This window comes from Bordetella genomosp. 9, from assembly GCF_002261425.1.
In the GTDB taxonomy this organism is placed as follows: Bacteria; Pseudomonadota; Gammaproteobacteria; order Burkholderiales; family Burkholderiaceae_B; genus Bordetella_C.
In genome coordinates, this window is record NZ_NEVJ01000003.1 from 513,411 (window position 1) to 571,081 (window position 57,671).

Below are 57,671 nucleotides of genomic sequence, written 5' to 3' on the forward strand. Positions count from 1 at the left end.
CTCGACGGCGTATTGCTGCGCGCCGGCCGGTGCCTGGGCGCCAGCGAAGCCAGGCTGTTCTGGTACGTGATCCTGCCCGGCGTCATGCCGAACATCTTCACCGGCCTGGCCGTGGGCATGGGCGTGGCCTGGGTCTCGCTGATCGCCGCGGAGATGATCTCCGGCCAGTACGGCGTGGGCTACTACACATGGGAAGCCTATTCGCTCGTCAACTACCCAGCCATCGTGCTCGGCATGATCACCATCGGCGCGCTGGGCCTGCTGTGCAGCGGCGCGATCCGGCTGATCGGACGGGCCTTGATGCCGTGGCTTGCATACGCCAAGGGGGCCCGCAAATGAACCAGCCGGACAAGGGCAGTATCGAGTGCCGCGACATCGCCGTGGTCTTCGGATCGGGAGACGCACAGACCGAAGCCGTCCGCGATGTGTCGCTGACGGTCGCCCCGCACGAGTTCGTGTCGCTGATCGGCCCCTCGGGATGCGGCAAGTCCACGTTGCTGAGCATCGTCGCCGGCTTTACCCAGCCCACCCGCGGCACCGCCACGCTGGACGGCGTCAGGATCAGGAAGCCAGGCGCGGAGCGCGGGGTGGTGTTCCAGCAGTATTCGCTGTTCCCCTGGCTGCGCGTGCGCCAGAACGTGGAGTTCGGCCTGAAGATGGCCGGCGTGCACCGCAGCCGCCGCGAGGCCACGGCGCGGACGCTGCTGGGCCTGGCAGGCTTGCTGGCGTTCGAGAACCACTACCCGGACCAGCTGTCGGGCGGCATGAAGCAGCGCATCGGCATCGTGCGCGCCCTGGCGGCCAACCCGCGGGTGTTGCTCATGGACGAGCCGTTCGGCGCGCTGGACACGCAGACGCGCACCGTCATGCAGGAAATCCTCACCAATATGTGGCAGCGATTCCGCCTGTCCGTGCTGTTCATCACGCACGACATCGAGGAAGCCGTCTTCCTGTCCGACCGCATCTACGTGATGACGGCGCGGCCGGGCCGCATCAAGGCGGAGATCGCCGTTCTCCTGCCGCGGCCGCGCACGGCCGAGATGTTCGACACGCCCGAGTTCGTCGGGCTGGTGCATCGGCTCAAGGGCTTGATACGCGAGGAATCGCTGGCCGCGATGGGACCCGAACTGAAAGCGGGCGGCATCGAAGGCTTCAGCATGGAGATGGGCCCGAACGGCGTCAACGAGATGCTGTAGGCCGCGCGTCCGGAATGAACCAGTTTCCCTACCGAGAGCAAGGCAAGGCTCTCAACTTCAACGGAGTTTTACCATGAGCAAGAAACCAAACATCCTGTTCTTTCACGTCGATAATCTCGGCATGGGCGAACTCGGGTGCTATGGCGGCGGGAAACTGCGCGGCGCGGACACCAAGCGCATCGACGCGTTCTGCAAGGAGGGCACCAAACTGACCCATTACGTGGTGGAGCCGCAGTGCACGCCGACGCGCTCCGCGCTGATGACCGGCCGCTACCCGATCCGCTCCGGCAACCATACGATCGCGCTGGGCGGCAATGGCGGCGGCCTGGTGACCTGGGAAGTCACCATCGCGGAATTGCTGGCCAAGGGCGGATACAAGTCCTCGTGCCTGGGCAAGTGGCACATCGGCGCGGAAGAGGGCCGCTTTCCCACCGATCACGGTTTTGACGAATGGTACGGGCCGCTGCGCACGTACGACGAATGCATGTGGCTGGAAGACCCGCACTACGTTCCCGAGCGTGACGGCTATTCGCACATGCACGAAGGCTACAAGGACAAGGGCACCCGCGCACTGCTGGACGAGCAGCTGACGATGGAAACCAAGAAGACCTGCGACCTGGAATACCAGCGGCGCGGCATCGATTTCATGCAGCGCTGCGTGCGCGACGATGAACCGTTCTTCCTGTATTTCAACCATTCTCTGATGCACTTCCCGATGTCGCCGCGCGACGAGTTCGTCGGCAAGAGCACCAACGGCGACTGGGGCGACTGCCTGCTGATGCTGGATCACGACTTCGGCGTGCTGCTGGACGAACTGGACCGGCTGGGCGTGGCGGACGACACCATCGTCATCCTGTGCGGCGACAACGGCGCCGAGGACCACCTGGCCGGCCGCGGGACCGGCGGCTTCTTCGACGGTTCCTATTTCAGTTCGGCCGAAGGCGGCATCCGCACGCCGCTGCTGGCCCGCTGGCCCGGCCGCATTCCCGCGGGCGTCGAAAGCAATGAAATGGTGCACGTCACGGATATGTTCACGACGCTGCTGAAGTTCGCGGGCAGCGACATTCCCCAGGACCGCATCGTCGATGGCAGGGACCAGACGGCGTTCTTCCTGGGCGAGCAGCAGGAATCGAACCGGGATCATTGCATGGTCTGGCTGAAGGACGAACTGCACGCCGTGAAGTGGAAGGATTTCAAGATCAACTTCAAGCGCCAGCAGCATTTCCATGATCCCGAACTGCCGCTGGGTTTCGCGCGCATCACCCACCTGCAGGAAGACCCGAAGGAACGCGAGGCGGTCAACCAGCGCTACGTGCGCTGGTGGGTCATGCAGCATGCCCATCGCGTCGTCCGGGAGTTCGAGGAAAGCGTCAACCGCGAAGAGCTGATCCCGCCGGGTTCGCCGCTGGACTTCGTGCCCAAATCAGAAGTGCGGAGCTAAGCCCATGAACGCGCCGATGACCGACGCTTCCGTCCAGAAACGTGCGTGCTGCCGCGCGTCGGGGCAGGGCACGCCGCGGTCCCCCGCCGAGCAGCCGTCCGCCACCGAAGGCATGGTGTGGATAGGCGGACGCGATTTCACGATGGGATCCGACGTCTTCTACCGGGAAGAACGACCGGCACGGCGCGTGACCGCTCCCGACTTCTGGATGGACATCCATCCCGTGACGAACGCGCAGTTCCGGGCGTTCGTCGACGCCACGGGCTACCGCACGCTGGCCGAACTGGCGCCCGATCCCGCGCTGTATCCGGACGCGGACCCTGACCTGCTGGTGGCCGGCTCGCTGGTGTTCACGCAACCGGCCGCCCCGGTCCCGCTGCGGGATCACCGCCTGTGGTGGGCCTACGTGCCTGGCGCGAACTGGCGGCATCCACAGGGGCCGGACAGCGACCTGGCGGGCCTGGAGGATCATCCCGTGGTGCATGTGTCTTTCGCCGATGCCAGCGCCTATGCGGCTTGGGCGGGCAAGGCGTTGCCCACCGAGATCGAATGGGAATTCGCCGCCCGCGGCGGGCTGGACGGCGCCGCGTACCCGTGGGGAGACGAGTTCGCCCCGGACGGGCGGCACATGGCGAATACCTGGCAGGGGGAGTTTCCGTGGCAGAATTCGGCCGCCGATGGCTATGAACGGACGTCGCCGGTGAAGTCCTTTCCGGCCAACGGGTATGGGCTGTTCGATGTGGCGGGCAATGTGTGGGAGTGGACGACGACTCCGTACGGCAGCCCGCCGGGCGTGGCGGACACCAAGTCCTGCTGCATACCGGCTTCCGCCACGAGCAACCCCGACGCCCGCCAGGTGGTCAAGGGAGGATCCCATCTGTGCGCGCCCAGCTATTGCCTGCGCTTCCGGCCGGCGGCGCGCCAGGGCCAGACGCTGGACACGTCCACCAGCCATATCGGTTTCCGCTGCATCCTGCGGCCATGAGACGCATCGGCCGCGGCGGCGTAATGTCCCTGGCCGCGATGTGCGCCGTGCAGTCTTTCTTCTATACGAGTGTTGTGCCATGACAAATCCTGTTGACGGGAGCAATACCTTGCCGGACCAGCCCGGCATTCCGGTGGCTTCGCCGCCAAGCAGTTTCACGCGGGAGATCCTGGCCGGCGTGGTCACGAGCCTTGCGCTGATACCCGAAGTCATCTCGTTTTCATTCATCTCCGGCGTGGAGCCGCGCGCCGCCTTGTTCGCCTCGGTGGTGCTGCTGGTTGTCACGTCCCTGTTCGGCGGGCGCCCGGCGATGGTCACCGCCGCCGCCGGTTCGGTCGCGCTGGTCGTCGGTCCGATGGTGAACGCGCATGGTACGGGCTACATCCTGCCTGCGGTCCTGCTGGCGGGGCTGATCCAGGTGGCGTTTGGCCTGCTGGGGCTGGCGCGGATCGCGCGCTTCATCCCGCGCTCGGTGATGCTGGGCTTCGTCAATGCATTGGGGATACTCATCTTCTGTGCGCAGGTCCCCCATATCATCGACAAGCCCGGTCCGGTCTACATACTGTTTGCCATCACCGTGCTGATCGTGCTGGTCGCGCCGCGCTTCAGCCGTGTCGTGCCATCGCCGCTGATCGCGATCGTCGTGGCAACCGGGCTGGCCATTTCCCTGCACTGGAGCGTCCCCACGGTCGGAGCGGGCGATGCCGCCGGCGGCGGACTGCCGGGATTGACGGCCTGGACGGTTCCCTTCGACCTGCAGACCTTGAAGATCGTCTGGCAGACCGCGCTCAGCGTGGCCTTCGTGGGGCTGCTCGAAACTTTGCTGACGGCGAAGCTGGTCGACGAAATGACCGATACCCGTTCGCGCAAGTCCAAGGAATCGTGGGCGCTGGGGCTGGGCAATCTGTGCGCGGGAGCCTTCGGCGGTATCGCCGGTTGCGCCATGATCGGCCAGACGGTGGTCAATGTCGGCATCGGCGGCGCGCGTACCCGGTTCTCGACGCTGGCGGCCGCCGGCACGCTGCTGTTGCTGATCACCGTGTTGAGCGCCGTAATGGCGCGCATCCCGATGGTGGCCCTGGCCGCGGTCATGATGGTGGTGGCCGTGAAAACGGTGGACTGGCACAGCGTGCGGCCGGCCACGCTCAAGCGCATGCCGTGGATGGAGACGTCGGTGATGGTGCTGTCCGTCGTGCTCACCGTGTATACGGGCAATCTGGCGCTGGGGGTGGTCGGCGGCGTGCTGCTGGCGACCGTGTTGTTCGCGCGGCGCGCGGCGCACGTCATCCGCACGACGCGCACGGTCAGCGCGGATGGCGGCAGCGTATGCTACGAAGTCCATGGCCCGCTGTTCTTCGGCAGCAGCAACGACCTGGTGGAACGCTTCCTGTACGCGGCCGACCCGCGCGACGTGACGATAGACTTCTCCAAGTCGCAGATCCTGGATGCGTCGACGGTGGCGGCGCTCGATGCCGTCGAGGTGAAGTACCGGCAGCACGGCACGGTCGTGCGCTTCACGGGCCTGGACGAAACCAGCCGCGCTTTCCACGCCAGGCTCAGCGGAAATCTGAACGTCAGTTGACACCGGGCGTTGACCGATCGCCGGAGCCATCGCCCGGCGTGGTGCGCTTAGGGTTATCCCTGCTCAAGAAATAAATATATTTACGATATCTTGGCGGTTTGTATCGAACTCGATGCAGGCGAGCGCGCGTCCGTGCCCGTCGGCCTTCTACAAACGACAAGGGGTAGAGCATGCAGCGCCGTGAATTCTTGAAGTCATCCGCCATCGCGGCCATGGGGATGTCCGCCGTCGGCCGGTTTTCGCTGGCGCAGGCGCAGTCGACCGGCACGCTGGCCGAGATGACCTGGGGCGGGCTCTGGGGCAACGGGATGGCGCAGTACATCGACGGGCCGTTCGCCAAGCAGACGGGCTGGACGATCACGCAGGACCGCGGCCCCACGCCCATCGAGCGCGTGACCAAGCTGAAGATCAACCTGTCGAACCAACCCTACGACCTGGTGCAGCTGCATGACGGCGTGGTGCCCCTGGCGGAATCGCAAGGCGTGCTCGAAACGCTGGATCCCGCGTCGCCGAACTTGCCTTTCCTGAAATCCATTCCGGACCGCTTCAAGCGCCCGGGCTGGGTCGCGATGATCTATTCGGCGCTGGGCATCGTCTACAACCCGAAGGAAGTAAAGAACCCCCCCAAGAGCTATGCCGATCTGTGGAACCCCGAGTTCAAGGGCCGCATCGTGCTGCCCGAGATCACGCATTCGATCGGCCCGTACATCATTCCGATCGGCGCCATGGCGGCGGGCAAGGACCAGAAGGACGAGAAGGCCGGCTTCGACATGCTGCGCAAGATGGTCAAGCTGGATCCGATCTGGGCCAAGGACACGGACACGATCATGAGTTCGCTGCAGACCGGGGAAGCCGTGGTCGGCCTGCTGTACAAGTCGCAGACCTATACGGTGCGAGAGAAGGGCGGCCAGGCGGAGTGGGTGTTCCCCGCGGAAGGCGCCATCTCCTACCTGGCGGGCACCGGCATCGCCAAGGGCACGAAGCACAAGGATCTGGCCGAGAAGTACATCAACATGACGCTGGATCCCGAGCACCAGGCCTGGGTGGCGAAGGTGTTCAACTACGCCGGCACCAATCCGGCCATGCTGAAGCTGCTGCCGCCGGAGCTGCAGGAGCGCGTGCAGTTCACCGATGCGCAGGTGTCGCGCATCATCGACCTGGACCAGGCCTTCATTTCCGCGCGGCGCGGGGATTGGACCGACCAGTGGAACCGCGTCATCAACGGCGCCTGATTTTTCATGGCGTCGCACCTTTCATGGTCGCCGCACGGCGACGCGCTGGGCATTGCCGTGCTGGCGCATCGCGCCGCCGCGGCCGGCCACGCCATACGCCTGACGCCGGACGGCTATGCGGGGCCCGACAGCCTGGCCATGGCCGCGCGGCGGGCGGGCTTGCCCCCTGATGCGATCCAGGCCGCGGGCGCGGCGCCCGGAAGGCCCGGGCCCGGCATGCGCGTGCCCCGCATCGTGCTGTACTGCGGCGCGGCCATCGGCTATCCCTACTATGCGTACTACTCGCATTGCCTGTGGAGCCTGGGCCTGCCTTACCGGCGCGCGACCGCGGCCGACATCGCGGGCGGCATGCTGGAAAGCGCGGACGTCCTGATCCTGCCGGGCGGGTTCGCCACCTGGGGGCTGGACCGCATCGAGAACGAACCCGGCGTGGACGAGGCGATCCGCGCGTTCCTGGCGCGCGGCGGCGCGGGCATCGGGTCCTGCGGCGGGGCCTATTATTTTTCGCAAGGACGGCCGCACTGGCTGGGCAAGCTCGACGCGAAGCCGCGCTACACGCATGAATACCTGCTGACCGGCGCCGGCCTGCTGAACGTGCGGCTGCACGACCCGGCGCTGCGCCGCGACCTGGCCGAGACCATGGAGCTGGCCTACTACCACGGGCCGGTCTATGAACGCGGCGAACGGCGCGCCCGCACCGGCGGAACGTTCGACAGCCACATCATGCCGACGCGCCTGTTCATTGATAACCCGCTGGACGGCGATCGCTTCGAACGCGTCATGCGGGATCGCGTGGCGATCCTGACGAGCGATGCGCCGGACGGCCGGGTCGTGGGCTTTTCACCGCATCCGGAGATGGGCGAATTCCTGCGCAAGGCGATGGCGCTGGACGGCTACGTGCGCCATTACCTGCCGATCCGCGGACGCAAGACCATGGACGAGACCCTGCGCTTCTATGCCAGGGAAGACTGCCTGAGTTTCAGGCTGGTGCTGAACGCGGCGCTGTCGCTGGGCGCGTTCGAGGCACGCGACGCCGCGGACGACGAGACGCGGCCGGCGCCGGAACGGTCCTTCGCGGAAGACCTTTTGCGCGCGGACGAAGGCTGGCTGGCGGGGATGGAAGACCTGCGCGGCCGGCTGGAACGGGAAGAACCCGAGCTGGCCGACCTGATGGGCGGCATGCTGCGCGACCTGGCGGCGGAATGGGAGGGCCTGATGGCATCCTCCGACGTCACGGGGCTCTCCGACGACGCGCTCGCGGTCGAGCTGGGCCTGGTGCTGGATGATGCGGTCGCGATGATCAAGGGCCCGCCGCGGCGGGCGGTCGAGATGCTTGTCCTGTTGGAATTGCCCGTGCGCCTGGTGGCGGCCGCGGCGCGTATCGTGCGGTTCGACCGCATCGTCAAGGAGTTGATGTGACTGTGGCGGCAAGTTCGGCGGCGGATACCGGCTTCCTGGATGTGCGTTTCGATGGTGTGGAGAAGCGCTTCGCACAGACGGTCGCGTTGCATCGCCTGGACCTGGACATCGAACGCGGCACCTTCTTTTCCTTGCTGGGGCCCAGCGGTTGCGGCAAGACGACCACGCTGCGGCTGATCGCGGGTTTCGAGCAGCCGACGAGCGGCGACGTGTACATACGCGGCAAGCGTGTGACGGGCGTGCCGGCCCACAAGCGCAACTTCGGCATGGTGTTCCAGAGTTTCGCCTTGTTCCCGCACCTGACCGTGGCGCAGAATGTGGCGTTCGGCCTGAAGATGCGCCGCGTCGACTCGGCCAGCGTCGCGCGGCGCGTGAACGGCGCGCTGGAGCTGGTGGCCCTGGGCGGCTACGGCGAACGCTATCCCCGGCAATTGTCCGGCGGACAGCAGCAGCGCGTGGCGCTGGCGCGCGCGATCGTGTTCGAGCCGGACGTGCTGTTGCTGGACGAGCCGCTGTCGGCCTTGGACAAGCTGCTGCGCGAACAGATGCAGGTGGAACTGCGGCAGCTGCAGCGCCGCCTGGGCACCACGACGGTGTTCGTCACGCATGACCAGGAAGAAGCCCTGACCATGTCGGACCGCGTGGCGGTGATGAAGGACGGGCGCATCCAGCAGGCGGGAGCGCCGCGCGATATCTACGAGCGGCCGGCAACGGAGTTCGTGGCGACCTTCCTGGGCGCCAGCAATATCCTGCGCGGGCGGGTGCGCGATCGGGTGGGCGACAAGCTGGTGGTCGGCCTGGGCGGTACCGTGATGACGGTGGATCCGCCCACGGTGAACGGACAGCCGCAAGGTCCCGCGCTGTCCGTGGGCGACGAGATCAGGCTGGCCCTGCGCCCCGAGAAGCTGCGGCTGGATACGCAAGGCAAGCTCGCCGCGACGCTGAAGGAGGTGGTGTATCGCGGTGCGCAGACGCATCTGTACATGGAGACCGAGGGCGGGCCGCTTGCCGCGCACCTGCCTAACAGCAGCGTGGCGCCGATGAACCTGGCGCCGGGAGCCGTGGTGCGGCTGGCCTGGGACGATGCCAGCGTGGTGGCATTGTCCGCCTCCGCCGCCAGCGATGGCGCGCAGGATGCCACGGGCCTGGCTCCGGGGTCGGTCGCGGGCAAGCCGGCGCGGGGCGGGCAGCCATGAACGGCGCCCGTATCGCCGGCATGCCGGGCGGCGACGACGGCCACGGCCGTCCGGTGGCGCGGCGATTGGTGCCGCGCGCGGGACTGATGTGGGCGGTTGCCGCGCCGCCGGTATTGCTGCTGCTGGTGTTCTTCGTCCTGCCGCTGGGTTACCTGCTGTTCGTGAGCTTCATGACGAATTCGCAGGCGTCCTTGTACGATCTGCAGCCGACCTTGCGCAACTACGTCGAAATCGCCACCGATCCGTTCTACCTGCTGATCATCCAGCGCACGCTGCTCGCCACGGGCGTGGTGCTGCTGGCGTGCCTGCTGCTGGGTTATCCGGTGGCGCTGTACGCGTCGCGCCTGTCGCCGCGCGGCCGCATGGTGATGCTGCTGTTGATGATGTTCCCGCTGATGGTCAGCAACGTGGTGCGGGCGTACGGCTGGGTCAGCATACTGGGGCGTACGGGCATTCTCAGCGTCACGCTGCGCGAGACGGGCCTGACCGACCGGCCCATCCAGTTCCTGTATTCCTTCGAGGCCGTGGTCATCGGCCTGCTGACGATACTGCTGCCGTTCATGATCGTGTCGATCACGAATTCGCTGACGGCGATCGACCAGCGTTATACCGAGGCCGCGCAATCGCTGGGCGCGGGACCATGGCAGACGTTTTTCCGCGTCACGCTGCCGCTGTCCAGTCCCGGGGTGACGTCAGGATTGATGCTGGTGACCTTCCTGATGCTCAGCGCCTATGTGAGCATCGCGCTGCTGGGCGGACCGCGCTTCAAGCTGCTGGTGAGCCTGGTGTTCGATAGCGCGTCCACGTTCCGCTGGCCGCGGGCGGCAGCATTGTCCTTCGTGCTGCTGTTGATGGCGTTGGTCATCGCGGCGGTCATCCAGGCGGTGATACGGCCGCAGCGGGTGCAGGGGAGGGGGACATGAGCGTGGGCCGTTTCCTGTTGCGCCTGGTGACCGGGATCGCGCTGGTGCTCATCCTGGGCCCGATCCTGGTGATCCTGCTGTTCGCCTTCAGCTCGGCGGACTCGCTGGTTTTTCCGCCACCGGGATTCTCGCTGCGCTGGTTCGAAGCGTTCTTCACGATACCCGAGATGCGGCAGGCCTTCGTGTTGAGCCTGTGGCTGGCATTCGTGTCCGCCACCTTGGCGGGCCTGCTGGGCTTGCTGGCCGCCGTCTACGCGTCGCGGCGCAGCGGTTGGCTGGCCAACGTGCTGCAGATGCTGTTCATGGCGCCACTGGTATTTCCGACCATCATCCTGGGCCTGGCGCTGTTGCTGCTGTATCGGACGATGGGCGTCTCGATATTGCCTGGCTTGCTGATCGCCCACGTCGTGGTGTGCCTGCCTTACGCGTTCCGCACCATCGTGGCGGCCTTGCAGTCCTTCGACACCGCGCTGGAGGAAGCAGGGCAGAGCCTGGGGGCAGGGCCGGTGAAGTCGTTTCTATTGATCACCATGCCCATCATCTGGCCCGCGCTGCTGTCGGGCTGGCTGTTCGCCTTCATCGTGTCGTTCGGTGAACTGAACGCCGCGCTGTTCCTGACCGGGCCGGGTATCGTGACCTTGCCGATCGAGATATTCAGCTATCTGCAATTCCAGGGCAGCCAGTTGGTCGTCGCCGCGGCGTCCGCGTTGCAGGTATTGATGATCGTGTTGATCCTGGTGCTCGCGGAACGCATCGTGGGGGCGCGCCGCATCGTGGAGCGGTGACCAGGGACGAACGCAGCCGTCCCTGGTGACGATTACTTCGACATCGAGTCCTTGCCCATGGCACCGGACTTGTCCATGCTGGGCTTGGACATGCTGCCGCTCTTGCCCATCGAGTCGTGGCTCATCGCGCCGCTCTTGCTCATGCCGTCCTTCTGCATGGCGTCGCCCTTCTTGCCCATGGCGTCCTTGCCCATGGAGTCCTTGGACATGGCGCCGCTCTTGCTCATGGAATCATGGCTCATCGCACTGCCTTTGCCCATCGTGTCGGTGCCGGTCGTATCGGCCGCGAACGCAGCGTGGGCGCCGATGGCCATGCAGATGCCAAGGGCCGCTTTGGAAAGTTTGTTCATGGTGTTGCTCCTGTGTCGCTTGGGGTGGAATTGCGGCGTCGCCGCGGGATGAAATTTCAACTGCCTCCGAACCAGTTGTAGCCCTGGTCTTCCCAATACCCCCCCGGATTGGTATTGGTCACGAAGATGGCCTGGATGTGCTTCGGGTTCTTGTAGCCAAGCTTGGTCGGCATGCGCAGCTTCATCGGGAAGCCATATTCGCGTGGCAACGTCTTGCCGTCGAAGGTCAATGCAAGAATGGTCTGCGGGTGCAGCGCGGTCGGCATGTCGATGCTGGTGTAGTAGTCGTCGGCGCACTTGAAGCCGACATACTTCGCCGTCAGGTCGGCCCCGACCGTGTGCAGGAAATCGGAGAAGCGCACGCCGCCCCAGCGGCCGATGGCGCTCCAACCCTCGACGCAGATATGGCGCGTGATCTGGTCCAACTGCGCCATCGCCCGCAGTTGCTCCAGCCGCCAGGTTCGTTTATCCGCGACCAGGCCGGTCACTTCCAGCCGATAGCTGTCTTCATCCACCGCGGGGGCCTGGTCCATGCTGTAGAAGGCGTTGAACGGAAAGGGCCGCTTGATCTGCGACTCCGCATAGGTCGGCGCCATCGCCGTCTGATGGAAGATCGCCGCCTGCACGCGGTCGTTCCAGCGCGAGATCGCGGTCAGGGCCTTGCCGACGGATTCGTTGTCGTCCAGCGAGCAGCCCGAAAGCATTGCCACGCCACCCAAGGTCAGGGTCCGTGTCAGGAATGAGCGCCTGGACGGTTCCTTCACCCGGGACGCAATGATCTTGCGGGCTTCCTTCAGGACGATCTCGCCGTCTATCGCTTTGTTCATGCCGCGTGTGAAGCTCATCGCGTATCTCCTCAGCGTCCGGTGATCATGGTGCGCAGCGTACGCGGCACCAGGGCCACCATGACGACGTGCAGCAGCACGAATGCCACCAGCAGCGCCATGGCGACGAAGTGGATGACACGCGCCGTGTCATAGCCGCCCAGCAAGGCACGGAGAGGCCCGAACTGCACCGGCTTCCAGATCGAAAGCCCGGAGAGCACCAGCAGCACCAGGTCCAACACGATCAACAGATAGGCGACACGCTGCACGTGGTTGTAGTGGCGCGGATCCGCGTGCGAGAGCCGTCCGCGCAAGGCGGCGACGGCATCCTGCACGACACCTCGCGGCGACAGGGGGAAAAATCGACGCGCCATCCTGCCGGTGGCGATGTTCATCACCAGGTAGAACACGCCGTTGGCGAACAGGAGCCACATGAACGCGAAGTGCCACTGCAGCGCGCCGCCCAGCCAGCCGCCCAGCGTGTAATCATTGGGAAAACTGAAATCGAAAATCGGCGAAGCGTTGTAGATACGCCAACCGCTCATCACCATGACGACCACGGCGAGAAGGTTGATCCAGTGCGTGACCCGCAACCAGCCGGGTTGTACAGGACGGTCTGCTTGATTCGATAGCCCGGCAGGGCTGGCCCTTGTGTTCATTGGTTTTTCCTTTCATACCAGCGGATTGACATGTGAAGGCTTGAGAAACGCCAGCGCGGGTCGCAGCATGCCTTCGAGCTGCGCACGTTCGGGCCGGCTACGCGCCATCACCCGTATTCCGATATGCACGGCAATCAGCAGGCGTGCCATATCCCGCGCGGGCAGGGTGGGGTCTATCGTGCCGTCTTTCTGTCCGGCTTGAACGCAGCGATGAAAGAAGGACTCGACGCGCGCGAGCACCAGGCTCACCACCTGACGGAACTCTTCGTCATGTGGGGCCAGTTCCAAGGCCGAGTTGATCAACATGCAACCCTTGCGCGCGTGATCCTGCAGCGAGCGTTCGACGATTTCCTTGAAGAAAGCCTCGATAGCCGCTCTGGGCGCCAGGTTTCCCTCGATCCGACTCAAGCGATCCTCGAAGCTGCTATCGACGTAGTGCTCGAGAACGCGGAGGAAAAGGGCCCTTTTGTCGCCGAAGGCGTTATAGATGCTGGCGACGCTCATGCCCATTTCGGCGGCCAGATCCTTGATCGATGTCGATTCGAAGCCGAATTGCCAGAAATGCAGCATGGCCGCAGTCAGCACCTCGTCATGATCGAATTCCCGGGGTCGCGCCATTCTTGCGTGCTCGTCCATACAAACTTTCGGGCATTTTAGAGTGATCAATCCAAAATGCAACCTTTAGGCTTACAGCGGCGCCTTCAATCAGCTTGCCGCCGACTCCAGCAACGCCCGCAGATCCTGGTCCAGTTTGTCAGCCACAAGCTCCACATCCCCGTTCTCGAACTGGCCGAACGTCGAGGCAGGGCGGTCATACTCGAAAGCCACCACACCGTTGGCGTCTTCTCGCAGCAGCACGCGGATGGGCGCATACAGTCCGGCGGATAGGACATGGCGCGACATTTTCGATGCGGTCAGGGGATTGCCGATGTCGTACTGGATCGACCGGCGCTGTTGTCCGGCGATCGCCAGCAGCGCGCCATGGTCGCGCTGGGCGAAGATGCTTAGCGGCGGGCAGGCTTCCAGTTCGCGCAGCGCGCGGGCGCTTTCGCCGTAACGCAGCAAGGTGAAAATGCCGTCATCGATGCGCGGCGCCACGACCGCGAGCTTGGCGCGGACTTCATCGAAGGATCTGGCGGACGTGATCGTCACGTGTTCGACCGAGATCGTGCGCGTGGCGTATTGGGCATTGGTCATTTTCTGGCTCCCGGTCATGGGTGGATCGGGGCGCCGGCGTATCTGTCGAAGAAGGCCGGATCGCCGCGGTGGCCGGACCGCTCAGGCGGCTGGCGGGAAATCGAGCGTGGTGGCGTTCACGCGGTTGAACAGGTTGGTGAAGGTGATGCTGGTGATGGCCAGCATCACGTCGACGATCTGCGCGTCGCTGTAGCCGGCGCCGCGAACGTCCTGAACGGCCTCGACCGGCACGGCGCCGCGCGTTTCGACCAAGGTCCGCGCGAACTTCGACAGCGCATCCAGCTTGGCGTCGCCCGACGGTTGGCCGTGCCGCAGCGCCGTCATCGCATCGGGGGTGATGCCGTTCATCTTGCCGATCATGGTGTGCGCGGCCAGGCAGTATTCGCACTTGGCGGCGTCGCTGACGACCAGCTTCACGGCTTCGATCTCACGGCCGCTGAGGCTGCCTTTCTTGAGCGCGGCATCCAGATTCAGCGCGGCTTCCAGGGCGTGCGGGCTGTTGCTGCCGATGCCGACGTAGGCGTTGGGGACCATGCCGACGGCGCTCTTGATGGCGGCGTAGATCTGGGCGGCGTGGCCGGTGGTTTCAGCGGCGGGAACGAAATTGAGGTTGTTCATGGTGATACTCCAGTCAGGTCTAATGTGAATCAGCAGGTCGGGGATCGATCAGCGGGCCGCGTCTTCGATCGCCTTGGTCAGGCCGTCGGGATCGGTCAGGAAGGGCGTGTGGCCGGTCTGCAGGGTGGTCTCGCTGCGCACCGGGGTGGCCTGCACCATCCTGGCCTGGTATGCCGGGCTGATGACCTGGTCCTTGGCGGTGTGCACGTAGACCTTGTCGACCTGGCCGAAGCGGGCCTGGGTCAGGTGCACGGGCGTCGCCAGCGGCGCCAGGGGCTCATCCAGGATCAAGCCCGGGATGGCGGCGCGAAGTTGCGGCGGGCCGTCGTTGGCGAACAGGTCGGCACGCGCGGCGTAGTTCACGACCGCGATGCCCTGGTCCTTCTTGATCTGCAGTTGCGGGCCGATCTTCGCGTCGGCGTCCTGGCCGGCCATCGAGACCAGCGAGTCGCCGTCGCGGGGCAGGTAGGCGGCCACGTAGACGAGCGTCTTGACCTTCTTCGGCGCCGCTTCGGCGACGGCCGAGATCGTGATGCCGCCGAAGCTGTGGCCCACGAGCACGGCCGGGCGTTTGGTGTTGGCCAGGGCCTTGATGACCGTGTCACGGTAGAGGTCCAGGCTGACCTTGTCGGGCGCCGCCGGATTGCCGGGCCGACCCGGCAGTTCGACCGCCACGACGGGATACCCGTCCGCCTTCAGCATCTTTTCGACGCCTTGCCAGACTTGAGCGTCCTCGAACGCGCCGTGAACCAGTGCGATGGTCGGCTTGGCCTGGGGAGCGGCCATCTTATCTGCAGCCATTGCAGAAACTCCGAAAACTGTTGCGGAGAGAGCCAATATTGCGATGGAAGTTTTCATTTTTTCCTCGTTTCTTCCATAATTGATGATTGAACGCAGGCAAATGATAGGAGTCGCAGCAATGCCTGACCATGTTGAGAACCCCGAATTACATGCTCTGAAATCCGAATCGCGACCCGAATCCAAATGCGGCTATGGGATGAGCGCCGCACGCACCGACGTGTTGTCCGAGGTGCTGAAGCTGATACGCCTGCGCGGCGAGCTGGTCTATACGGCGCATCTGGGCGCGCCCTGGGGCATCCGGTACATGGCCGGCCCGTCCCACTTTCATTTCGTGGAAGAGGGCGCCGGCTGGGTCGTGCCGCCGGACGGCGAGCCCCTACGGGTCAGTGCGGGCGACCTGGTCCTGCTGCCGCATGGCCGCGGCCATACGATCGTCGATACGCTGGACACGCCGCCGGAGGCCATCGACGTACTTGCCGTGAACGGCTTCAATCGCGACGACCTGACACTGCGGGCGGGGGGCGCCGGTACGCAGACCAGGTTGGTGGGTGGTTTCTTCAGTTTCGAGGGCAGTGTCCTGCCAGCCGTGGCATCGGCCTTGCCCACCGTGGTCCATATCCCGCGCGGCGAAGCAGGTGCGCCGCCCTGGCTGGCCGCCATTTCGCATTTCCTGGTCGACGAAGCGCGGGTGGCGAATCCCGGCTCGTCATTGATGATTTCGCGCCTGATCGACTTGCTGGTGGTCCGTGCATTGCGCAGCTGGGCCGCCGGGCAGACGCAGCGGACGGGCTGGCTCGCCGGGCTGGGGGAAGAGCGGATCAGCCGGGCGCTGACCGCGATGCATGCCGATCCTGCCCGGCGCTGGACAGTGAACGACCTGGCGGAAATCGCGTTGATGTCGCGTTCGATCTTCGCGCAGCGCTTCGCGGCAACCGTCGGCGAGCCGCCATTGCATTACCTGGCGCGATGGCGGCTGACCATCGCGGCGGACCTGCTGCGCAGCGGCGGCCTGAAGGTGACCGAAGCCGCGCAGCACGTCGGCTATGCGTCGGACGCAGCTTTCAGCCGTGCGTTCAAGGCAATGTTCGGCTATGCGCCCAGCGAAGCGCGCGGGCGGAAGGAATGAAGGCTTGCAGCGGGATTCACGCCGCCCGACCGCCAGTTTCCCGCGGCCTCGTGCCGCATCGTTGCCGACGGGATTCATCTGCATGGACTTTACTGGGTTGACGAGAGCCGCGTCGGTTGGTCGAATGCCCAACCGCCGCCCAGCGCCCGTATCAAATTGACCGTTGAACGTGCCCGTTCGCCGTCAAGCTGTACGGCGGCACGCTGCTGCAGCAGGACGGTACGGTCGGCGTCAATCACGTCGAGATAGCTGATCGACCCTTCGCGATATTGCATATGGGAAAGCCGGGCGGCCCGCTCCGATGCGGACACCGCCGCATCCTGTTCCATGCCTTGATCGGCCAATATGCGCAGATTCGCCAGGTTGTCTTCCACTTCACGGAAGGCGTCAAGAACCGTACCTCGGTAGTTGGCGACGTGCTCCTCGTAGCTGGCGCGGGCGCGATCGACGCCGGCCTGGCGGCGGCCGCCGTCGAACAGCGGCAGGCTCAAGGCGGTGCCCACCAGGGGCCCCAGCAGGAAGGTGCGACTGGACCAGTTGAATAGATCGCCAAGCTGTCCCGACTCGAATCCCAACGCGCCCGTCAGGCTCAAGCTGGGGAAAAAGGCCGAACGCGCGATACCCACGCGCGCATTGGCGGCGGCCATGGAGCGCTCCGCCGCCGCGATGTCGGGACGGCGCTCCAGCAGCGCCGAAGGCAGGCCAGCGGGCACCGCGATGCGGATGCGGGTCAAGGGACGAGGCGGAATCGAAAACTCCGCCGGAGTGTTGCCCAGGAGAGTCGCCAGCGCATGTTCAGCGACGGCGCGCCGGCGGGCAATACTCAGCGCCTCGGATCGCGCCGACGCCAGTTCGGTCTTGGCTCGCGCCACGTCGATCTCGGTGATGTCGCCTTCATCGAAGCGGCGCTGCACCAAATCCATGGACTGCTGGCGCAGTACAACCGTGCGTTGGAACAACGCTGCTTCCGCGTCGAGCTCGCGCACCTGGAAGTATTGCTGCGCGACGTCCGCTTGCAGTGCCAGCAGCACCGACCGGAACAATGCTTCACTGCGCTGTTCATCGGCTGTGGCGGCATCCACCGCGGCGGAAACGCGCCCGAACAGGTCGGCTTCGTACAAAACACCTACTTGTGCCCGGTACAAGGTCGACGCCTGCGTGGCATCCCCGTCGGACAAGCCTTGCGAAGCGGGCGACTGACGTTGACGCGTGGCGCCCAGGCCCGCGTTCACTTCGGGATACACACTCGCTCGGGCGTTCTTGACCAGAGCCCGCGCCTGGTCAAGCCGGGCGGCGGCGGCTTTCAGTTCCTGATTGGCCTGCAGTGCGCGCCCCTCCAATGAGTCCAGGTCCTGGTCATTGAAGACTCGCCACCACTCACCGCGCGCGATTGCTTCGGAAGGTTGGGCCGGCTTCCAATTGCTGGATTGCTCTCCAGCCAGGACCATCGGACCCGCTTCCTTATAGGCAGGCGGCGTCTGCACTGCGGGGTGCTCGTAGGTCGGCGTGACCGAACAGCCAGCCAGGACCATCAGAGCGGCCAATAGGGCTGATCCGATACGGACAGGGCGTAGCAGTTTTCTCAAGACGCCGGCCGTACCGTGCTTTTCTTGAGTTTGATTCATGATCTTTCTCCAATCGATTGCTGGAATCGTGGATTCTTCGATGCACGATTCGGAGTTAACTTCTGTTGGTCGACCATCATCGACGCGTCGTGATGTGCGGCTGAATGCAGAGGCTTGTTGCCCGTCAGCTGCCGCAGCAGCACGTAGAACACCGGCGTCAGCAGCAGGCCGAACAGCGTCACGCCAAGCATGCCGAAGAACACAGCGATGCCCATGGCGCGGCGCATCTCCGCGCCGGCGCCCGTCGACACCACCAGCGGCACGACGCCCATGATGAAAGCGATCGACGTCATCAAGATGGGACGCAGCCGCAGACGGCTGGCCTCGATCGCCGCCTTGATAGCCGTGCGGCCTTGCATCTCCAGTTCGCGGGCGAACTCGACGATCAGGATGGCGTTCTTCGCGGACAGGCCCACCAGCACCATCAGGCCGATCTGCGTGAAGATGTTGTTGTCGCCGCGGGTCAGCCACACGCCGGCCAGGGCGGACAGGATGCTCATGGGAACGATCAGCAGGATCGCCAGCGGCAGCGTCAGGCTCTCGTACATCGCCGCCAGCACCAGGAACACCAGCAGGACGCTGATCGGGAATACCCATAGCGCGGCATTGCCGGCCAGGATCTGCTGATAGGTCAGGTCGGTCCATTCGAACTTGATGCCGCGTGGCAGGGTCTCCGCCGCGATGCGTTCGACGGCGGCCTGGGCCTGCCCGCTGGAATAGCCGGGCGCAGGGCCGCCGTTGATGTCGGCGGCGGTGAAGCCGTTGTAGCGGACCACCATTTCCGGACCATAGGCCTGGTTGATTTTCAGCAGCGATGACAGCGGCACCATGTCCCCATGCGTATTGCGGGTCTTCAGCAGACCGATGTCGTCGGCGGAGGCGCGGAAGGGGGCATCGGCCTGGGCGCGGACCTGATAGACACGGCCGAAGCGGTTGAAGTCGTTCACGTATAGCGAGCCCAGATAGATCTGCATGGTGTCGAAGACGTCGGTCACCGACACGCCCAACTGCTTGGCCTTGGCACGGTCCAGGTCGACGTCGATCTGCGGCACGTTGATCTGGTAGCTGGTGAACATCGGGCCCAGCGCGGGGTCCTTCGCCGCGGCTTTCATGAAGGCCTGCGTGGCGTCGTTAAGCGCTTCGTAACCCAGCGCGCCACGATCCTGGATCTGCAGCTTGAAACCGCCGACAGTGCCCAGTCCCGACACCGGTGGTGGCGGGAAGGTGGCGATGGCGGCGCCCTTGATGCGCGAGAACTCGGCGTTCAGGGTGGCGGCGATGGCTTCGGCGGATTCTTCCTTGGGACGATCCTTGGACGGCTTCAGCACCGAGAACACCAGTGCGCTGGATGACGAGTTGGTCAATCCGTTCACCGACAGGCCGGGAAACGCGGGCACATTGATCACGCCAGGCACCTTCATGGCAATCGCGTTCATCTCGTGAACCACTGCCTGCGTGCGTTCCAGCGAGGCGCCGTTGGGCAGTTGCACGATGCTGACCAGGTAGTCCTTGTCTTGCGCTGGAACGAAACCTCCCGGTACGATCCGTCCGGCCAGCACGGTCGCGGCCAGCAGCACGCCATACACCGCCAGCATCGCCATCTTGCGATTGATCGCGCCCCCCACGCCGCGGCCGTAGTTTTCCGAGCCGCGATGAAACAGCTTGTTGAAGGCGGCGAAGAAGCGGCCCAGCAGCCGATCGATCAGCAGCGTCAGCTTGTCCTTGGGATCATGATGGCTCTTGAGCAGCACGGCCGACAGCGCGGGCGACAAGGTCAGGGAATTGAAGGCGGAGATCACGGTCGAGATCGCGATCGTCATGGCGAACTGCTTGTAGAACTGGCCCGTCAGGCCGGACATGAAGGCCAGTGGCACGAACACCGCGACCAGCGTCAAGGCAATCGCGATGATCGGGCCGGAGACCTCCTGCATCGCCTTGTACGTCGCGTCGCGAGCCGAGAGGCCGCTGGCGATATTGCGTTCGACGTTCTCCACCACAACGATGGCGTCGTCGACCACGATGCCGATCGCGAGCACCATGCCGAACAATGACAGGGCATTGATTGTGAAGCCGAAGGCCAGCAGCAAAGAGAAGGTACCGACGATGGATACCGGAACGGCCAGCAGCGGGATCAACGAAGCGCGCCAGGATTGCAGGAACACGATCACGACGATGACCACCAGCACGATGGCCTCCAGCAGCGTGTGGATGACCGCGTCGATGCTTTCACGCACGAACTGCGTAGGGTCGTACTTCACGCCGTAGTCCACGCCCTGGGGCATGTCCGTCTTCAATTCCTCCATGGCGACGCGTACGTCGTCGGAGATCTGCAATGCATTGGCGCCTGGCTGCTGGAAGATGATCAGCTGCACGGCAGGCTTGTCATCCAGCATCGCCCGCAGCGCATACTCGGCGGCGCCGAGTTCCACGCGCGCCACATCGGAAAGATGCGTCACCGCTCCGGCGGCGGAGGTCTTCAGGATGATGTTGCGGAAGTCATCTTCGGTCTTCAGCCGGCCTTGGGCGTTGACGTTGAACTGCATCGCGACATGGCCTGGCATCGGCGACGCGCCGATGGAGCCGGCGGCGGCCTGCACGTTCTGTTCGCGGATCGCGCTCACCACATCGGTAGCGGTCAGGTTATGCGCCGCCACCTTGGCAGGGTCCAGCCAGACCCTCATGGCGTAGTCGCCCGAGCCCCAGATCACCACTTCGCCCACGCCCGGTATGCGCGCCAACCGGTCCTTGACGTTGATCAGCGCATAGTTGCGCAGATAAGTCAGGTCGTAGCGGTCGTTGGGCGAGAACAGGCTGACGCCCATCGTCAGCGTGGGGGAAGACTTGACCGTGCTGACACCCAGGCGCTGCACGTCCTCCGGCAGGCGGGGCATGGCTTGCGTCACGCGGTTCTGCACGAACTGTTGGGCCTTGTCGGGGTCCGTGCCCAGCTTGAAGGTCACGGTGGTGGTCATATTGCCGTCGCTGTTGGCTTGCGACTGCATGTACAGCATATTTTCGACACCGTTGATCTGCTCCTCGATCGGAGCGGCGACGGTTTCGGCGATCACTTTGGGGTTGGCGCCGGGATATTGGGCGCGCACGATCACGGATGGTGGAACGACTTCGGGGTACTCGCCGGTGGGCAGCATCTTCAATGCGATCAGGCCGGCCAGCACGACGACCGCCGACAGCACGCCGGCGAAGATGGGCCGGTCGATAAAGAATTTGGAGATATTCATGATGGGCTCCGGATGCGTGTTCGTCAGGCGGTCGGCTTGGCGGGTAGCGACATAGGCTTGCCATCGGCCATGCCGACCAGGCGGGGCTGGACGGTTTCCGATGGACGCACGCGCTGCATGCCATTGACGATTACGCGTTCGCCGGGCTGCAGCCCGGCGGTGACGATGCGCATGCCGTCGTGCTGGTTGCCAAGCTCGACCTCGCGGTACTGCACGTGGTTGTCCTTGTTCACCACCAGCACGAAGCGCTTGGCCTGATCGGTTCCGATGGCGGCTTCGTTGATCAATACGGCCTGTCGCGGCGTACCGGCGCCGACCTTGATGCGCGCATACAGGCCCGGCAGCAATACGTTGTCGTCATTGTCGAAGCGGGCACGGACGCGGATGGTCCCGGATTGCGTGTTCAGTTGATTGTCGACCGAATCGATTCGGCCTTGCCGCGAATAGCCGTCTTCGTCGGCCAGACCCAGGGATACCGGCGTTTTCGATGAACCGCCCAGCCGCAGATAACGCAGATAGGTCTGTTCGTCGACGTCGAAGGAGGCATAGATGGGCGACAGCGACACCACGGTGGTCAGAAGGGGCGCGTTTGCCCCAGCCTGGACGATGTTGCCCACCGTCAACTCCGCCCGCGATACGCGGCCCGCGACGGGCGCTGTCACCTGCGTGTACGACAGGTTGATGCGTGCCGTGTCGGCTGCGGCCTTGGCGGCGCGCAAAGCGGCATTCGCTTCCAGCGATGCATTGCGCTTCTCCTCGAAGTCGCGACGGGCGACGGCGTTGTCCGCCAGCAGGCGCTGTTACGCGCGAACTCGGAGGATGCGTAGGCCACGCGCGCTTCGGCTGCCGCTACCTGGGCCTGGGCGCGCTCCAGCTCGGCGGTGTAGGGCTGCGGGTCGATGGTGAAAAGCAGGCCGCCCTTTTTCACGATCGCGCCGTCCTTGAAGTGCACGGCGACGATGCGGCCGGAGGCCAGAGGGCGTATCTCGACCTTGTCGACGGCCTCCAGGCGGCCCGAATAGCCTTGCCATTCGGTGATGCGCTGGCTGACGACGTCGGCGACGTCGACGGCCGTGGCGGGTGCGGGCGCGCTGGCGGCGCGGGCTTCGGTGATGCTGCGATGGTATTGGCCGCTCCCGATTCCGGCGGCCGTGATGAACAGGGCGCCGAGCAGCAGGGACAGCCGTTTGCGTCGGATGGTCATGGGGAACTCCTGGGGAAGGGGAAGGGCGGTTACCGGCGGTCCCGGTCCGCGCCGTGTTCAAGGTCGAAAAAAATGCGCCGTAGCTCGCAGGCCAGGGCATCCACGTAGTCGTCCGTGTAGCCGCGGTCCGCCAGAGCGAAGGACAGCTGGAAAACGTAGTCGGCATTGCTGCCGTTGACCCCGGACGCCGCCGCGATCAGCGGCGCCACGGTGGCAATGGAGGAATCCGCGTCGAATTGCGGACGCGACTGATCGGCGACGAAGACCAAGGCGTGTACCTGCTGGCCGTCGGCCAGGTTCACCCGCAACCAGGTCGGCAGATACGCGCCGGACACCATCTCGCGCACCCACAGCACCGGCAGTTCTGCCTCGAGCCTGTCAGCGGCGATGCGAAACGCCACGCCTTGCGTGCTGCCGCCGGCCTCCAGAGCCAGCATGCGGCCGGGCATTTCGATGCTGCCGCGGCCAGCCACCATGCGCAGGCAGAAGCTGCGGTGCCAGCCTTCCAGCACGGCGGCCTGCTGCGAATGGAAGTCCAGCAGCGGATTCCAGATCAGGGAGCCGTAGCCGAACAGCCATACGTCGCCGCTGTCGGGACGCACGCGCAGCGTTTCCTCCAGCGAACGCTGTATGCGTTCGTAGGGCCAGCGCCACGCGTCGGGCAGCGTGGAGAACTGCTCCAGGTACGCACCCGAACTGATCAATCTCCTGGTCAACATGTTTCGGCCTCGTCTTGCTTGCGGTGTTTGGGAGGCGACGCGCGGGACTGTTTGGCATTCGCGGTTCGCAAGAGCTCCTCAACGATGGAACGCAGTGTGACTTTCGCCATATATTTGATAAAGTCTGGAAAATGACTTTCTTTGTCGCTTAGGTGGAGACAATGGCGGAACGAGCAGATGCGGCAATCCCGGAGATCACGGCCTTCGCGGCTGTGGCGCAAACCGGCAGCTTCACCAAGGCCGCCGAGAACCTGGGCACCAGCAAATCGAACGTGGGCAAGGCCGTGCAGCGACTGGAGGCGCGTCTGGGCACCCGGCTTTTTCAGCGCACGACCCGCGCGGTGCGGCTGACCGAGGACGGCGAGACTTATCTGCAGGCAGCCCAGGTGGCGCTGGACAGCCTGCGCGATGCCGAGCAGGCCCTGGCGGCGCGGCGCGACGAACCCCTGGGGCGGGTGCGCATTGATTTGCCGGCCGGTTTCGGCCGTCTGTTGCTGCCCAGCTTCCGGGATTTGCGCCAGCGCTATCCGAAGATCACGCTGGAAATCGCTTTGACCGACCGCATGTCGGATGCGGTGGGCGAGGGGTGGGACATCGTCGTGCGTATCGGCATCCTGCCGGCCGACAGCGAAATGACGGTACGCAAGCTATGCGACTTGCGGCTGGGGCTGTATGCCGCGCCGGATTACCTGATACAGCGCGCACCCATCGACGCCGTGTCGGAACTGAGCGCGCACGATGCGGTGATCTTTCGTGGCCCGACCGGGCGATTGCGTCCGTGGACGGTGCAGGATGGCGACATCGTCCGTGAGATCTCGCCTTCGCCCGTCATGGTGTTGGCGGACGGGCAGGCGCTCGTGGAAGCGACCATCAATGGCCTTGGGATTTCGCAGATCCTGGATCGCGTCGCCCGGCCGCATGTACGGGCGGGGCGCCTGGTGCACGTACTCCCCAGCGCCGATGTGGATGGCCCTCCGGTGCACGCGCTGATTCCACTGGGGCGACGCATGCCGTCCAAGACCCGGGCCGTGCTGGATCACCTGGCTGACCAATTGCGGGACAAATAGGCCCGTCTGCGAATGCAACTCACCGGCCGTCGAGCAATTGTCTCCGTTCCAGAGACACTCTTCTCGCGTTCGCCATATTTATCTCTACTTTCGGGCTAATTAAAGTGTGAACCCATGGCGGACACGTTATGGGAACGGTCCGCATCAACCCCGGAAGACCACCATGAAGCTCTACATCGCCAAGGCCACGTGCTCGCTCGCCGTCCAGATCGTTCTCAACGAACTGGGCATCCATCAGGAGGCGGAATTGATCCACTACGACGTATTCAACAAGTCGACCTCCAGCGGCGATGACTACGCCCAAGTTAATCCGCTGGGCTACGTGCCGGTCCTGCAACTCGACAATGCGGGCAGGGACCTGCTGGCGGAAACCGTCGTCATCGCCAGCTACTTGGCCGACCAGCATCCGGAGTCGGGCCTGGTGCCGGCGCGCGGAACGCTGGAACGTGTGCGGATGGAAGCCCTGCTGAACTTCACCGCCACGGAAATCGCGCAGAAGCACATTCCGCTGATGCGCAAGCTCTTGACCGAAGACGGCGTCGCCTGGACGCGCAATAAGCTGGTGTTGGCGTATACGCGCCTGGACAACATGCTGGCGGATGGCCGCTCCTGGCTAACCGGGGATCGATTCACCGTGCTGGATGCTTACGTCTGGGCGACGTTCTGGCATGAGCGCAGCGGCGTGGCGATCGGCCATCTGAAGAACCTGATGGCCTACAAGGCGCGCATTGAAGACCGTCGCTCGGTCATCAAGGCGCTGGCAGACGAGGCGGCGCTGGTTGCCCGGCACCAGGCCCGAGCGGCCGCGTGACCAGTTTGCAGCGGGACGCGCGCTGTCTGGCGGACCGTACACGCGGCGCCGAGGATCATTGCAGGGTCGCGTTCGCCTTGGCGTTCAATTTGGTTTTGAACAGCCAGTCACGGTAGTCGTCCAGGTCGCCGTCGAAGGGCTCGACCTTGCCGTCGGCCACGATGACGAATTGGTCGGTGGTGGCACGCAGCAGGTGGCGGTCGTGCGACACCAGCACCAGTGTGCCTTCGAACTGCGCGAGTGCAAGCGTGAGCGCTTCGCGGGTTTCCAGGTCCAGGTGGTTGGTAGGTTCGTCCAGCAACAGCAGGTTAGGGCGCTGCCACACGATAAGCGCCAAGGCCAGGCGGGCTTTCTCTCCGCCGGAGAACGGCGCGATGCTGCTGGTCGCCATCGCACCCGCGAAGTTGAATCCGCCCAGGAAATTGCGCAGCTCCTGTTCGCGCACGCCGGGGGCCAGCTTGACCATGTGCCATAACGGCGATTCATCGTGCCGCAGCATCTCGACCTGATGCTGGGCGAAATAGCCGATCGACAGGCCCTTGCCGAAGATCGCCTCGCCGCCCAGCGCCTGCAATTCACCGGCGATGGTCTTGATGAAGGTGGACTTGCCCGCGCCGTTGACGCCCAGCAGCCCGATACGCTGGCCGCCTTGCAGCGAAAAATTGATGCCGTTGATAATGATCTTGTCGGCCCCGCCGTCGTGCGCGGCCGGGTAACCGGCCTTGACGTCATCCATGCGCAGCAGGGGATCGGGCGTACGCTGCGGTTCACGAAACTCGAACGAGAACTCCGCCGCGGCGCGCAGGGGCGCCAGTTCTTCCATCTTCGCCAGCGCCTTGATGCGGCTTTGCGCCTGGCGTGCCTTCGATGCCTGCGCCTTGAAGCGATTGATGAACGATTGCAGGTGCGCGCGCTGCCGCAGCTGCTTTTCCATGGCGCCCTGCGCCAGTTCCAGTTGCGCGGCGCGCTGGCGTTCGAAGGCGGAATAATTACCCGCGTAGCGCTTCAATTTGCGCTCGTCCACATGGACCACCACGTTGACCACTTCGTCCAGGAAGTCCCGGTCATGCGAAATGACGAGCAGGGTGCCCGGATAACGCTTCAGCCAGTCTTCCAGCCATAAAATGGCGTCCAGGTCCAAGTGGTTGGTGGGCTCGTCCAGCAGCAGCAATTCGGACGGGCACATCAGCGCTTGCGCCAGGTTCAGCCGCATCCGCCAGCCGCCCGAAAAACTGGTCAGGGGCTGGTCCATCTGCGCGAGCGAAAAACCCAGGCCGGTCAGCAGCTGTTCCGCCCGCGACCGGGCGGTGTACGCGTCGGCATCCGCCAAGGCACCATACAGTTCACCGATCAGCAGGCCGTTTTCGGCCGTGTCGGGCGCGGCTTCCGCATCGGCCAGCTGCGCTTCCAGGCGGCGCAGGGCAACGTCGCCATCGATGGCATAGTCGATCGCCGAGCGCGCCAGCGCTGGCGTTTCCTGCGCCACATAGGCAACACGCCAGTTCGGCGGATAGCTCAGATCGCCCTGGTCGGCGTGCAGCTCGCCACGCAGCAGGGCAAACAGGCTGGACTTGCCGGCGCCGTTGGCGCCGATAAGGCCGATTTTGTCGCCGGGGTTAAGAATGAGGTCGACTTTGTCCAGCAAGGGCTTGACGCCTCTTGCCAGCGAAACTTGCTGAAAACGGATCATGCGGGAAAGGCCGCGACGGCCTGAGGGATGTGATGCCGCAAACCGGCGGGCGCCAGGATAACCGATGTGCCGTCAAGGCCGAACCATGCGTATCCTGGTTTCCGTGACTTTACATAATATACATTATGCGGATAATGACGGGATCGATGCGCTCTTGGCTTCGCCGTCACCCGACTTGCCATCAGTGGTTTCCAGCTTCACCTCCCGGGCTTGCGGGTCGTACCAGACCTTGGCGGAGGCGCCGGCTGCGATCGTGCCGGACAGCAGCGCCGTCGCCAGTTTCGATTCGACTTCAGTCCGCACTTTGCGTTTGAGCATGCGCGCGCCGAATTCGGGGTCGTAGCCGACTTCGGCCAGGTGTTCCAGGACACTGGAATCGAAGGTCAGCGTCACGCCTTGCAGGGACGCCATGTCGGCAACGCGGCGCAGTTGCAGCTCCACGATGGCGCGGATGTTTTGCCGGTCCAGCGCGTGGAAGACCACGACTTCGTCCACGCGGTTCAGGAACTCCGGCCTGAAATGGCGGCGCAACAGCTCCATCAGCCGGTCGCGCAGCGCCGGATAATCCAGCTGCTCGCGCTCATTGGCGACAAGATTGCGCTGGATGACTTCAGAGCCCAGATTGCTGGTGGCGATGATGATGGTGTTGGTGAAGTCCACCACCCGTCCCTTGCCGTCGGTAAGCCTTCCTTCGTCGAACAGTTGCAGCAGGATGTTGTGCACCTCCGGATGCGCTTTCTCGATCTCGTCCAGCAGCACGACGCAGTATGGCTGGCGCCGCACGCGCTCCGTCAGTTGGCCGCCCTCGTCATAGCCGACATATCCCGGAGGCGCGCCGACCAGGCGAGCCACGGTATGGCGCTCGCCGTATTCGGTCATGTCGATGCGCACCAGGGCTTCCTCGCGCCCGTAGACCGTGGATGCCAGCGCCTTGGCCAGCTCCGTCTTGCCGACGCCGGTAGGACCCAGGAAAAGAAAGGTAGCCGTCGGCTTGCCGACTTCCTTCAGGCCCGCGCGCGCCAGCCGTACGGCTTCGCTGACGGCGCGCACCGCCTCTTCCTGGCCGACCACGCGCTCGCGCAGGCGGTCTTCCAGCTGCAGGAGTTTCTCACGGTCCTGGGTTGTCAGTTCCGATACCGGGATCCCGGTCAGCGATGCCACGATCTGCGCGATATGTTCGGCGGTCACTTGCGGCGTGCTCGTGCCGCGCTGCTTCTTCCACTTGGCGGTTTCGTCGTTCAGCCTTTTCTCTTCTTCGTCGATGCGCTGGCCCAGCTGTTTGGCCTTGTCGTACTGCTTGGCCGTGCCGGCCGCGTCCTGCTCCTGACGCAGTCGCCGGATGGCGTTCTCCGATTCCTGCAGCGCCGTGGGCCGCGAACTGGCGCCGATTCTCACTCGCGCCGCGGCCTGGTCGATCAGGTCCAGGGCCTTGTCGGGCTGGAAACGGTTGGTGATATAGCGGTCGGCCAGCCTGGCCGCGGCGACGATGGCCTCGTCCAGGATCTTCACCTTGTGGTGCGCCTCGAAGCGGTCGCGCAGCCCGCGCAGGATCTCGATGGTTTCATCCAGGCTGGGCTCCGGCACGGTCACCGGCTGGAAGCGGCGCTCCAGGGCCGCGTCCTTTTCGATGTGCTTCTGGTATTCGTTGAAGGTGGTCGCGCCTATCAGATGCAATTCGCCGCGCGCCAGCGCGGGCTTGAAGACGTTGGCGATGTCCAGGCCGCCCTCGCCCCCGCTCTGCCCCGCCCCCATGATGGTATGCAGTTCGTCGATGAAAAGAATCAGGTCCTGCTGGTTGGCGATGACCTCTTCCAGCAGCTGCTGCACGCGTTCCTCGAATTCGCCGCGGTAGCGCGAGCCCGCCACCATGCTGTTGATGTTGAGCTCGACCACGCGTTTGCCGCGCAGGACTTCCGGCACCTGGTCCTGCACGATGCGCTGCGCCAGGCCTTCGACGATGGCGGTCTTGCCCACGCCGGGCTCTCCTATCAGCACAGGGTTGTTCTTCTTGCGCCGGGCCAGGACTTCGATCGTCGTTTCGATTTCCTCGGCCCGGCCGATAACCGGGTCCAGCTTGCCTTGCCGCGCCAGCGCGGTCAGGTCGCGTGCGAACTTGTCCAATACGGGCGTGGCGCTACGCTCCTTGAGCTTGCCCTCTTCCGCGCCCTGCCCCACCAGCTTGACGACTTTCTGGCGCAGCGATTGGGGCGTCAGGCCCAGCCTGCGCAGGGTTTCGCCGGCGGCGCCGTCTTCTTCCTCGACCAGGCCGATCAGCAGGTGTTCGGGACCGATGTAGCTGTGACCCAGTTCGCGCGAAGCGACGAACGCCAGCTGGAGCGCACCCTTGGCGCGCGGCGAGACGCCGACCTGGATTTCGCCATCCTCCTGGCGCAGGTCGCCGCGCGGGGCGTTCTCCTGGACTTCGGACTTCAGGTCCTCAACCGACAGTTTCAGGTCGCGCAGGACGGCCTGGACGATTTCATCGTCGGCCAGCGCAAGCAGCAGGTGTTCGGTGTCGACTTCGTCCTTGCCGAAGCTCACCGCCTTTTCGGCGGCGGCATGCAGCGTGTTTCTTGCGCTTTCGTTCAGGAACGAGGTCAGGTCGACCTCCTCGCGCGAGCGCGCCTCGCGGCGCGGGACGGCGCCGGACGGCGTGCGGCGCTGGCCACCGCCGCGCGCGCCGGTGGGCGCGGTGTCGTCGAAAAGCTGGTCCAGCAGACCGCCATGAAAAAGCATTTCCAGCGGCGACATGGCCCTGCCCCGCTGCCTGAGCATGCGGGCCCTAAGTTCGGAATAAGGATCTTCCATTGCGTTCTCCGGTCGTTGAGCCGTCGGGCAAGCGCGTAGCGCAACTGCGGGTGCAGTTGCGGCTGCGGGCCGCGCAGCATTTCTCTTGCCAGCTATCTGGCGGAGCAATCCGCCATCAGCTGCCCGCCCGGACCGGTGGCGCATCCGCCGTGAAAGAGGGCTGGCTGTCCGCCGTCGAGCAGAAATTCCAATCTGCTCTCGCCCTACACGATCGACCGCACGTGGCAGAAACTACCGGCTCCGCGTACCTTCACGACGCCGCACGAACTCCGCAAAAGCATCCGAGTCCAGCGGACGACTGATCAGATAGCCCTGGATCGAGTCGCATCCGGTGGCCTTCAGCTCATCGGCCTGGCCCTGGCACTCGACACCTTCCGCGATGGTTTTCATGCCCAGCGAACGAGCGAGAACGACGATTCCCCGGATGATCGCCAGGGCCCTCTCCGAATCCATCAGCGCTCGAACGAAGGACCTGTCGATCTTGATCGTGTCGATATTCAGCCGGAACAGATAGCTGAGACTGGAGTATCCGGCGCCGAAGTCGTCCAGCGATGTATGGACGCCGGCCTGCTTCAGCGCCGCAAGAACCGAGGTCGCTTTTTCGATATCGCTCACCAGGGAGTCTTCGGTGATCTCGACGTCCAGCATTGCGGGGGAAACGCCGTACTCCTTCGCGATATGGAGAATCCTGTCTATCAGACCCGTACCGAGCAGTTGCCGAGGCGACAGATTGAGGCTGATCCGAGGTACGGACACCCCCATCCCGCGCCATGCAGCGATATGCCGGCAGACCGCATGGATCAGCCATTCGGTCAGAGCGGCTTCGTGGGGCGATTCGAGCAATACATCGAGGAATGCGTAAGGCGTCAACAAGCCCCGTTCAGGATGACGCCAGCGCAGAAGCGCCTCGGCACCGATCAGGGAGCCATCCGCGTATGCAATCTGAGGCTGGAAATGAAGCTCGAACTGGTTCGCCGCGAATGCCTCGGGAAGATCGATCCGCAAAGCCAGGCGGTCACGCATGCCCCGGTCCAGTGCCGCATCGTACGTGCGCACCTGGAGCCCACCGGACGATTTCGCTGCATACATGGCTCTATCGGCATGGCTCAGCAAGGACTCGGCCGACTTGCTTGCTTTTCCCAGCAGCGCAATGCCGATGCTGGCCGACAGGGAGATGGCTCTTCCACAGGCTTCGAACGGCGCCGCGAGCACATTGAGCACCGCATGCGCGAACGCTGTTGCCGCGCACGCGGTGGTGTCACGCAGCAGGAGAACGAACTCGTCGCCCCCTACCCGAGCGGCGAAGAAGGAAGGTTCCCGGATTGCCGACAGCCTTTTCGCAAAGCCGCGCAGCAGCTCATCGCCGACGGCATGGCCGAACGCGTCGTTCACTTCCTTGAAATGGTCCAGGTCGATGAACAGCACAGCCAAGGTGCCGCCCTCTGTCAGGCCCGGCGAGCCAGGCATGGCGACCGCGTGCGACAGTTCTTCCATGCACTTGCGTCGATTCGCCAGACCAGTCAGATAGTCGTGACTGGCTTCGAATTCCAACTGTGCCGCGTGTTCGTATTCGCGAGTAACGTCACGGAAGAGCACGGTAATGCCATCGTCGTGACGGAATGAGCGAGCCTCGAACCACGCGTCGAGCGGTGCGTAATAGCCGGTGTGGCGGCCGGGGCGTCCGGTTTCGGCCGTCTGATGGTAGATACGATGGTAGCCAGAACCCACCAGGTCCGGGTAACACTGCCATATGTCGCGGCCGAGCAAGTGCTTCCGCTCCCGCCGCAAATATCGTTCTGCCGTATCGTTGAGATAGGTGAAGCGCCACGATCTGTCTATCGACATGAATCCGTCGCTCAAGCTATCAAGCATCTCACCAAGGTGAGCCGATGCAGCCTGTCGGGCGCCGACATCTGTCGGTAGGGGAAGACGAGAGGCAGTCTGTCGTTCCATTTTCTGCGTCTTGTATTCGAGTAAACCCAAAGTCATCTACCGTGGGCCACTGCATTTTAATCGCCTACAAAGGCTTCAACTCCGGTGGACGTTGCAGATCCGGCGCCGCGGCGGCCAGGATGTCGGCGCGATTGCCGTTGAGCGGCGGATAGATGCGCTGCTGGTTGATGACCTGCTTGGTGGCCTTGGCTTGCGCGCCTTTGGCGACCACGAGCCGGTCCCAGCCCTGTGCATAGACGGCGCCGGCCGGCCCGAGATCGATGATATTCGTGTACCAGTCGATGTCCAGGGCAAGCATCTCCAGCCCGAAGAGCTCGCAGACGGCGTTATGTCCGGCGTACCTGCCCATGGGGCGCGCGTGCTGGCAGGACATCACGGACGGATGCTCGCCGTCGATCAACGCATGAGCAACATCGCCGGCGGCGAATACATCCGGCACGCCTCGCACCCGCATGAAAGGATCGACATGGACGCGCCCCTGGGCATCGCGCCTGGCCGCGAGGCAGGCGGTCAGGTCGCTGGCCCGCATGCCGCCGCACCAGGCGACCGTGGCGGCGTCGATGCGCTTGCCGTTGGACAACGTGACGCCATCGGGGTCCAGGCCTGCCACCGACACGCCTGTCAGCGGTTCTATCCCCAGATCGCGGCAGGCTTGCTCGATGACCGGCTGCGCGCCGCCCAGATGGCCGCCGATGCTTGCGCCGCGGTCCATCAGGATGACGCGAACCGGCGCTTCGGCGTCCGCATGGCCGCCCGCGCGTGCCGCCTGGCGCAAGCGCCGCGGCAGCTCGCAGGCCAGTTCTATCCCCGTGGCGCCGGAGCCCACGACGACGGCGGTATAGCGCCCCGGCCCCGGCGGCATGGCCGCCAGGGACTCGATGTGGCGCTGCAGGCGCAGCGCGCCGGCATAGGTGTCGACATCGAACGAACAGGCATCCGCGCCGGGTATCGAGGGGCGCACCAAGTGGCTGCCGCTGGCCAGGATGAGCTTGTGGTATGGGCATCGCTGGTCGCCCTGGCCTGTCCGCACCTGCACCGAACGTTGCTCCGTATCGATGCGGATGGCTTCGCCCACCAGCAGATCCACGCCTATGGGTTCCAGCACCGACCGCAGCGGCACCCGGGTGGGTTCCAGGTCATCTTCGTAGTTGCGCACGCGTATGCTGTGCTGATCGTCCAGGTTTACCAGGGTGATGTGTGGCGCCTTGCCCAGCCGGTCCGCCGTGCGGGCGGCACCGGCGGCGCTCCAGAGGCCGGCGAAGCCGCCGCCTATGACGAGTATGCGTTGCATGTCCGGCTCCTTGGATGATGGCGCGCCATGCCCGGATCGCCGGCGCCGTTGGTCCGCGGCCGCCGTACCAGGGTCCGCCCTGGCGAGTCGCGGTGTTGTACCGGTTTTACCTATCGCTTGTCATCATGCTTTTGGCGCCCGTTGTCCGTAATCTGCGGATGAGCAGGTACGCGGCGCTTCACTTTACGCGCACGCCATCCCGGACGTGAGCCAGGAATGCCTTGCACGCGTCCGGCAATATCCGTCCCGCCAGCGTCTGGACTTCGAAGTGCCGTTCGTTCATCTCGCGGTCGCGCAGCGGGATGGCGATGATGCCGCCGCCACTCAGGCGTCCACGGATGGCCAGTTCTCCGCAGAACGCCACGCCGCCGCCCGCGCGGGCGAAACTGATCAGCGCGTCGATGTGCTGGCTGACGAATACCGGTTCGCACCTGAGTTGCTGGCGGCTGCAGCTGATGTCGAACAGTTGCCTTAGCGTCGAATCATGGCCCGGGAGCGCCAGCGGATAAGCCGCCAGTTGGGACAACGACAGGCTGCGCTTGTTGGCGAACGGATGTTCGCGGCTCATCACCGCCAATACGGGCGCCGGCGTGCGCAGTTCGACGCGGATGTCGCGTTCCGACGTCAGGCTCAGCGTCAATCCGATATCCGCCTCGCCGTCGCGGACGCGGCGCGGGACCTCCTGCTGGGAACAGACGTCCAGCGAAAACCGGATGCCCGCGTAATTGTCGCGGAAGCTGGCGATCAGCGAAGGCACGAAGTCATAGGCATAGCCTTCGGTGCTGACCAGGCGGACCTTGCCGTGGCGCAGCCCGCGCAGGGCCGTAATGTCGCTGGCGACCCGGTCCACGTCCTGCTGCATGCGGCGGGCATGCGCGGCCAGGACCTCGCCGGCGGCGTTCAGCGCCATGCCGCGGGCGCGGCGTTCGAACAACAGCGTATTCAGTTCCCGCTCCAGCCTGGCGATCTGCCGGCTGACGGCCGAAGGCGCGACGTCCAGGCGCTCCGCGGCTTCCGTAATGGACCCCGCGCGAACGACTTCCAGGAAATACCGTAGCGCGGTGCCTTGCAAGACCTGGCTGTTCATGGAAGCTCCGGGATGCATTGCCTTTATGGCAATGAAGAATTCTAACCCTTGACCTTGCTGCATCACAGAACTAACCCCTAGCATTGACGTGTTCCAGCAACATGACGGCAATGCCGCCCGCGTCACATGACCGACAGTTCCCTGCCCGCCGCCCGGACCCTGCAAGCGCTGAAGGCCGCGACTCCCCTGCTCTGGACTCGCCCCGACTCGGCCGAGGCGAGCAGCGAGGATGCCTGGACGCTGGAACATGCCAAGGAAGCGGCCGCCAGGTTCGAGCGCTTTGCTCCCCTGCTGGAAACGCTGTTTCCCGAGCTCGTTCCGTCACGCGGCAGGATCGAATCGCCGCTGCTGCGCGCCGGCGCCATGCAGGCGGCGCTGCACTGGCCGCCGGGGATGGGCGAACTGTGGATCAAGGCCGATCACGACCTGTCGGTGGCGGGGTCGATCAAGGCGCGCGGGGGCATCCACGAAGTCCTGGAATTCGCCGAATCGCTGGCCCTGCGCGAAGGCGTGCTGCGGCCCGGCCAGGATTACCGGGTGCTCGCCGAACCGCCGGCGCGAGCCTGCTTCGCACGCCATCAGGTCGCCGTCGGTTCGACCGGCAACCTGGGGCTGGCGATCGGCGTCATCGCGTCCGCGCTGGGCTTTCGCGCATCGGTGCATATGTCGGCCGACGCCAAGGAATGGAAGAAAGCGCGGCTGCGCGCGCGCGGCGTGACGGTGGTCGAGCACGCGGGCGACTACGAAAAGGCCGTGGCGGCCGGCCGGGCGCTCCTGCGCGATGACCCCAATGGCTATTTCGTCGACGACGAGCGCTCGCCCTCGCTGTTCCTGGGCTACGCGGCGGCCGCCCTGCACCTGCGCGACCAATTGCGCGACGCGGGCATCGTGGTGGACGCCTCGCATCCGCTGTTCGTCTATCTGCCCTGCGGCGTGGGCGGCGCGCCGGGCGGCATCGCCTTCGGGCTGAAGGAAATCTTCGGGCCGGACGTCCATTGCTTTTTCGCCGAGCCGACGCAGTCGCCCTGTTTCCTGGTGCGCATGATGTCCGATGCGGGCCAGTTGCCGGACGCACCGGACTCGCCGTCCGTCTATGACGTCGGTTTGGACAACCTGACCGAGGCGGACGGCCTGGCGGTGCCGCGCGCGTCCGAGCTGGCGGCCGCCGTCATGGCGACGCGGCTGGACGGCGTGTATACGGTCGCGGACGACAGGATGTTCGCCGACCTGGCGCGCCTGCACGACAGCGAAGGCCTGCGCATCGAGCCTTCCGCGGCGGCGGGATTCAGCGGTCCCGGACAGCTGTTCGCATCGGCGGCCGGCCAGGCCTACCTGCAATCGCGCAAGCTTGCCCCCTTCATGTCCCACGCCACGCACCTGGCGTGGACGACCGGCGGCCGTTTCGTGCCGCCTGAAGAATTCGACCGTTTCCTGAGCCGCGGCAAGTCAAGCGCGGCCGACAACTAGAACGGCGTTTTGCCGTTTCCATCCACCTATCGTCCTTCCACGGATCCCACCATGAACATCCGTTCCCTGTCCCTCGCCGCCTGCCTGTCCCTGCCCTGCCTGATGGCCGCCGGCGCCCCCGCGGCCGCCCAGACGGCCTTTCCGAACCATCCGATCAACCTGGTCGTGCCCTTCCCGCCCGGCGGCGCCACCGACGTCGGCGGCCGCGTGATCGCGCAGGCGCTCGCCAAGCAGCTGGGCCAGAGCGTGATCGTGGAAAACCGCGCCGGCGCGGGGACCGTCATCGGCGCGGCCTACGTCGCCCGGTCGGCGCCCGATGGCTACACCTTACTGGTCACGTCGGGGACGACCTTCACCATCAATCCCGCCGTGCGCAAAGAGCTGCCCTACGACCCCGTCAAGAGCTTCGAGCCCGTGGGGATCGTCGCGCGCACCGGGCTCATCCTGCTGGCCAACCCGAAGGTGCCGGTCACGGACATGAAGTCCTTCCTGGCCTATGTGAAGGATCCCGAGCACGCCGCCACGCCCTACGGTTCGTTCGGCAGCGGCACCACCGCCAACTTCGTCGGCGAGGCCTTCGCGTCGGCGGCGGGCATCAAGCTGACCCACGTGCCGTACAAGGGCAGCGCGCCCGCGATGGCCGACCTGATCGGCGGCCAGATTCCGTTTTCCGTCGACACGGTGGCGGCGGCGTTGCCGCAACTCAAGACCGGCAAGGTCAAGGCCATCGCGGTATCGAGCCCGCAACGGTCCACCTTCCTGCCGGACGTGCCCACTTTCGCAGAGTCCGGCTTTCCGCAGGTGGCGATGGATACGTGGCTGATGGTGGCCGCGCCGCGCGGCCTGCCCGCCGACGTGCGGACCAAGCTGGGCAAGGCGCTCGCCGACGTGGTGGCCAACCCCGAGGTGCAGAAGAACCTGCTGGCGCTGGGCTTCGAACCGGGCTTCGAGGACGCGGCGCAAGGCGAAGCCCTGATCAAGAAGGAACTGCCGCAGATGCGCGAGATCGCCGAGCGCGCGCATATCACGGCGGATTGACGCACCGGCGCCCGATGCACAGGCGCCCGACGCATCGGCGCCCGACGCATCGGCGCCCGACGGGGGCGCCGCCCCTGCCCCATCGCCCCACCCTTCGACAAGTATCGCCCTTATGACCTCCCTGGATTCCATCGTTTCCCTTTCCGCCGTTGCGCTGCGCCGCCTGATCGGCGCGCGCCAGTTGTCGCCTGTCGAGCTGCTGAAGGCTTGCATCGAGCGCATCGAAGCCGTCAATCCCTGGGTCAATGCCGTCACGGCCACCGCCTTCGAGCAGGCACGCATCCAGGCCCGGGCGGCGGAACGCGCGGTCATGCAGGGGGAACCGCTGGGACTGCTGCACGGGCTGCCGCTGGGCGTCAAGGACCTGGAGCCGACCGCGGGCCTGTTGACGACCTACGGCTCGGCGATCTATCGCGGCCACGTGCCGGAACAGGACGTGGAGCTGGTCGCCCGCCTGCGCCGCGCCGGCGCCATCGTGACGGCCAAGACCAACGTCCCGGAAATGGGCGCGGGCGCCAATTCGCGCAATACCGTGTGGGGCGCGACCGGCAATCCCTTCGATCCCAACCTGAACGCGGGCGGATCGTCGGGCGGCTCCGCGGCCGCGCTGGCCACCGACATGCTGCCGATCTGCACGGGATCGGATACCGGCGGATCGCTGCGCATTCCTGCCGCGAAATGCGGCGTGGTGGGCTTCCGGCCGTCGCCGGGCGTGGTGCCCAGCGTGCGCAAGCTGCTGGGCTGGACGCCGATTTCCGTGGTCGGCCCCATGGGCCGCACCGTCGCCGATGCCTGCCTGCAGCTCGCGGCGACGGCCGGCATGCAGGCGGGCGATCCGCTCAGCTATCCGCTGGATCCGCTGTCCTTCCTGACGCCCGGCTTGGTCGATCCCGGCACGCTGCGCGTCGCCTACACGGAAGACTTCGGCGTGTGCGCGGTCGACGATGGAATCCGCGCCGTCTTTCGCGAAAAGATCGCCGCCATGCGCCATCTGTTCGCCGCCTGCGATCCCGTCGACATCGACCTGGGCGAGGCGCATCGCTGCTTCGACGTGCTGCGCGCCGAGGCCTTCGTCGCCGGCGTGGGCGATGCGTACGAGAACGACCCGGACAGCCTGGGACCGAACACGCGCGCCAACTACGAACTCGGCGCGGCGATGAGCCTGAAGGACAGCGCCTGGGCGCAGGCCGAGCAGACGCGCCTGATCAAGCGCTTCCAGCAGGTGTACCAGGACTACGACCTGATCCTGTCGCCGACCACGCCGGTGTCGCCCTTCCCCTGGACGAAGCTGTACGCGGAAGCCATCAACGGCGAACGCCAGGAGAACTACTACCGCTGGCTGGCCCTGACCTATGTGATCACGCTGACCACGCATCCGGCCATCACCCTGCCCTGCGGGCGCGACCATCGCGGCATGCCGTTCGGCCTGCAGGTCGTCGGCCGCTTCCGGGGCGACCATGCCTTGCTGGGCGCGGCGCAGGCCATGGAGTCGGCCTTCGACCAGATCGAGTCCTTGCGGCGCCCCTTGCCCGATCTCGCGGCGCTGGGACCGGCGAACCCGGAACTGCGTTCCATCGTGACCACGCCGCCCCTGTTCGAGGGCGTCGGCGCGGCAAGCAGCCTGTCGGCGGTGTAGGCACGATGAAATACGACGTCATCGTGTTGGGCGCCGGCATCGTCGGCGTCTGCACGGCCATCCATCTGCAGCAGCGGGGACGCGCCGTGGCGCTGGTGGATCGCAAGCCGCCCGGCCTCGAAACGTCTTTCGGCAATGGCGGACTGATACAGCGCGAGGGCGTCTATCCCTACGCCTTCCCCCGTGGTCTTGGCGCCTTGCTCAGGTACGCCGGCAATCGGGCGCCGGACGTGCGCTATCACCTTGGCGCGCTCGCCAGGTCAGCGCCCTTTCTGCTGCGCTATTGGCGCAACTCGCATCCCGCGCGGCATGCGGCGATCGCCGCGAAGTACGTGGCGCTGATCGAACACTGCATCGGTGAGCACCAGGCCCTGGCCGCCGCGGCCGGCGCGCGGGACCTTATCCGGTCGACCGGCTGGATCAAGGTCTACCATCGCGCGGCGCTGCTCGACGCCGAAATCCGCGTGGCCGAGCGTTGGCGCGGAGAATTCGGCGTGGGTTTCGAAACGCTGGACGCCGCGAGCCTGCAACGCACCGAACCCGCGCTCAGGCCGGTGCTGGCCGGCGGCCTGCGATATACCGATGCGCACTCGGTGTCCGATCCCCACGCCCTGGTCGCGGCCTATGCGCGTCACTTCGAATCGCTGGGCGGCACGATACTGCTGGGCGATGCGGGCACGCTGCGGGACGGTTGGCGCTTGCAAAGTGACGGGGGCGAGATCCAGGCCCCCGCCGCGGTCGTGGCCCTGGGCCCCTGGTCCGACGCCGTGACCAAGGCGCTGGGTTATCGCCTGCCGCTGGCGGTCAAGCGCGGTTATCACATGCACTATGCCGCCGACGACGGCGCGCGGCTCGACCATCCCGTGCTGGACGCCGAAAACGGTTTCCTGATCGCGCCGATGGCGCACGGTATCCGCGTGACGACGGGCGCGGAGTTCGCCGCGCGCGACGCGGCGCCCACGCCGGTGCAGCTGGCCGCGGTCGAACCGCTGGCCCGCCGCCTGTTTCCGCTCGGGCCGCCCGTGGACACGGCGCCATGGATGGGAAGCCGGCCCTGCACGCCGGACATGATGCCCATCATCGGGCCGGCTCCGCGGCACGAGGGGCTCTGGTTCGCGTTCGGCCACGCCCATCATGGCTACACGCTGGGACCCGTCACCGGACGCCTGGTGGCGGAAATGATGACGGGCGCGCGACCTTTCGTCGATCCCGCTCCGTTCCTGCCCACGCGCTTTCTCTAGGCTCGCCCGGGACTGTCCGGCCCGTCCTCCGGACAGGTCCGCGGGGGCCCAGAGGAATCGCCTATGCGCGCATAGGAAAGCAGTATTTGTCTCGCCACGCCCCCATCCCTAGCATGGAGTCCGCCCGCGCAATACGGTTGTCATAAACAGCGCGGCGTTCATTCATACAGGGGAAGTCAATGTCCGCTTTTCATCCGGCCGGCGCCCGCCTGGCCGCCGCCGCCCTATTCGCCCTTTCGGCCCTGGCCGTCGCGCCTTCCACCCGTGCCGGCACCTTTCCCGAGCATACCGTACGCCTGATCGTGCCGCAATCCGCGGGCTCGGGCGGCGACGTCGTGGCGCGCCTACTGGGCGACCGCATGGGCAGCGAACTGGGCGCGTCGGTGGTCGTGGAGAACCGTGCCGGCGCCAACGGGATCGTGGCGATGTCCTATGTCGCCAAGGCGCCCGCCGACGGCTACACCCTGCTGCTGGCCGGCGTGTCGCAGATGAGCTTCAACCCCAAGCTGTACAAGCAGCTGCCCTATGATGCGGAGCGCGACTACACCTATGTCGCGCCGGTCGTCGACACGCCCTTCGTGCTGGTCGCCAACAAGGACGCGCCCTATAAAACCCTGGCGCAGCTGATCGCCGCCGCCAAGGCCGCGCCGGGCAACATCACCTACGCCAGCGCCGGCGCCGGCAACTCGACCCACCTGTCGACCGAAATGCTCGCCCATGGCGCGGGCATCCAGTTGAAGCACATTCCCTACAAGGGATCCGGGCCGGCGCTGAACGCCGTCATCGGCGGACAGGTCGAACTGATGACCAGCGTGCTGGGCTCCGCGCTGCCGCAGATACGCGCCGGCAACGTGGTCCCGCTCGCCGTGCTGGCCGACCAGCGGGCGGCCGATCTGCCCGGCGTGCCGACCGTCAAGGAAGCCGGCCTGGACGTGCCGCCGATGCCCGGCTGGTTCGCCATCGTGGGCCCCGCCGGCATGGACAAGGCGGTGGTCGACAAGCTCAACGCGGCGGTGCAGGCGGCGATCGCCGATCCGGCCGTCAACGCCAAACTGAAGGGCCTGTATTTCGTGCCGCTGCAAGGCAGCGCGGAGCAGATGCGGGCACGCGCCCAAGACGACGCGAAGTCCTGGGGCGCCTTCATCGCCAAGGCAGGCATCCAGGTCGACTGATCCTCACGCCATCCGGAGAACACCGTGTACAGACGCCTCGTACTGCTGCTTGGCGCCGCCCTGTGCGCCATGCCGATCGCCCACGCCCAGCCCGCCCCGCAATGGCCCGACAAGCCGGTGCGCATCATCGTGCCGTTCGCCGCGGGCGGCTCGACCGACATCGTCGCGCGCAAGGTGGCGCAGCGCCTGGGACAGCTGACCAGCCAGCCCTTCGTCGTCGAGAACAAGCCTGGCGCCGGCGGCACCCTGGGCGCCGCCTACGCCAAGGTCCAGCCCGCGGACGGCTACACGCTTTTCCTGGGCACGGTCAGCACCCAATCGGTGGCGCCGTTCCTCTACAAGACCCTGCCCTACGACCCGCTGCGCGATTTCCGCGGGCTGGCCATGATCGCCTCGGTGCCCAACGTCGTGGTCGTCAACAAGAAGCTGGGGATCCATGACCTCAAACAGTTGATCGACGCGGCGCGCCAGAAGCCGGGCGGCCTGACCTATGGATCCAGTGGGCTGGGCTCGTCCAACCACCTGGCGACCGAGGCACTGCGCGCGACCCTGGACATCCCGCTGACCCATGTCCCGTACCGGGGTTCGGGCCCCGCGTTGACGGACACCATGGCCGGCCACGTCGACTTCATGCTGGATGTGGCGATGACGTCCCTGCCCTACATCGAGCGCGGCGACCTGAACGCGGTCGCGGTGACGTCCAAGGCGCGGCTGGCGGTGCTGCCGCAGCTCCCGACCGTGGCCGAGCAAGGCTTCCCGGAATTCGAGGCGGTGGGCTGGTTCGGGCTGTTCACGCCGGCCGCGACCCCGGACCCGGTGGCGCGGCGCATCGCGGCGCTGGTGCACGACGTGGTCCTGGAGAAGGACATGGCCGCCTATTTCGCCGCGCAAGGCGCGACGGCCAGCGGCGTCACGCTGGCGGATTTCGATGCCGTCGTCGCCGCGGACCGCGCGCAGTGGGGCAAGGTTGCCCAAATGGCGCGGATCCAGCCGGAGTAGCCAATCGTGGCCCGCGCTTGCCGCCCAGGACGCCGGGAACGCCCGGGCGAAGCATGTCGTTCAGGCGGCTCAGGCCGCTCCGGTCGCGGCATCGGCCAGCCATTCGACGCCGCTCCACGCTCCGGAGTCGACCAGCGCCCCGGCGACGTCGAACAAGGTCTGATGGACGTGCACGCACGCCAGGCTTTTTTCGGCCGACAGCGACATGCATACCGAGACACGCCGGCGGTACTCCGGACTGGCAATGCGCGTGGCGACGACGTTTTCCGAACGCGCCTCGGGTCCGACCAGCGCCGACGACGGCAGGACGGTCCAGCCCTTGCCGCCGCGCGCCAGCGACAGCAGGATGGATACGGCGCTGGTCTCGGCCACCAGCCTGATCGGCAGCGATTCCTCGGCGAAGGTGCGCGCGGCCAGCATGCGGATGGAGTTCGGAAAGCTGGGCAGCAGCAGCGGCATTTCCGACATCTGCTTCAAGGTGACCGCGGCCAGCCCCAGCGGAGGACCGACCAGGAACAGGTCTTCGATCAGCATGGGCCGGGTGGTCATGCGCGCCGGTTGCGGCTGTACGTCCATGGCCACGGAAATGTCGAGCCGGTGCAGCGAGACTCCGACCGCCAGGTCGGCGCTGCTGCCTTCGACGACTTCCAGCACGACTTCCGGAAAACGCTCCGCCACCGCTTCGATCAGGGGAACGGCCAGCACCCTCGACGTGCTGGTGGGCAGGCCGACCTTGACATGGCCGGCCGGGGTATCGCGGCCATTCTTCAGTGCCGCCCTGGCTTCATCCACCTGGCGCAACACCATCTTCGCGTGGCGATACAGCAACTGTCCGGCGTCGGTGGCGCGTACGCCGCCCGGGCCCCTGACCAGCAATTGCGATCCCAGCTCGCTTTCGAGATTGGCGACCTGCTGGCTGAGCGAGGGCTGGGCGATATGCAGCGTTTCCGCCGCGGCAGTGATGCTTTCGAGCTCGACGATGCGAGCAAAGTATTTGAGTTGGCGCAGGTCCATCGGACTTCCTCCAGCGGCCGCTCGCGGCGGCTTCCCGCCCGCATCTTAGCCGCCCGTCACCCATTCCAAGGAAATTCATGCCCACTTCGATAGAAACGAAACAAGCGGCCTGGACGGTCACCCCGCAAGCCTATGCCGCCGCCCGGCCCGTCGATTACCGGGTGCCGAAGCCGGCTTCGCGCTACCTGGCCATGCACGACGGCTGCCGCCTGGCCATCGACGTCTACGTGCCCGAGCCCATCGCGGGACGGGCGGCGACGGCGCAACGGCACCCCGCCATCCTGCTGTTCACGCCCTATTACCGCCGTTTCGCCCTGAAGCCCGGCGGACAAGGGGAAGCGGCGCCCAACACCGCCAAGCTGCGCGACTATTTCGTGCCGCGCGGCTATGCGGTCGTCGTGATCGACGTGCGCGGCACGGGTGCCAGCTTCGGCACGCGCGACAGTTTCCGCTCGCCGCGCGAACGCGAGGACAGCCGCGAGGTCACCGATTGGGTCGTCGACCAGCCCTGGTGCAACGGCGTCGTGGGCGCCACGGGCATTTCGTACCTAGGCGCGGCCTCGGATTTCCTGGCGGCCACGGGACACCCCGCGGTCAAGGCCATCGCGCCGCTGTTCTCCGTGTGGGATACGTACACCGACAACTACTATCCCGGCGGCATCCTGCTCAAGGCGTTGACGCGCAGCTACGACGATCTGATGGTGGCGCTCGACCACGACCAGCGCGACATGCTGCATCGCTTCGTCTACTACGCCAATCCTGATTTCGCGGGCCCGCAACCGGTGGACGAGGATACCGACGGCACCCTGGTGCGGCAGGCCGTCCACGAACACCTGGGCAATTTCCGCCAGACCGAGTTCATGCCGGAATTCCGTTTCCGCGAAGATCCCCTGCCCTACGATCCGCAGTTCAGCTCCGCCACCTTCAGCCCCTACAGCCTGGCGGCGCGCATCCCGGACGACGTGGCGGTGCTGTCGGTGTCGGGCTGGATGGACGGCGCGGGCTATATGAACGCGGCGATCTCGCGCTACCTGACGCTGGACAAGAACCCGCGCCATCTGCTGCTGGGACCGTGGGACCACGGCGCGCGCATCGATATCTCGCCATGGCGCGCGCAGGAAATGGCCGAGCCCCTGTGGCTGGCCGAGGTGCTGCGCTTCTTCGACCATTACCTGATGGGCCTGGCGACCGGGCTGGACGCGGAGGCCCCCATCCACTACTACGCCCTGCACGCCGAGCAATGGCGTGGCGCCGACCACTGGCCGCCGCATGGCGACGAGGCCGTGCGCCTGCATCTGGCGCCCGACGCCGCGCTGGCGCCGGCCGCCTCGCGCGACACCAGCGAACGCGAATACCAGGTCGATTTCTCGCTGGGGACTGGCGCCGGTACGCGCTACGAGCGTATCGCCGCCATCAACAGCACCGAGTACTACCCGGACTGGCAGGGCCGCACGGACCGCATGGCGAGCTTTACGTCCGCGCCGCTGCCGCAGGCGATGGAATTGGCGGGCCATGCCGTGATCGACCTGTGGTTGAGCTGCAGCGAGCCCGACGGCGCGCTGTTCGTCTACCTGAGCGAGATCGAGGCCGATGGCCGGGAGCGCTACGTGACCGAAGGCCTGCTGCGGCTGCTGCATCGCAAGGTGTCGCACTGCCCGCCGGAATACCGCACCACCTGGCCGTTCCGCAGTTTCCGCAAGGAAGACGCCGCCCCGCTGGTGCCGGGACGCTACGAACGCATCGAGCTGGGATTGCTGCCGACGGCCTGGCGGTTTTCCGCCGGCAGCCGCGTACGGGTCTCGATCGCCGGCGCCGACAGCGATCATTGCGGCCAGGTGCCGCATGGCCGCCCGCCCAGGTTCACGCTGGCTACGGGTGGCGAGCGCGATTCTTCCATCATGCTGCCATTGCGGGCCTGCGCATGAGCCGCCCCATGGACCCGGCCGCCGTCCTGGCGCCGCGGGACCTGCGCAGCGTCGCGTCCGCCGTCGCGCTCGCGGCGGAACCGGGCGCGCCCGATCCCCTGCTGCGCGCGGTCGACGAACTCGCACAGGAGGCGCTGGGACATCGCTTGTTCACCGCCCTGCGCTATGACCTGGCCGCGGGCACGGCGCATCGGCTGTACAGCAGCGCGCCGGATGTCTACCCGGCGTCCGGCAGCAAGCGGATCGCGACCGCGCCTGCCCTGCGCAGGATGGTCGATACGGGGCTGCCCCTGTTGACGCCCGATGCCGCCGCGGTGCGGGAGAACTTTGCCGATGCCGAAGCGATCTTTTCGCTGGGTTGCGCCAGTGTCCTCAACCTGCCCGTGATCGTACGTGGCCGGCTGCTGGGGCAGATCAACCTGCTGCACCAGGCCGGGCATTATCAACCGTGGGCCATCGAAAGCGGCATGGTCCTGGCCGCGCTGGCGGCGACGGCCTTCATCGGGGATGGCAATCCGGCCGCGTGGGCACAGCGCTAGAACGCCCGCTTCTCTACCTTCTGCATGGAACATTTTCCCGGCGATGTCTGGCCTACCGCGGCGAAGGTTTCCTTCACGGACAAATCCACCCGGCTGATCTGGTAAGCAGGCCCGCTGCCGTACCGTTCATAGATGAAACTCACGGTCGACGCCGAAAAAGTGGCGGGAAGGCGGTAAACAAAATTCGAGCCCGAGTCTTCGAACGTGACGAACTGGTGCTGTTCATCGATGGTTACCTTGAACGGATATTTCCGGTTCGGCCTGTCGACTATGCACTCCAGATACACCGGTGCCTCTGGAGCCTGCGCGGCGACGAACATACTCATCTCCTGGTGGTTTTTCGATCCAGCTCCTGGACCGGGGTTCGCGTTGGTTCGAATAATTCTACTGAATGTGGATGTCGCCTTCGCTGATCACCTTGGCCCACTTGCTGTTTTCGTTGGCGATGAAGGCCGCGGTATCGGGCTGCGACATGTAGGTGGGGTTTTCGCCGGCCTGTTCCAGGCCGTTCAGCATCGCGGGACTTTGCAGGGCCGTCTTCACGGCCGCGTTGAGTTTGTCCAGGACGTCCGCCGGTGTGCCGCGCGGCGCGACCAGCGCGGTCCAGAAATTGACCTGGAAGCCGGGAATGCTTTCGGCTACGGTGGGCAGGTCCGGCAGCAATTTGCTGCGCGCGTCGCCCGTGGTCGCCAGTCCGCGCAACTGGCCTTTCATGATGTACTGCGACGCCGCCGGCAAGGTGGCGAAGGCGAAGTCGATGCGGCCGCCGATCAGGTCGGTCATCGCCGGGCCGCTGCCCTTGTACGGCACGTGCACGAAGTTCGACTTCGTGCGCAGCTTCAGCAGTTCGCCCGCCAGATGCGGGCTGGACCCCAGGCCCGCCGACGCGAAGGTCACGCCGTCGCGGCTCTGCCGGCCCGTGGCGATCAGTTCGTCCAGGCTCTTGATCGTGGAGGACGCCGGTACCGAGAGCACCAGCGGCGATACGGTCACCGTTGCGATCGGCGTCAGGCTGCGCGGGTCGTACGGCAGGTTCCGCATCAGGTTGGGATTGGTGGCAAAGGCCGGATCCGCGAGCAGCAGCGTATAGCCATCCGCCGGCGCCCGGGCCACCACGCTCGTCCCGATGACACTCGCGCCGCCCGGCCGGTTTTCGACCACGACGTTCACGCCCAGGGTCTTGTCCAGCTCCCGTGCCAGCAGCCGCGCCACGAAATCGGTGCCGCCGCCGGGTGGGTAGGCCAGCACCAGGGTGATGGGATGGTTGGGATAATCGCTCGCGGCGTGCGCGGCTGGCGTGAACGCGAACAACGCCGCGAACAGCGCCACGCATAACGCCATGAGCGCCGCCGACGCTCGAACCGCGAACTGGGCTGTGGATCGGGCTGCATGAAGCGCCGCTGACGGCGACACATAGGCAAGCAAGCGGCGTGACGACACTGGTTTCCCCTGATTCGTTTTATGTTCCAAATTAAGAACATATACCGAAAATAGTTCAAGGACCAGCGTCCCGGCTTGACCAGGCGCCGCAACAAAACCTTGCCCCTCCCGCAAGAAAAAAGCGTTCGACGCCGCGCCCGGCCGCGCCAGATACTGTCCGCACCTTGATAACGGCGCGATCGGACCCCAGCCAGCGGGCCGACGCCGGCAAGGCCTCTACAACTCTGGGAGCAGGCAGCCATGGCAATCGTCGTCAAACCTTTCGAGCGGAACTTCGGCGCCGACATCGTCGGCGCGCCGCCGGACCTTCAAGTCACGGACGACGACTTCCGCCAAATCGAGGCCGCCTGGGCGGCCCACAGCATCCTGCGGTTCCGCGGCCTGGACATGAGCCCGGAACAGCATGTCGCGTTCAGCCGGCGTTTCGGGCCGCTGCACGTCATGACGCCGCTGAAATTCAACCTGGCGGGACATCCCGAGATCTTCGTGGTGTCCAACGCCAGCAAGGACGACCCCACCCGTCCCATCGCGCAGGAACAGGGCGCCGGCGACGTCGGCCTGAAGCGCGCGGGCGAAGGCTTTCACACCGACGGCGAGGACAAGCGCGTTCCCAATGCCGGCTCCTTCCTCTACGCCCGCAGCGTGCCGCCCGAGCGCGGCGACACCCTGTTCGCCGACATGTACGCGGCCTATGAAGCGCTGCCGGACAAGGTCAAGCAGGCCATGGCCGGGCGGCGCGCGCGCTACAGCCGCATCGACCTGCACCACGTCTACTACCCGCTGATGGACCCGCTGACGGAAGAGCAGAAGCGCGAGCGTCCCGACGTCTGCCATCCGCTGGCCCGCCGCCACCCGGTGACCGGGCGTACGTCGCTGTACATCGGCCGCTGGGCCTGCGACGTCGAAGGCCTGCCCAAGGACGAGGGGCAGGCGCTGGTCCGCTACCTGCAGGAATTCGCCCAGCAGCCGCGCTTCCTGTTTCGCCAGCAGTGGCAGGCGGGCGACGCGATCCTGTGGGACAACCGCTGCACCCAGCATTGCGCCACCGGCTTCGACGACACGCGCTATGTCCGCACCATGCACCGCACGACGCTGGAAGGCGACGAGCCCCGCATGGCCGAAACGTCCGCGGCGCTGGCGCTGTGATCCGGGCGCGGCGCGGGGTAGTCACCAATGGCGTCCGTGGCGATCTTCGGCATGATCGGCGTATCCCCGTCGCTCGAGAAATGCCATGAATATCCGCTTCCTGGAAACCGTGCTCTGGCTGGCCCGCCTGCGCAGCATCAAGGCCACCGCGGAGAAGCTGTGCATCACGCATACCGCGATATCCAACCGGATCGCTTCCATCGAATCGGACCTGGGCGTGCGTCTCTTCGTGCGATCGGAACTGGGCTTCGAGCCGACCGCCGAGGGGCGCCGCTTCATCGACCAGGCGCAGATCATCATCGACGACTACCAGAAGCTGCGCCGCATGATGCTGGATCCGGCCGAAATGCGCGGCCAGGTCCGCGTGGGCGCGGTGAGCACCCTGATCCCTACCCTGTTCCCGCCGCTGGTCAAGACCATACGCGAGGAGTATCCGCATATCTCGCTGAGCGTGACGACGCAGCTTTCCGAGCTGCTGCTGGCGGAGCTGGATGCCGGGCGGCGCGACATCGTGCTGGTGTCGATCACGCCGCCCCCCGATGCCGGCGTGGTCGTCGTGCCGCTGTTCAGTTTCTCGATGTGCTTCGTGGCGAGCCCATCGCTGGGGGTGCCGCTCGATCGTCCGCTGTCCCCGCAGGACCTGGCGAGATACCCGGTGATCGGCTATCCCCACGCCACGCCGTCGCAGGCCCGGCTGGACAGCTATTTCGCCGACGAGGCGCAGCAGACGGTAGTGATCCACGCATCCGCGGCGGTGCCCACCAATGTGCAGATGGCCGCCTCCGGCATCGGCATATGCGCGGTCCCGCGGGTGGTGGTGCAGCAGGAAATCGACCGGGGCGCGCTGGTGGAACTGCCGGTCGCCAAGCCCTTCGTGGCGGTCAATTACGTGGCGGTGTTCGCTGACCGCGAGCATTCCGACCTGCCGCGCGGGGTGGCCGCCCTGGCCCGCCAGGCCGCCAAGCTGTACTGCCAGGCCGCCAATCCCGCCTGGGCCTGGGAAGACGAATCCACAGACGCAGTCCAGGAGGACATGTGAAAGCCAGCATCATCCAGATGAGTTCCGTGGCCGACAAGCAGCGGAACATCGACACCGCGCGCCGGCTCGCGCGCCAGGCCATCGAAGAGGACGGCGCCCGCCTGGTGTCGTTTCCCGAGCATTTCGACTGGGCCGGCGGCACGGTGGCCGACAAGGTCGCCGCGGGCGAAGCCGAACGCGACGGCCCGGCCTATGACATGTGCCGGCGGCTCGCGATCGACCACGGCATCCATGTGCATACGGGCAGCTTCTACGAGCGCTCGCCCGACCCGGCCAAGGTCTACAACACGTCGGTCGTGTTCGATCCGCAAGGCCGCGAGATCGCCCGCTACCGCAAGATCCACCTGTTCGACATCGTCGCGCCGGACGGCTTGCGCTACGGCGAATCCGATGCGGTGATGGCGGGCCGCGAGCCTGTCGTCGCCGAGATCGACGGGGTCGTCTTCGGCCTGGCGATCTGCTACGACCTGCGCTTTCCCGAGCTTTTCCAGATGCTGGTCCGGCGCGGCGCCCAGGCCATCCTGCTGCCGGCGTCGTTCACGCTGCAGACCGGCAAGGATCACTGGGAAGTGCTGTGCCGCGCCCGCGCCATCGAAACGCAGTGCTATTTCCTGGCCCCCGCGCAGATCGGCGCCTTCATGCAGGACGGCGAGCGCCGCCATACCTATGGGCACACGCTGGTGTGCGATCCCTGGGGCCACGTCGTGGCCAAGGCCTCCGACGAAGAAGGTTTCATTACCGCGCGTATAGACCCCGCGCTCGTGCGCCGCGTGCGCACGCAAATCCCGCTGGCCAGCCACAAAGTGCTCTAAAGACAAGGTGCTCTGAACATGAAGAAATACGTCATCGGACCCGCGCCCGCGGCCCTGGACCCGTCGGTATTCGAGTTGCTCGACGAAGTCGAGACCGCCACCGTCGGCCATTTCCGCCACTGGGGCTTCATGGACCCCGCCATCCAGGCGCTGGGCGCGCCGACCCGCGTCATCGGGCGGGCCATCACCCTGGCGCTACCGGCGCAGGATTCCACCCTGCTCCATCACGCGCTGGGCCAGTTGCGGCCCGGCGACGTGGTGGTCATAGACCGGCTGGGCGATCGCAAGCACGCCTGCTGGGGCGGCGGCGTGACGCAGCAGGCCAGCAAGGCCGGCGCGGCCGGCGCGGTGGTGGATGGGGTGTGCACCGATCCGTCGGAGATCGCCGCCTTCGGCATGCCGGTCTGGTGCCGGGGAATCTCGCCGATCACCACGCGCATCTACGACCTGGCCGGCATGCTGAATATGCCGGTGTCCTGCGGCGGCGTGGTCGTGAACCCGGGCGACGTCATCCTGGCCGACGAGAACGGCGTGCTGGTGCTGCCCCCCGCGGATGTCGCCGAGGTCGCTGAAATCGCCAGGGCCAAGCAGGCGCGCCAACGCGCCAATGCGGAAAAGATCGCCGCCGGCGCGGCCTTGCTCGGCCAGTTGTCAGGGGCCAGCGGCCACGTCGCGCGGGACGTCTGACCGGCGGGGGTGGGTCGGGGAGACCAGCCAGCACGGCGGCGCCGTCCCGCCGTCTTCAACACGCATCAAGGGGAATCTCATGCAGACTACGCACACGTCATTCATCGGGCGCCTGGGCATACTGGCGCTCTGCGCCGCTGCCGCCGCCGCGCCATCGGCCGCCACCGCCCAGCAGGGATGGCCCGATCATCCCATCCGCATCATCGTGCCCTTCCCGCCCGGAAATTCGTCGGATGTTTCGATGCGCCTGGTGGCCGAACAGCTCGCCGGCAGCCTGCATCAAAGCGTGGTCGTGGAAAACCGCACCGGCGCGGGCGGCTCCATCGGAACGGGCTATGCCGCCAAGGCGCCGGCCGACGGCTACACGCTGGCCATGGGATCGACCGGCCCGATGTCCATCGGCCAGTGGCTGCATCCCGGCACGCTGGGCTACGACCCGGCCAAGGACTTCGTGCCGGTCGGCGCGGTGGCCTGGGCGCCGCAGGTGCTGGTGGTGCGCAAAGCCTTCCCGGCATCGACCTTCCAGGAGATGCTGGCCTACGCCAGGCAACCCGGCGTGCATTTGAAGTACGGCTCGCCCGGCATAGGCACCACGCCGCACCTGGTCATTTCCGCGATGCTGAAGCAGGCGGGCATCGAAGCCGCGCACATTCCCTACCGCGGCGGCGTGCAGACCGCCACGGACCTGGTGGGCGGACAGATCGACTTCATCTCGGACAATGTGCCCGTGGTGGCGGGCCTGCTGGCCAAGGACGTGGTCAAGCCGCTGGGCGTCAGCGCGAACACGCGCATCCCTTCCCTGCCCGACGTTCCCACTCTGCAGGAACAAGGGCTGAAGGACTTCAACCTGCAAGGGTGGATCATCCTGATGGCGCCGGCCGGGACGCCGCAACCCATCATCGACCGGCTGCGCGCGGAAATGCAGAAGATCGTCGCCAAGCCGGAGGTGCGGGCCAGGCTGAACGGCCTGGGCCTGCTACCGATGGACATGAGCACCGCGCAGCTGAGCGGCTTCCTGGCCAGCGAGTCCACGAAGTGGAAGCAGCTGGTGAAGCAGTCCGGCGCGGCGGAGAATTGAACGCCGGTCATGCGGCCAGCTATTCCGCCTTGATGTTCGCGGCCCGTATGACCTGACGCCACTTCCTGTCTTCGGCCGCGACGTATCGGGCGAAGTCGGCAGGGTCGCTGGCGATGATCCGGAACCCCGACGCCGTCAGCATCGCGCTTCGTTGCGGGTCGTTCATTACCTTGCGGCTGTCGTCGGCGATCTTCATGATCACTTCCGGCGGCGTACCGGCGACGGCGAACAAGCCGAACCAGACGTCCGTGACGAAATCGGGGTAGCCCGATTCCGCCACGGTCGGAATCTCCGGCGCCAATGGGTGGCGGGTCGCGCTGGTCACCGCGAGCGCCCGCAGCTTGCCGGCGCGCAGGTGCGGCAGCGTCGTCATGATGACGTCGAACATCGCGTCCAGGCGCCCGGCGAGCAGATCGTTCATGGCCAGCGCCGACCCTTTGTACGGCACCCCCAGCAGCTTGATGTCCGCCCTGGACATGAGCAGCTCCATCGTCATATGCGGGGTGGCGCCGACGCCGCCGCCGAAGGTCAATGCACCCGGATGGGCTTTCGCATAGGCGATGAACTCCTGCAGGGTCCGGAAGGGAGACGACGCCGGAACCGAAAGCAGCTGTGCGATGGAGACCAGCTCCGTCACGGGCACGAAATCGCGTTGCGCATCGTAGGGAATCCTGGGGAACAAGCCGGGCACGACGGACTGTGTGGTCTGGGTGCCGAACAGCAGCGTATAACCGTCCGGCTTCGACTCCGCGACCACGCGCGACCCTATCATGCCGCTGGCCCCATCCCGGTTTTCGATGATCACCGGCTGGTTCCACAACCGGCCCAGGCCTTCCGCCAGGGTTCGCGCCACCTGGTCGGTCGACCCGCCGGCCGAGAACGGCACGATGATGCGCACCGGCCGGTTGGGATACGCGCCGTCGGCATACGCGGTGGCGTGGCCGAAGGCGGCGGTGGCCAGCATCAGCAGCATGCGGGCATAACGGCATAAAGGTGCGAGACGGAAAGGCGTCATGGTGGGTCCCTTGTGATGTGATGATTTTGTGTGCTGTTATCCGCAGCTGTTCATAGGGACGCTGTCATGGCGCTTCGCCGCGCGCGGCCGCCAGGGCAAGGTCCGTCAGCGCCGCGCCATACAGGCGGCGTGCCGCGTCTTCTGTGATGATGCCGTCGATCAGGTCGTCGGCCAAGGCGTCGCAGGCCCGCGTCGCCGGATCGCCGAACCCGGCGCCGCCCGGGGTCTCGATGCGGATGTTCTCGCCCTTGGCCAGCACCAGGCGCTTCACCTTGGACGGCAATGGCTGCTCGCTATCCCGGCCGGCGTTCCAGATGAGTTTGCCCCGACCGCCTTCTCCACCGCCCTGCGCCCCGGCCGCGCCCTGCAGGTGGCTGTCCGACCGCGTAGAAAACACCGTGTCGTCGCGCAGCGCCCTGACCTGCCGGACGATGCCCAGTCCGCCGCGATGGCGTCCGGCGCCCGCGGAATCGACGGCCAGGCCGTAGTGCTCGACGAACAGCGGGCATTCATGTTCGAGGATTTCGGTGGGCAGGTTGCGTGAGTTCGTGATGTGGACGTGGACGGCGTCCATGCCATCGCCCGCGTCGCGGCCGCCCGCGCCGCCGCCCAGCGTTTCCCCGCTCAGGTAGATGGCGCCCGTGGCGGGATGGATGCCCGAGAAGGAAATCGTCGGCATGGTGTCGAAGCTGGACGCGATGGCCCGGTCCCTGGGCACCAGGCTGACGAGCGCGCCGATGATCGCGCCGGCCAGCCGCTGGCAGGTAATCGTGCGCGCGCCGCAGGCGGCCGGCGGCCTGGGATTGACGATGGAACCCGCGGGCGCCTTGATGACGATGGCGTCGGCCATGCCATGGTTGGCCATCAGGTCCGGATCCAGCATGGCCTTGACGCAGTAGTACACGGTGGCGCGCAAGGCGCTCTCCGAGACATTCAGCCCGCCGCGGGACTGCGGACCGGAGCCCGCCAGGTCCACCACCAGTCTGCCATCGTGCCTGTGGACGGTAGCGGTAAGCGGGACGCGCCCGCCTTCGCCGGTGCCGTCGTCATCCAGCCAGGCCGTGAACGTGGCGCGTTCGTCGGGCAGCGCGGCGATCCGGTGCCTGACCCGCTGCAAGGTATAGGCGAGCACGCCGTCGACGGCGCCCTTGAACGCCGCCACGCCCCCCATCCGCTCGATCAAGGCCCGGATGGCGGCGGTGCCTTTCGCATTGGTGGCGATCTGGACCCGCAGGTCCAGCGACCGTTCCTGCGGCAGCCGTGAATTCAGCGCGACGAGCCCGATCAGGTCATCGTCGATCGCGTGCGCCCGCCCAACCCGCATCACCGGTATGCGCAGACCTTCTTCGTACATGTTGCGCGCCGCCGCCGACGTCGATCCGGGCACCGCGCCGCCCACGTCGGAATGGTGGCCGATATTGGCGGCGAAGGCGACCAGGCGGCCGTCCACGAACACCGGCGTGATGATCGAGATGTCGGGCAGGTGCGTGCCGCCCGCCACGTAGGGGTCGTTGCAGATATAGACGTCGCCGTCCTCGATCTGGTCCGCGCGCCAGCGCGCCAGGACGGCCTCGACGGAGCCCATCAATGAACCCAGGTGCACCGGAATATGCGTGCCCTGCGCGATCAGGCGGCCCGCATGGTCGAACATGCCGACCGAAAAATCCCGGCGTTCCTTGATCTGCGGCGAAAAGGACGCGCGCATGATGTTGCTCGCCATCGATTCCGTGATGGCCAGGAGGCGGTTGGTGAAGACTTCGACGGCGATGGGGTCGAAGTCGCCTTGTGCCGGCGTGCCGGCCGATCCATGCGTAGCGGTAGCCATAGCGAAATGTTCAAGCCTGAATGTGGATGTTGCCGACGGTGTCGATGGAGGCGCCCTGCCCTGGGAGGACCACCGTCGTCGAACTCATTTCCTCGATGATGAAGGGGCCCCGCAAGGCCATGCCCGGCGCCATCGAATCCCGGCGATACACGGGCGTGGCGATCCATCCTTCATCCGCGCCGAAATACACGCGGCGCTCCTCATGCACGGGCGGCGACGCGGGGGCGGACACGCCGGCAGGCGATGCGGGGACCGGCGAGCCGGGCGCAGTCTGCTTCGGCATCAGTCCGGCCGCCTGCACGCGGCAGTTGACGATCTCGATGGGGTGGTCCGGATTGTCGTGGCCATGTTGGGCGCGATGCGCCGCGTGGAAGGCGTCGACGAAACGCGTCCTGCTTTCGTCCAGCGCCTCCAGCCGCACGCGGATATCGTGGGTCTGCCCACGGTATCGTCCATCGATATGCAGGTAGAAGCGCCGGTTGGCCTGCGGTACGCGTTCGCGGGCCAGCCATTCGTCGCCCTGCCGTGACATTTCCCGCAGGTCGTCCAGGACGGTACGCCAGCTATCGTCCGTCAACGGGCAAAGCTGGGTACGGACGAAGTCCCGGCTCACGTCGGCCAGGAGTATGCCCCGCGCGCACAGGGTGCCGGGTTCGTGCGGCACGAGCACGTGGCCGATGCCGCACTCGCGCGCGACCTCGGCGGCATGCAAAGGACCGGCGCCGCCGAACGCGAGCAGCGTGAAATCCGCGGGGTCATGGCCGTGTTCGGTCGACACCGCCCGGATGGCCCGGCTCATGTTCGCGGTGGCGATGCGCAGGATGCCGTGTGCCGCCTCTTCCACCGTCACCCCGATGCGGCGGGCGATGCCCGATTCGATGGCGGCGGCAGCCCGCGCGCGGTCCACCGGCATGCGGCCATCCAGCAAGGCCCGCGGATTGAGCCGGCCAAGGACGATGTTCGCGTCGGTCAGCGTGGGCTGGGTTCCGCCCTTGGCGAATGCGACCGGGCCGGGCACCGCGCCCGCGCTTTCGGGACCGACCTTCAGCGCGCCCACGTCATCCAGGCAGGCGATGCTCCCGCCGCCCGCGCCGACGACATGGATGTCCACCATCGGCATTTTCACGGGATAGCCCGCCACCAGCCGGTCGGATGCAAAGCCCGGGCGGCCCCCTGTGATGAGGGAGACGTCGGTGCTGGTGCCGCCCACGTCGAAGGTGATGATCTCGGAAATTCCAGCGGCCGCGCCGATGACGGCCGACCCGACGACGCCCGCGGCGGGGCCGGAAAGGCAGGTGAGCACGGGCAGGCGCTCGACCGTGCTCAGCGGCATCAGTCCGCCGTTCGAATGGAAGGTAAGCGGCGGCGCCGCGACGCCGGCTTCCGCCAGCCGCGTGCGCAGCCGTTCCATGTAGGTGCGCATGCGCGGCGCGACATAGGCGTTCAGCACCGTCGTGGACGTGCGCTCGAACTCGCGGAACTCCGGCAGCACTTCGTGCGAGATGCTGACATGCAACCCTGGCGCGATGCGTTCGACGATACGCCGCGCCCGCGCTTCGTGCTCGGGATTCCGGTACGCATGCAGGAACGCGATGGCGAGCGATTCGATACCTTCGTCCACCAGTTCGCGCACACGGCACGCCAGTTCTTCTTCGTCCAGATCGCTGACCGGGTTGCCGCCGGCATCCATGCGCTCGTTCACTTCGAGGCGGTGCCGGCGCCTGACCAACGGCGCCGGCTTGTCGACGCCATGGTCGTACAGGGCGGGCCGGGTCTGCCTGCCGATGGCAAGGACATCGCGAAAGCCCTTGGTGGTGATCAGTCCCGTCCGGACGCCCCGCCGCTCGATCACCATATTGGTGGCGACCGTGGTCCCGTGGCCGAAGTAGCTCACCCGCGACGCCGCCACCGAGAAATGCCGCAGCATGTCCTGGGTGCCCCGCGCGATCGCGATGGACGGGTCCTCCGGCGTCGACGGTACCTTGAAGTAGGAAAGCGCGCCGCTTTCCACATCGGCCATCACGAAGTCGGTGAAAGTGCCGCCCACATCTATCCCTATCCGGACGCTGTCCTTACCCGGTTCCATCATTTGCTGGTCCTCGCATGTCGATCGGATGACTGGACCTCATCATGGCCGGCGCAGCCCATACATACAACCACATGGGATATTGGACGCGGATAAGTAAATGTTATGCTCGCGTGGCCCAGGAGATCGTCCGCCATGCAACTCAATCCGCGCCAGCTCGAAGCCTTCCACAAGGTCATGCTCACCGGCAGCATGACACTCGCGGCGGAGCTGCTGAAGATCAGCCAGCCCGCCGTCAGCCGCCTGATCCGGGATCTGGAAGCCACCGTTTCCATGCGGCTGTTCCGGCGCGAGGGCAACCGCCTGATACCCGGCGCCGAGGCGCGGCGGCTCTTCCAGGAAGTCGAGCGCTTTTACCGGGGCATCGAATCGGTGGAACGGGTGGCGCAGGACCTGAAGAGCGCGCGCATCGGGACGCTCAGGATCGCCTCCATCAGCGCGCTAGGCCTGGGCTTCATCAGCGAGGGAATCCGGCGCTTTTCGGACGCGCATCCGGACGTCATGGTGTCGCTGGACGTATGCCCGTCGCAAGGCGTGCTCGAACTGATTGGCGCGGGCCAGGTCGACATCGGCTATATCGGATTCCTGGGAGTCGAGTATCCCGGCGTGGACCTGTACCCTCATCCCAATGTCGACGCGGTCTGCGTACTGCCGCGCGACCATCCGCTCGCCCGCAAAAAGGCGGTGCGCATCAAGGATCTGCAGGGGCAGTCCATCATCATGCTGCGGCCCGCCAGCCCCCTGAGAATGCGCGTGGAGCTGGCGTTGAGCGCCGCGGGCGTCTCGTTCGACCGCTCCGTCGAAACGACCTTCGCCCATTCGGCCTGCAGCATGGTGGCGGCCGGCCTGGGCATTACCATCGCCGATCCCTTTACCGCCGGGCAGTTGCGCGACAGGCGGGTCGTGTGCCGGCCCATCGTGCCGGCCATCGAGTACACCTTCTCCATGGTGTTGCCGGCGCATCAACCGCGGTCCACGGTGGTGAACGATTTCCGGCGGGCGATGGACGCGATGTTCAGTTCGCCGTAACGATGCCGCGCAGGTTCACGCGCCGGGCGGCCGCCTGGATGCGGCCCTGCTGTAGCTCTTTCTGCAGGAAATCCGAGATCCAGTCTTGCCCCGCGCCGCGGCCGAAGGGGATGGCGGCCGCATAGCGTTCCGTGGCCCAATGGCCGGGCAACAGGCGCGAGCCCGGCAGCTTGTCGTTCATCTCGAACAGGACGGCCTTGCTGGCCGCATAGCCGTCTATCTTGTTGGCGCGCAGCATGTCCAGGGCATCGGCGACGGTATTCACCGGGACCAACCTGGCCTTGGGATAGAGCGACCGCAACTCGGCGGTGCCGGAACCGCCGGCGCTCACGCCCAGCCTGACGGGTTTCTTCAGGTCATCCAGCACGCGCAGCCGCGAATTGGCGAGCACCAGCACGCCCTGCTCGATTTCCAGGAAGGGAGGCGAGAAATTCATGCGCTGCGCCCATTCGGGCGTGGCGGTACTCAACGCGAAGTCGGCCTGGTTGCTGGCGATGGCCTGCAGGGCCTCGGCATCGTTGGCGTAGACCTTGGGCGTGAACGGCACGCCCAGTTCCTTGGCGAAATCCTGGCCGAGCTGATAGGCAACTCCAAGCGGCGGATCCTTGGGGGTGGGCTGCACCAGCGACGTGGGACTGCCCCGATACACCGCCAC

Annotated in this window: 49 protein-coding genes and 1 pseudogene (2 of these 50 cut by a window edge); 27 read left to right on the top strand and 23 right to left on the bottom strand. The window is 66.0% G+C overall.

The genetic code is table 11. From position 1 onward, the window contains the following. The 10 genes from CAL26_RS13540 to CAL26_RS13585 form a co-directional block, all read left to right on the top strand. Positions 1-339, top strand: the 3' portion of a protein-coding gene (locus CAL26_RS13540) for an ABC transporter permease (protein ID WP_218831552.1). It extends 642 nt beyond the left edge of the window; the window shows 339 of its 981 coding nt (coding positions 643-981); its start codon lies off the left edge, out of view; it ends in the stop codon at positions 337-339. Next, entirely contained in the window at positions 336-1,196 is an 861-nt protein-coding gene (locus CAL26_RS13545; protein ID WP_094847427.1) for an ABC transporter ATP-binding protein, read from the top strand. Before CAL26_RS13540 ends, CAL26_RS13545 begins: the two co-directional genes overlap by 4 nt. Positions 1,197-1,269: 73 nt before the next feature. Continuing rightward, positions 1,270-2,637, top strand: coding sequence for an arylsulfatase (locus CAL26_RS13550; protein ID WP_094847428.1), 1,368 nt, complete (start codon positions 1,270-1,272; stop codon positions 2,635-2,637). 4 nt (positions 2,638-2,641) lie between these two features. Continuing rightward, positions 2,642-3,622 carry a formylglycine-generating enzyme family protein gene (locus CAL26_RS13555; protein WP_218831553.1) on the top strand — a complete coding sequence of 327 codons (981 nt, stop codon included), beginning with the start codon at positions 2,642-2,644 and terminating at the stop codon, positions 3,620-3,622. A gap of 79 nt (positions 3,623-3,701) precedes the next feature. Then, entirely contained in the window at positions 3,702-5,204 is a 1,503-nt protein-coding gene (locus CAL26_RS13560) for a SulP family inorganic anion transporter (RefSeq protein WP_094847429.1), read from the top strand. A 170-nt stretch (positions 5,205-5,374) separates the two neighbouring features. Then, complete coding sequence (locus CAL26_RS13565; protein ID WP_094847430.1) at positions 5,375-6,436, top strand: ABC transporter substrate-binding protein; 1,062 nt, start codon at positions 5,375-5,377, stop codon at positions 6,434-6,436. 6 nt (positions 6,437-6,442) lie between these two features. Continuing rightward, entirely contained in the window at positions 6,443-7,855 is a 1,413-nt protein-coding gene (locus tag CAL26_RS13570; RefSeq protein ID WP_094847431.1) for a hypothetical protein, read from the top strand. Further along, the gene (locus tag CAL26_RS13575) at positions 7,852-9,051 is read left to right on the top strand and encodes an ABC transporter ATP-binding protein (protein ID WP_179283357.1); all 1,200 of its coding nucleotides are present in this window, start codon (positions 7,852-7,854) and stop codon (positions 9,049-9,051) included. Before CAL26_RS13570 ends, CAL26_RS13575 begins: the two co-directional genes overlap by 4 nt. Continuing rightward, positions 9,048-9,974 carry an ABC transporter permease gene (locus CAL26_RS13580; protein WP_094847433.1) on the top strand — a complete coding sequence of 309 codons (927 nt, stop codon included), beginning with the start codon at positions 9,048-9,050 and terminating at the stop codon, positions 9,972-9,974. Before CAL26_RS13575 ends, CAL26_RS13580 begins: the two co-directional genes overlap by 4 nt. Further along, entirely contained in the window at positions 9,971-10,759 is a 789-nt protein-coding gene (locus tag CAL26_RS13585; protein WP_094847434.1) for an ABC transporter permease, read from the top strand. Before CAL26_RS13580 ends, CAL26_RS13585 begins: the two co-directional genes overlap by 4 nt. Positions 10,760-10,791: 32 nt before the next feature. On the opposite strand, the gene CAL26_RS13590 is transcribed toward CAL26_RS13585, so the two are convergent. The 7 genes from CAL26_RS13590 to CAL26_RS13620 all read right to left on the bottom strand — a co-directional run bounded on the left by CAL26_RS13590 (position 10,792) and on the right by CAL26_RS13620 (position 15,208). Next, positions 10,792-11,109, bottom strand: coding sequence for a pentapeptide MXKDX repeat protein (locus CAL26_RS13590; protein ID WP_094847435.1), 318 nt, complete (start codon positions 11,107-11,109; stop codon positions 10,792-10,794). Positions 11,110-11,165: 56 nt separating this feature from the next. Beyond that, entirely contained in the window at positions 11,166-11,954 is a 789-nt protein-coding gene (locus CAL26_RS13595; RefSeq protein ID WP_094847436.1) for a molybdopterin-dependent oxidoreductase, read from the bottom strand. Between the two features lie 11 nt (positions 11,955-11,965). Next, the gene (locus CAL26_RS13600) at positions 11,966-12,592 is read right to left on the bottom strand and encodes a cytochrome b/b6 domain-containing protein (RefSeq protein ID WP_094847437.1); all 627 of its coding nucleotides are present in this window, start codon (positions 12,590-12,592) and stop codon (positions 11,966-11,968) included. A 12-nt stretch (positions 12,593-12,604) separates the two neighbouring features. After that, positions 12,605-13,228 (bottom strand): TetR/AcrR family transcriptional regulator, encoded by a 624-nt coding sequence (locus CAL26_RS13605; protein ID WP_444876509.1) that lies wholly within the window; start codon positions 13,226-13,228, stop codon positions 12,605-12,607. A gap of 69 nt (positions 13,229-13,297) precedes the next feature. Next, entirely contained in the window at positions 13,298-13,789 is a 492-nt protein-coding gene (locus CAL26_RS13610) for a DUF302 domain-containing protein (protein ID WP_094847439.1), read from the bottom strand. 81 nt (positions 13,790-13,870) lie between these two features. Next, positions 13,871-14,407 carry a carboxymuconolactone decarboxylase family protein gene (locus tag CAL26_RS13615; protein ID WP_094847440.1) on the bottom strand — a complete coding sequence of 179 codons (537 nt, stop codon included), beginning with the start codon at positions 14,405-14,407 and terminating at the stop codon, positions 13,871-13,873. A 48-nt stretch (positions 14,408-14,455) separates the two neighbouring features. Continuing rightward, complete coding sequence (locus CAL26_RS13620) at positions 14,456-15,208, bottom strand: alpha/beta fold hydrolase (RefSeq protein WP_256988412.1); 753 nt, start codon at positions 15,206-15,208, stop codon at positions 14,456-14,458. Positions 15,209-15,404: 196 nt separating this feature from the next. On the opposite strand from CAL26_RS13620, the gene CAL26_RS13625 reads away from it, so the two are divergent. Beyond that, positions 15,405-16,334 (top strand): AraC family transcriptional regulator, encoded by a 930-nt coding sequence (locus CAL26_RS13625; RefSeq protein WP_094847442.1) that lies wholly within the window; start codon positions 15,405-15,407, stop codon positions 16,332-16,334. Positions 16,335-16,423: 89 nt separating this feature from the next. On the opposite strand, the gene CAL26_RS13630 is transcribed toward CAL26_RS13625, so the two are convergent. From CAL26_RS13630 to CAL26_RS13645, 4 genes and pseudogenes are all read right to left on the bottom strand, one after another. Then, a complete protein-coding gene (locus tag CAL26_RS13630) occupies positions 16,424-17,866 on the bottom strand; it encodes an efflux transporter outer membrane subunit (protein WP_256988631.1) in 1,443 nt (480 codons plus the stop codon). A gap of 89 nt (positions 17,867-17,955) precedes the next feature. Further along, positions 17,956-21,198, bottom strand: a complete 3,243-nt coding sequence (locus tag CAL26_RS13635) for an efflux RND transporter permease subunit (RefSeq protein ID WP_094847444.1) — start codon at positions 21,196-21,198, stop codon at positions 17,956-17,958. A 23-nt stretch (positions 21,199-21,221) separates the two neighbouring features. Further along, positions 21,222-22,402 (bottom strand): annotated as a pseudogene (locus CAL26_RS13640) (efflux RND transporter periplasmic adaptor subunit). Positions 22,403-22,431: 29 nt separating this feature from the next. Continuing rightward, positions 22,432-23,121 carry a gamma-glutamylcyclotransferase gene (locus CAL26_RS13645; protein ID WP_094847445.1) on the bottom strand — a complete coding sequence of 230 codons (690 nt, stop codon included), beginning with the start codon at positions 23,119-23,121 and terminating at the stop codon, positions 22,432-22,434. A gap of 161 nt (positions 23,122-23,282) precedes the next feature. Here CAL26_RS13645 and CAL26_RS13650 point away from each other — a divergent pair, with 161 nt between their 5' ends. Together CAL26_RS13650 and CAL26_RS13655 are read left to right on the top strand one after the other, a co-directional pair. Continuing rightward, complete coding sequence (locus CAL26_RS13650; RefSeq protein ID WP_094847446.1) at positions 23,283-24,188, top strand: LysR family transcriptional regulator; 906 nt, start codon at positions 23,283-23,285, stop codon at positions 24,186-24,188. Between the two features lie 163 nt (positions 24,189-24,351). After that, the gene (locus CAL26_RS13655; RefSeq protein WP_094847447.1) at positions 24,352-24,999 is read left to right on the top strand and encodes a glutathione S-transferase N-terminal domain-containing protein; all 648 of its coding nucleotides are present in this window, start codon (positions 24,352-24,354) and stop codon (positions 24,997-24,999) included. Positions 25,000-25,054: 55 nt separating this feature from the next. On the opposite strand, the gene CAL26_RS13660 is transcribed toward CAL26_RS13655, so the two are convergent. The 5 genes from CAL26_RS13660 to CAL26_RS13680 form a co-directional block, all read right to left on the bottom strand. Continuing rightward, entirely contained in the window at positions 25,055-26,689 is a 1,635-nt protein-coding gene (locus tag CAL26_RS13660; RefSeq protein WP_094847448.1) for an ABC-F family ATP-binding cassette domain-containing protein, read from the bottom strand. Between the two features lie 123 nt (positions 26,690-26,812). Continuing rightward, positions 26,813-29,497: an ATP-dependent Clp protease ATP-binding subunit gene (locus CAL26_RS13665; RefSeq protein WP_094847449.1), complete on the bottom strand. Its 2,685-nt coding sequence runs from the start codon at positions 29,495-29,497 to the stop codon at positions 26,813-26,815. Positions 29,498-29,728: 231 nt separating this feature from the next. Beyond that, positions 29,729-31,450 carry a putative bifunctional diguanylate cyclase/phosphodiesterase gene (locus tag CAL26_RS13670; protein WP_373454477.1) on the bottom strand — a complete coding sequence of 574 codons (1,722 nt, stop codon included), beginning with the start codon at positions 31,448-31,450 and terminating at the stop codon, positions 29,729-29,731. A gap of 64 nt (positions 31,451-31,514) precedes the next feature. After that, a complete protein-coding gene (locus CAL26_RS13675; protein WP_094847451.1) occupies positions 31,515-32,741 on the bottom strand; it encodes an NAD(P)/FAD-dependent oxidoreductase in 1,227 nt (408 codons plus the stop codon). A 178-nt stretch (positions 32,742-32,919) separates the two neighbouring features. Next, a complete protein-coding gene (locus CAL26_RS13680; RefSeq protein WP_094847452.1) occupies positions 32,920-33,828 on the bottom strand; it encodes a LysR family transcriptional regulator in 909 nt (302 codons plus the stop codon). A 126-nt stretch (positions 33,829-33,954) separates the two neighbouring features. Between CAL26_RS13680 and CAL26_RS13685 the strand changes: the two genes are divergently transcribed. From CAL26_RS13685 to CAL26_RS13710, 6 genes are all read left to right on the top strand, one after another. Then, a complete protein-coding gene (locus CAL26_RS13685; RefSeq protein ID WP_094847453.1) occupies positions 33,955-35,295 on the top strand; it encodes a D-serine ammonia-lyase in 1,341 nt (446 codons plus the stop codon). A gap of 51 nt (positions 35,296-35,346) precedes the next feature. Further along, positions 35,347-36,333, top strand: coding sequence for a Bug family tripartite tricarboxylate transporter substrate binding protein (locus CAL26_RS13690; protein WP_094847454.1), 987 nt, complete (start codon positions 35,347-35,349; stop codon positions 36,331-36,333). A gap of 112 nt (positions 36,334-36,445) precedes the next feature. After that, complete coding sequence (locus CAL26_RS13695; protein ID WP_094847455.1) at positions 36,446-37,969, top strand: amidase; 1,524 nt, start codon at positions 36,446-36,448, stop codon at positions 37,967-37,969. 5 nt (positions 37,970-37,974) lie between these two features. Further along, positions 37,975-39,210, top strand: coding sequence for an NAD(P)/FAD-dependent oxidoreductase (locus CAL26_RS13700; protein WP_094847456.1), 1,236 nt, complete (start codon positions 37,975-37,977; stop codon positions 39,208-39,210). Positions 39,211-39,389: 179 nt separating this feature from the next. Beyond that, entirely contained in the window at positions 39,390-40,382 is a 993-nt protein-coding gene (locus tag CAL26_RS13705; protein ID WP_094847457.1) for a Bug family tripartite tricarboxylate transporter substrate binding protein, read from the top strand. Between the two features lie 24 nt (positions 40,383-40,406). After that, positions 40,407-41,381 (top strand): Bug family tripartite tricarboxylate transporter substrate binding protein, encoded by a 975-nt coding sequence (locus CAL26_RS13710; RefSeq protein ID WP_094847458.1) that lies wholly within the window; start codon positions 40,407-40,409, stop codon positions 41,379-41,381. Positions 41,382-41,450: 69 nt separating this feature from the next. Here CAL26_RS13710 and CAL26_RS13715 read toward each other — a convergent pair whose 3' ends face one another. Then, a complete protein-coding gene (locus CAL26_RS13715) occupies positions 41,451-42,395 on the bottom strand; it encodes a LysR substrate-binding domain-containing protein (protein ID WP_094847459.1) in 945 nt (314 codons plus the stop codon). Positions 42,396-42,472: 77 nt separating this feature from the next. Here CAL26_RS13715 and CAL26_RS13720 point away from each other — a divergent pair, with 77 nt between their 5' ends. Both CAL26_RS13720 and CAL26_RS13725 read left to right on the top strand, forming a co-directional pair. Further along, complete coding sequence (locus CAL26_RS13720; protein ID WP_094847460.1) at positions 42,473-44,320, top strand: CocE/NonD family hydrolase; 1,848 nt, start codon at positions 42,473-42,475, stop codon at positions 44,318-44,320. 8 nt (positions 44,321-44,328) lie between these two features. Next, positions 44,329-44,859 carry a GAF domain-containing protein gene (locus tag CAL26_RS13725; protein ID WP_094847461.1) on the top strand — a complete coding sequence of 177 codons (531 nt, stop codon included), beginning with the start codon at positions 44,329-44,331 and terminating at the stop codon, positions 44,857-44,859. Here the strand turns inward: CAL26_RS13725 and CAL26_RS13730 are convergent. Beyond that, entirely contained in the window at positions 44,856-45,179 is a 324-nt protein-coding gene (locus CAL26_RS13730) for a hypothetical protein (protein ID WP_094847462.1), read from the bottom strand. The two genes, CAL26_RS13725 and CAL26_RS13730, sit on opposite strands and share 4 nt — an antisense overlap. Before the next feature lie 64 nt (positions 45,180-45,243). Further along, a complete protein-coding gene (locus tag CAL26_RS13735) occupies positions 45,244-46,200 on the bottom strand; it encodes a Bug family tripartite tricarboxylate transporter substrate binding protein (RefSeq protein ID WP_094847463.1) in 957 nt (318 codons plus the stop codon). A gap of 339 nt (positions 46,201-46,539) precedes the next feature. Between CAL26_RS13735 and CAL26_RS13740 the strand changes: the two genes are divergently transcribed. The 5 genes from CAL26_RS13740 to CAL26_RS13760 all read left to right on the top strand — a co-directional run bounded on the left by CAL26_RS13740 (position 46,540) and on the right by CAL26_RS13760 (position 51,061). Beyond that, on the top strand, positions 46,540-47,445 hold the full coding sequence (locus CAL26_RS13740) for a TauD/TfdA dioxygenase family protein (protein WP_094847464.1): 906 nt from the start codon (positions 46,540-46,542) through the stop codon (positions 47,443-47,445). 85 nt (positions 47,446-47,530) lie between these two features. Further along, entirely contained in the window at positions 47,531-48,484 is a 954-nt protein-coding gene (locus CAL26_RS13745; RefSeq protein WP_094847465.1) for a LysR family transcriptional regulator, read from the top strand. After that, entirely contained in the window at positions 48,481-49,296 is an 816-nt protein-coding gene (locus CAL26_RS13750; RefSeq protein WP_094847466.1) for a carbon-nitrogen hydrolase family protein, read from the top strand. Before CAL26_RS13745 ends, CAL26_RS13750 begins: the two co-directional genes overlap by 4 nt. Before the next feature lie 18 nt (positions 49,297-49,314). Next, complete coding sequence (locus CAL26_RS13755; RefSeq protein ID WP_094847467.1) at positions 49,315-49,983, top strand: RraA family protein; 669 nt, start codon at positions 49,315-49,317, stop codon at positions 49,981-49,983. A 79-nt stretch (positions 49,984-50,062) separates the two neighbouring features. Further along, positions 50,063-51,061 (top strand): Bug family tripartite tricarboxylate transporter substrate binding protein, encoded by a 999-nt coding sequence (locus CAL26_RS13760; protein WP_179283358.1) that lies wholly within the window; start codon positions 50,063-50,065, stop codon positions 51,059-51,061. 19 nt (positions 51,062-51,080) lie between these two features. On the opposite strand, the gene CAL26_RS13765 is transcribed toward CAL26_RS13760, so the two are convergent. The 3 genes from CAL26_RS13765 to CAL26_RS13775 all read right to left on the bottom strand — a co-directional run bounded on the left by CAL26_RS13765 (position 51,081) and on the right by CAL26_RS13775 (position 55,990). After that, positions 51,081-52,076, bottom strand: a complete 996-nt coding sequence (locus CAL26_RS13765) for a Bug family tripartite tricarboxylate transporter substrate binding protein (RefSeq protein WP_094847469.1) — start codon at positions 52,074-52,076, stop codon at positions 51,081-51,083. 64 nt (positions 52,077-52,140) lie between these two features. Then, positions 52,141-53,901: a hydantoinase B/oxoprolinase family protein gene (locus tag CAL26_RS13770; RefSeq protein WP_094847470.1), complete on the bottom strand. Its 1,761-nt coding sequence runs from the start codon at positions 53,899-53,901 to the stop codon at positions 52,141-52,143. Between the two features lie 10 nt (positions 53,902-53,911). Next, positions 53,912-55,990, bottom strand: coding sequence for a hydantoinase/oxoprolinase family protein (locus tag CAL26_RS13775; RefSeq protein ID WP_256988414.1), 2,079 nt, complete (start codon positions 55,988-55,990; stop codon positions 53,912-53,914). A 132-nt stretch (positions 55,991-56,122) separates the two neighbouring features. On the opposite strand from CAL26_RS13775, the gene CAL26_RS13780 reads away from it, so the two are divergent. Beyond that, positions 56,123-57,016, top strand: coding sequence for a LysR substrate-binding domain-containing protein (locus CAL26_RS13780; protein ID WP_094847471.1), 894 nt, complete (start codon positions 56,123-56,125; stop codon positions 57,014-57,016). Here the strand turns inward: CAL26_RS13780 and CAL26_RS13785 are convergent. Next, on the bottom strand, positions 57,003-57,671 hold the 3' portion of the coding sequence (locus CAL26_RS13785) for a transporter substrate-binding domain-containing protein (RefSeq protein WP_094847472.1). The gene runs 162 nt beyond the window's last position; only the last 669 of its 831 coding nucleotides appear in the window; the start codon falls outside the window, past its right edge; the stop codon is at positions 57,003-57,005. The two genes, CAL26_RS13780 and CAL26_RS13785, sit on opposite strands and share 14 nt — an antisense overlap.

Excerpts from the sequence above, each read along its gene's own strand:
- CAL26_RS13545 (WP_094847427.1), top strand. The coding sequence starts at position 336 with ATGAACCAGCCGGACAAGGGCAGTATCGAGTGCCGCGACATCGCCGTG.
- CAL26_RS13550 (WP_094847428.1), top strand. The coding sequence starts at position 1,270 with ATGAGCAAGAAACCAAACATCCTGTTCTTTCACGTCGATAATCTCGGC.
- CAL26_RS13555 (WP_218831553.1), top strand. The coding sequence starts at position 2,642 with ATGAACGCGCCGATGACCGACGCTTCCGTCCAGAAACGTGCGTGCTGC.
- CAL26_RS13560 (WP_094847429.1), top strand. The coding sequence starts at position 3,702 with ATGACAAATCCTGTTGACGGGAGCAATACCTTGCCGGACCAGCCCGGC.
- CAL26_RS13565 (WP_094847430.1), top strand. The coding sequence starts at position 5,375 with ATGCAGCGCCGTGAATTCTTGAAGTCATCCGCCATCGCGGCCATGGGG.
- CAL26_RS13570 (WP_094847431.1), top strand. The coding sequence starts at position 6,443 with ATGGCGTCGCACCTTTCATGGTCGCCGCACGGCGACGCGCTGGGCATT.
- CAL26_RS13580 (WP_094847433.1), top strand. The coding sequence starts at position 9,048 with ATGAACGGCGCCCGTATCGCCGGCATGCCGGGCGGCGACGACGGCCAC.
- CAL26_RS13585 (WP_094847434.1), top strand. The coding sequence starts at position 9,971 with ATGAGCGTGGGCCGTTTCCTGTTGCGCCTGGTGACCGGGATCGCGCTG.
- CAL26_RS13590 (WP_094847435.1), bottom strand. The coding sequence starts at position 11,109 with ATGAACAAACTTTCCAAAGCGGCCCTTGGCATCTGCATGGCCATCGGC.
- CAL26_RS13595 (WP_094847436.1), bottom strand. The coding sequence starts at position 11,954 with ATGAGCTTCACACGCGGCATGAACAAAGCGATAGACGGCGAGATCGTC.
- CAL26_RS13600 (WP_094847437.1), bottom strand. The coding sequence starts at position 12,592 with ATGAACACAAGGGCCAGCCCTGCCGGGCTATCGAATCAAGCAGACCGT.
- CAL26_RS13605 (WP_444876509.1), bottom strand. The coding sequence starts at position 13,228 with ATGGACGAGCACGCAAGAATGGCGCGACCCCGGGAATTCGATCATGAC.
- CAL26_RS13610 (WP_094847439.1), bottom strand. The coding sequence starts at position 13,789 with ATGACCAATGCCCAATACGCCACGCGCACGATCTCGGTCGAACACGTG.
- CAL26_RS13615 (WP_094847440.1), bottom strand. The coding sequence starts at position 14,407 with ATGAACAACCTCAATTTCGTTCCCGCCGCTGAAACCACCGGCCACGCC.
- CAL26_RS13620 (WP_256988412.1), bottom strand. The coding sequence starts at position 15,208 with ATGGCTGCAGATAAGATGGCCGCTCCCCAGGCCAAGCCGACCATCGCA.
- CAL26_RS13625 (WP_094847442.1), top strand. The coding sequence starts at position 15,405 with ATGAGCGCCGCACGCACCGACGTGTTGTCCGAGGTGCTGAAGCTGATA.
- CAL26_RS13630 (WP_256988631.1), bottom strand. The coding sequence starts at position 17,866 with ATGGTCCTGGCTGGCTGTTCGGTCACGCCGACCTACGAGCACCCCGCA.
- CAL26_RS13635 (WP_094847444.1), bottom strand. The coding sequence starts at position 21,198 with ATGAATATCTCCAAATTCTTTATCGACCGGCCCATCTTCGCCGGCGTG.
- CAL26_RS13645 (WP_094847445.1), bottom strand. The coding sequence starts at position 23,121 with ATGTTGACCAGGAGATTGATCAGTTCGGGTGCGTACCTGGAGCAGTTC.
- CAL26_RS13650 (WP_094847446.1), top strand. The coding sequence starts at position 23,283 with ATGGCGGAACGAGCAGATGCGGCAATCCCGGAGATCACGGCCTTCGCG.
- CAL26_RS13655 (WP_094847447.1), top strand. The coding sequence starts at position 24,352 with ATGAAGCTCTACATCGCCAAGGCCACGTGCTCGCTCGCCGTCCAGATC.
- CAL26_RS13660 (WP_094847448.1), bottom strand. The coding sequence starts at position 26,689 with ATGATCCGTTTTCAGCAAGTTTCGCTGGCAAGAGGCGTCAAGCCCTTG.
- CAL26_RS13665 (WP_094847449.1), bottom strand. The coding sequence starts at position 29,497 with ATGGAAGATCCTTATTCCGAACTTAGGGCCCGCATGCTCAGGCAGCGG.
- CAL26_RS13670 (WP_373454477.1), bottom strand. The coding sequence starts at position 31,450 with ATGGAACGACAGACTGCCTCTCGTCTTCCCCTACCGACAGATGTCGGC.
- CAL26_RS13675 (WP_094847451.1), bottom strand. The coding sequence starts at position 32,741 with ATGCAACGCATACTCGTCATAGGCGGCGGCTTCGCCGGCCTCTGGAGC.
- CAL26_RS13680 (WP_094847452.1), bottom strand. The coding sequence starts at position 33,828 with ATGAACAGCCAGGTCTTGCAAGGCACCGCGCTACGGTATTTCCTGGAA.
- CAL26_RS13685 (WP_094847453.1), top strand. The coding sequence starts at position 33,955 with ATGACCGACAGTTCCCTGCCCGCCGCCCGGACCCTGCAAGCGCTGAAG.
- CAL26_RS13690 (WP_094847454.1), top strand. The coding sequence starts at position 35,347 with ATGAACATCCGTTCCCTGTCCCTCGCCGCCTGCCTGTCCCTGCCCTGC.
- CAL26_RS13695 (WP_094847455.1), top strand. The coding sequence starts at position 36,446 with ATGACCTCCCTGGATTCCATCGTTTCCCTTTCCGCCGTTGCGCTGCGC.
- CAL26_RS13700 (WP_094847456.1), top strand. The coding sequence starts at position 37,975 with ATGAAATACGACGTCATCGTGTTGGGCGCCGGCATCGTCGGCGTCTGC.
- CAL26_RS13705 (WP_094847457.1), top strand. The coding sequence starts at position 39,390 with ATGTCCGCTTTTCATCCGGCCGGCGCCCGCCTGGCCGCCGCCGCCCTA.
- CAL26_RS13715 (WP_094847459.1), bottom strand. The coding sequence starts at position 42,395 with ATGGACCTGCGCCAACTCAAATACTTTGCTCGCATCGTCGAGCTCGAA.
- CAL26_RS13720 (WP_094847460.1), top strand. The coding sequence starts at position 42,473 with ATGCCCACTTCGATAGAAACGAAACAAGCGGCCTGGACGGTCACCCCG.
- CAL26_RS13725 (WP_094847461.1), top strand. The coding sequence starts at position 44,329 with ATGGACCCGGCCGCCGTCCTGGCGCCGCGGGACCTGCGCAGCGTCGCG.
- CAL26_RS13730 (WP_094847462.1), bottom strand. The coding sequence starts at position 45,179 with ATGTTCGTCGCCGCGCAGGCTCCAGAGGCACCGGTGTATCTGGAGTGC.
- CAL26_RS13735 (WP_094847463.1), bottom strand. The coding sequence starts at position 46,200 with ATGGCGTTATGCGTGGCGCTGTTCGCGGCGTTGTTCGCGTTCACGCCA.
- CAL26_RS13740 (WP_094847464.1), top strand. The coding sequence starts at position 46,540 with ATGGCAATCGTCGTCAAACCTTTCGAGCGGAACTTCGGCGCCGACATC.
- CAL26_RS13745 (WP_094847465.1), top strand. The coding sequence starts at position 47,531 with ATGAATATCCGCTTCCTGGAAACCGTGCTCTGGCTGGCCCGCCTGCGC.
- CAL26_RS13755 (WP_094847467.1), top strand. The coding sequence starts at position 49,315 with ATGAAGAAATACGTCATCGGACCCGCGCCCGCGGCCCTGGACCCGTCG.
- CAL26_RS13760 (WP_179283358.1), top strand. The coding sequence starts at position 50,063 with ATGCAGACTACGCACACGTCATTCATCGGGCGCCTGGGCATACTGGCG.
- CAL26_RS13765 (WP_094847469.1), bottom strand. The coding sequence starts at position 52,076 with ATGACGCCTTTCCGTCTCGCACCTTTATGCCGTTATGCCCGCATGCTG.
- CAL26_RS13770 (WP_094847470.1), bottom strand. The coding sequence starts at position 53,901 with ATGGCTACCGCTACGCATGGATCGGCCGGCACGCCGGCACAAGGCGAC.
- CAL26_RS13775 (WP_256988414.1), bottom strand. The coding sequence starts at position 55,990 with ATGATGGAACCGGGTAAGGACAGCGTCCGGATAGGGATAGATGTGGGC.
- CAL26_RS13780 (WP_094847471.1), top strand. The coding sequence starts at position 56,123 with ATGCAACTCAATCCGCGCCAGCTCGAAGCCTTCCACAAGGTCATGCTC.